Source organism: Halomonas dongshanensis, from assembly GCF_024790395.1.
Classification (GTDB): Bacteria; Pseudomonadota; Gammaproteobacteria; order Pseudomonadales; family Halomonadaceae; genus Vreelandella; species Vreelandella dongshanensis.
On sequence record NZ_JAJISC010000002.1, the window covers coordinates 286282 to 343643 of the forward strand.

Annotated in this window: 55 protein-coding genes (2 of these 55 only partly in view); 26 read left to right on the plus strand and 29 right to left on the minus strand. The window is 57.3% G+C overall.

All coding sequences use genetic code 11. From position 1 onward, the window contains the following. Positions 1–48: the start of an MFS transporter gene (locus LLY24_RS04790; RefSeq protein WP_259035143.1), read on the minus strand. Its footprint begins 1209 nt before the window's first position; 48 of the gene's 1257 nt are visible here — the first part of the coding sequence; its start codon is at positions 46–48; its stop codon lies beyond the left edge, outside the window. 160 nt (positions 49–208) lie between these two features. Here LLY24_RS04790 and arfA point away from each other — a divergent pair, with 160 nt between their 5' ends. Continuing rightward, on the plus strand, positions 209–358 hold the full coding sequence (gene arfA, locus LLY24_RS04795; protein WP_259035144.1) for a ribosome alternative rescue factor ArfA: 150 nt from the start codon (positions 209–211) through the stop codon (positions 356–358). A gap of 24 nt (positions 359–382) precedes the next feature. Here arfA and LLY24_RS04800 read toward each other — a convergent pair whose 3' ends face one another. Further along, positions 383–1327, minus strand: coding sequence for a LysR family transcriptional regulator (locus LLY24_RS04800; RefSeq protein WP_259035145.1), 945 nt, complete (start codon positions 1325–1327; stop codon positions 383–385). A 246-nt stretch (positions 1328–1573) separates the two neighbouring features. Here LLY24_RS04800 and rhmD point away from each other — a divergent pair, with 246 nt between their 5' ends. The 9 genes from rhmD to LLY24_RS04845 all read left to right on the plus strand — a co-directional run bounded on the left by rhmD (position 1574) and on the right by LLY24_RS04845 (position 10344). Then, the gene (gene rhmD / locus LLY24_RS04805; protein ID WP_259035146.1) at positions 1574–2758 is read left to right on the plus strand and encodes an L-rhamnonate dehydratase; all 1185 of its coding nucleotides are present in this window, start codon (positions 1574–1576) and stop codon (positions 2756–2758) included. Positions 2759–2778: 20 nt separating this feature from the next. After that, entirely contained in the window at positions 2779–3114 is a 336-nt protein-coding gene (gene rhaM, locus LLY24_RS04810) for an L-rhamnose mutarotase (RefSeq protein ID WP_259035147.1), read from the plus strand. Then, on the plus strand, positions 3105–3989 hold the full coding sequence (locus LLY24_RS04815; RefSeq protein ID WP_259035148.1) for an amidohydrolase family protein: 885 nt from the start codon (positions 3105–3107) through the stop codon (positions 3987–3989). Before rhaM ends, LLY24_RS04815 begins: the two co-directional genes overlap by 10 nt. Before the next feature lie 31 nt (positions 3990–4020). Continuing rightward, entirely contained in the window at positions 4021–4791 is a 771-nt protein-coding gene (gene lra1, locus LLY24_RS04820; protein ID WP_259035149.1) for an L-rhamnose 1-dehydrogenase Lra1, read from the plus strand. A gap of 27 nt (positions 4792–4818) precedes the next feature. Then, on the plus strand, positions 4819–5616 hold the full coding sequence (locus LLY24_RS04825) for an HpcH/HpaI aldolase family protein (RefSeq protein ID WP_259035150.1): 798 nt from the start codon (positions 4819–4821) through the stop codon (positions 5614–5616). A gap of 58 nt (positions 5617–5674) precedes the next feature. Continuing rightward, positions 5675–7111, plus strand: coding sequence for an aldehyde dehydrogenase (gene aldA / locus LLY24_RS04830; protein WP_259035151.1), 1437 nt, complete (start codon positions 5675–5677; stop codon positions 7109–7111). 36 nt (positions 7112–7147) lie between these two features. Next, the gene (locus LLY24_RS04835) at positions 7148–8653 is read left to right on the plus strand and encodes a purine-cytosine permease family protein (RefSeq protein ID WP_259035152.1); all 1506 of its coding nucleotides are present in this window, start codon (positions 7148–7150) and stop codon (positions 8651–8653) included. Next, entirely contained in the window at positions 8653–8844 is a 192-nt protein-coding gene (locus LLY24_RS04840; RefSeq protein WP_259035153.1) for a hypothetical protein, read from the plus strand. Before LLY24_RS04835 ends, LLY24_RS04840 begins: the two co-directional genes overlap by 1 nt. A gap of 141 nt (positions 8845–8985) precedes the next feature. Then, positions 8986–10344, plus strand: a complete 1359-nt coding sequence (locus LLY24_RS04845; protein WP_259035154.1) for a GntP family permease — start codon at positions 8986–8988, stop codon at positions 10342–10344. A 79-nt stretch (positions 10345–10423) separates the two neighbouring features. Here LLY24_RS04845 and LLY24_RS04850 read toward each other — a convergent pair whose 3' ends face one another. The 6 genes from LLY24_RS04850 to LLY24_RS04875 all read right to left on the minus strand — a co-directional run bounded on the left by LLY24_RS04850 (position 10424) and on the right by LLY24_RS04875 (position 16201). Then, a complete protein-coding gene (locus LLY24_RS04850; protein ID WP_259035155.1) occupies positions 10424–11281 on the minus strand; it encodes a sugar phosphate isomerase/epimerase family protein in 858 nt (285 codons plus the stop codon). 83 nt (positions 11282–11364) lie between these two features. Beyond that, positions 11365–12366 (minus strand): TRAP transporter substrate-binding protein, encoded by a 1002-nt coding sequence (locus tag LLY24_RS04855; protein ID WP_259035156.1) that lies wholly within the window; start codon positions 12364–12366, stop codon positions 11365–11367. A gap of 53 nt (positions 12367–12419) precedes the next feature. Continuing rightward, entirely contained in the window at positions 12420–13559 is a 1140-nt protein-coding gene (gene bglB, locus LLY24_RS04860) for a beta-galactosidase BglB (RefSeq protein WP_259035157.1), read from the minus strand. A 29-nt stretch (positions 13560–13588) separates the two neighbouring features. Continuing rightward, positions 13589–14887 carry a TRAP transporter large permease gene (locus LLY24_RS04865; RefSeq protein WP_259035158.1) on the minus strand — a complete coding sequence of 433 codons (1299 nt, stop codon included), beginning with the start codon at positions 14885–14887 and terminating at the stop codon, positions 13589–13591. Then, entirely contained in the window at positions 14884–15375 is a 492-nt protein-coding gene (locus tag LLY24_RS04870; protein ID WP_259035159.1) for a TRAP transporter small permease, read from the minus strand. Before LLY24_RS04870 ends, LLY24_RS04865 begins: the two co-directional genes overlap by 4 nt. An 85-nt stretch (positions 15376–15460) precedes the next feature. Further along, the gene (locus LLY24_RS04875) at positions 15461–16201 is read right to left on the minus strand and encodes an oligogalacturonate-specific porin KdgM family protein (protein ID WP_259035160.1); all 741 of its coding nucleotides are present in this window, start codon (positions 16199–16201) and stop codon (positions 15461–15463) included. Between the two features lie 250 nt (positions 16202–16451). Between LLY24_RS04875 and kdgR the strand changes: the two genes are divergently transcribed. Further along, complete coding sequence (kdgR, locus tag LLY24_RS04880) at positions 16452–17249, plus strand: DNA-binding transcriptional regulator KdgR (RefSeq protein ID WP_259035161.1); 798 nt, start codon at positions 16452–16454, stop codon at positions 17247–17249. Between the two features lie 75 nt (positions 17250–17324). On the opposite strand, the gene kduD is transcribed toward kdgR, so the two are convergent. From kduD to LLY24_RS04900, 4 genes are all read right to left on the minus strand, one after another. After that, positions 17325–18086, minus strand: coding sequence for a 2-dehydro-3-deoxy-D-gluconate 5-dehydrogenase KduD (gene kduD / locus LLY24_RS04885; RefSeq protein ID WP_259035162.1), 762 nt, complete (start codon positions 18084–18086; stop codon positions 17325–17327). Between the two features lie 14 nt (positions 18087–18100). Then, positions 18101–19012 (minus strand): 5-dehydro-4-deoxy-D-glucuronate isomerase, encoded by a 912-nt coding sequence (gene kduI, locus LLY24_RS04890; RefSeq protein WP_427854535.1) that lies wholly within the window; start codon positions 19010–19012, stop codon positions 18101–18103. Positions 19013–19306: 294 nt separating this feature from the next. Beyond that, positions 19307–19837 carry a chromate transporter gene (locus LLY24_RS04895; protein WP_259035163.1) on the minus strand — a complete coding sequence of 177 codons (531 nt, stop codon included), beginning with the start codon at positions 19835–19837 and terminating at the stop codon, positions 19307–19309. Next, a complete protein-coding gene (locus tag LLY24_RS04900; RefSeq protein WP_259035164.1) occupies positions 19834–20409 on the minus strand; it encodes a chromate transporter in 576 nt (191 codons plus the stop codon). Before LLY24_RS04900 ends, LLY24_RS04895 begins: the two co-directional genes overlap by 4 nt. A 192-nt stretch (positions 20410–20601) precedes the next feature. On the opposite strand from LLY24_RS04900, the gene LLY24_RS04905 reads away from it, so the two are divergent. Together LLY24_RS04905 and LLY24_RS04910 are read left to right on the plus strand one after the other, a co-directional pair. Further along, entirely contained in the window at positions 20602–21270 is a 669-nt protein-coding gene (locus LLY24_RS04905) for a GntR family transcriptional regulator (RefSeq protein WP_259035165.1), read from the plus strand. Positions 21271–21346: 76 nt separating this feature from the next. Then, a complete protein-coding gene (locus tag LLY24_RS04910) occupies positions 21347–21922 on the plus strand; it encodes a DUF1415 domain-containing protein (RefSeq protein ID WP_259035166.1) in 576 nt (191 codons plus the stop codon). An 18-nt stretch (positions 21923–21940) separates the two neighbouring features. Here LLY24_RS04910 and LLY24_RS04915 read toward each other — a convergent pair whose 3' ends face one another. The 8 genes from LLY24_RS04915 to LLY24_RS04950 all read right to left on the minus strand — a co-directional run bounded on the left by LLY24_RS04915 (position 21941) and on the right by LLY24_RS04950 (position 32205). Beyond that, complete coding sequence (locus LLY24_RS04915) at positions 21941–23578, minus strand: methyl-accepting chemotaxis protein (RefSeq protein ID WP_259035167.1); 1638 nt, start codon at positions 23576–23578, stop codon at positions 21941–21943. 251 nt (positions 23579–23829) lie between these two features. Continuing rightward, entirely contained in the window at positions 23830–25506 is a 1677-nt protein-coding gene (locus LLY24_RS04920) for a methyl-accepting chemotaxis protein (RefSeq protein ID WP_259035168.1), read from the minus strand. A 171-nt stretch (positions 25507–25677) separates the two neighbouring features. Beyond that, positions 25678–26172 carry a GNAT family N-acetyltransferase gene (locus tag LLY24_RS04925; protein ID WP_259035169.1) on the minus strand — a complete coding sequence of 165 codons (495 nt, stop codon included), beginning with the start codon at positions 26170–26172 and terminating at the stop codon, positions 25678–25680. A 25-nt stretch (positions 26173–26197) separates the two neighbouring features. Beyond that, the gene (locus LLY24_RS04930) at positions 26198–27190 is read right to left on the minus strand and encodes an LLM class flavin-dependent oxidoreductase (protein ID WP_259035170.1); all 993 of its coding nucleotides are present in this window, start codon (positions 27188–27190) and stop codon (positions 26198–26200) included. 88 nt (positions 27191–27278) lie between these two features. Further along, positions 27279–28559 (minus strand): nitrate regulatory protein, encoded by a 1281-nt coding sequence (locus tag LLY24_RS04935; RefSeq protein WP_259035171.1) that lies wholly within the window; start codon positions 28557–28559, stop codon positions 27279–27281. Positions 28560–28641: 82 nt separating this feature from the next. Continuing rightward, complete coding sequence (locus tag LLY24_RS04940; RefSeq protein ID WP_259035172.1) at positions 28642–29994, minus strand: MFS transporter; 1353 nt, start codon at positions 29992–29994, stop codon at positions 28642–28644. Positions 29995–30332: 338 nt separating this feature from the next. Further along, positions 30333–31349 (minus strand): patatin-like phospholipase family protein, encoded by a 1017-nt coding sequence (locus tag LLY24_RS04945; RefSeq protein WP_259035173.1) that lies wholly within the window; start codon positions 31347–31349, stop codon positions 30333–30335. A 118-nt stretch (positions 31350–31467) separates the two neighbouring features. After that, positions 31468–32205: a murein L,D-transpeptidase catalytic domain family protein gene (locus LLY24_RS04950; RefSeq protein WP_259035174.1), complete on the minus strand. Its 738-nt coding sequence runs from the start codon at positions 32203–32205 to the stop codon at positions 31468–31470. A gap of 243 nt (positions 32206–32448) precedes the next feature. On the opposite strand from LLY24_RS04950, the gene LLY24_RS04955 reads away from it, so the two are divergent. Beyond that, positions 32449–34116, plus strand: coding sequence for a L,D-transpeptidase family protein (locus tag LLY24_RS04955; protein ID WP_259035175.1), 1668 nt, complete (start codon positions 32449–32451; stop codon positions 34114–34116). 17 nt (positions 34117–34133) lie between these two features. Here the strand turns inward: LLY24_RS04955 and LLY24_RS04960 are convergent, their stop codons facing one another. Further along, complete coding sequence (locus LLY24_RS04960) at positions 34134–35825, minus strand: peptidoglycan DD-metalloendopeptidase family protein (protein WP_259035176.1); 1692 nt, start codon at positions 35823–35825, stop codon at positions 34134–34136. Positions 35826–36169: 344 nt separating this feature from the next. Between LLY24_RS04960 and LLY24_RS04965 the strand changes: the two genes are divergently transcribed. Together LLY24_RS04965 and LLY24_RS04970 are read left to right on the plus strand one after the other, a co-directional pair. Continuing rightward, a complete protein-coding gene (locus LLY24_RS04965) occupies positions 36170–37093 on the plus strand; it encodes a LysR family transcriptional regulator (protein ID WP_259035177.1) in 924 nt (307 codons plus the stop codon). A gap of 93 nt (positions 37094–37186) precedes the next feature. Then, positions 37187–38164, plus strand: a complete 978-nt coding sequence (locus LLY24_RS04970; RefSeq protein ID WP_259035178.1) for a glutathione S-transferase family protein — start codon at positions 37187–37189, stop codon at positions 38162–38164. Between the two features lie 142 nt (positions 38165–38306). Here LLY24_RS04970 and LLY24_RS04975 read toward each other — a convergent pair whose 3' ends face one another. After that, positions 38307–38783 (minus strand): PRC-barrel domain-containing protein, encoded by a 477-nt coding sequence (locus LLY24_RS04975; protein WP_259035179.1) that lies wholly within the window; start codon positions 38781–38783, stop codon positions 38307–38309. A 575-nt stretch (positions 38784–39358) separates the two neighbouring features. Here LLY24_RS04975 and LLY24_RS04980 point away from each other — a divergent pair. Beyond that, complete coding sequence (locus LLY24_RS04980; RefSeq protein WP_259035180.1) at positions 39359–41071, plus strand: DEAD/DEAH box helicase; 1713 nt, start codon at positions 39359–39361, stop codon at positions 41069–41071. Positions 41072–41280: 209 nt separating this feature from the next. On the opposite strand, the gene LLY24_RS04985 is transcribed toward LLY24_RS04980, so the two are convergent. Together LLY24_RS04985 and LLY24_RS04990 are read right to left on the minus strand one after the other, a co-directional pair. Continuing rightward, positions 41281–42492 carry an NnrS family protein gene (locus tag LLY24_RS04985; protein WP_259035181.1) on the minus strand — a complete coding sequence of 404 codons (1212 nt, stop codon included), beginning with the start codon at positions 42490–42492 and terminating at the stop codon, positions 41281–41283. Positions 42493–42869: 377 nt separating this feature from the next. Then, positions 42870–43256 (minus strand): DUF7079 family protein, encoded by a 387-nt coding sequence (locus LLY24_RS04990; RefSeq protein ID WP_259035182.1) that lies wholly within the window; start codon positions 43254–43256, stop codon positions 42870–42872. A 221-nt stretch (positions 43257–43477) separates the two neighbouring features. On the opposite strand from LLY24_RS04990, the gene fabV reads away from it, so the two are divergent. The 3 genes from fabV to LLY24_RS05005 all read left to right on the plus strand — a co-directional run bounded on the left by fabV (position 43478) and on the right by LLY24_RS05005 (position 46487). Further along, the gene (fabV, locus tag LLY24_RS04995) at positions 43478–44689 is read left to right on the plus strand and encodes an enoyl-ACP reductase FabV (protein ID WP_259035183.1); all 1212 of its coding nucleotides are present in this window, start codon (positions 43478–43480) and stop codon (positions 44687–44689) included. Between the two features lie 158 nt (positions 44690–44847). Next, positions 44848–45378: a PRC-barrel domain-containing protein gene (locus tag LLY24_RS05000; protein WP_259035184.1), complete on the plus strand. Its 531-nt coding sequence runs from the start codon at positions 44848–44850 to the stop codon at positions 45376–45378. A gap of 134 nt (positions 45379–45512) precedes the next feature. Then, entirely contained in the window at positions 45513–46487 is a 975-nt protein-coding gene (locus LLY24_RS05005; RefSeq protein ID WP_259035185.1) for a GlxA family transcriptional regulator, read from the plus strand. A gap of 24 nt (positions 46488–46511) precedes the next feature. On the opposite strand, the gene LLY24_RS05010 is transcribed toward LLY24_RS05005, so the two are convergent. Continuing rightward, positions 46512–47306 carry an SDR family NAD(P)-dependent oxidoreductase gene (locus tag LLY24_RS05010; protein WP_259035186.1) on the minus strand — a complete coding sequence of 265 codons (795 nt, stop codon included), beginning with the start codon at positions 47304–47306 and terminating at the stop codon, positions 46512–46514. Positions 47307–47597: 291 nt separating this feature from the next. Between LLY24_RS05010 and LLY24_RS05015 the strand changes: the two genes are divergently transcribed. The 5 genes from LLY24_RS05015 to astB are packed head-to-tail and all read left to right on the plus strand — an operon-like array spanning position 47598 to position 53776. Then, on the plus strand, positions 47598–48809 hold the full coding sequence (locus LLY24_RS05015) for an aspartate aminotransferase family protein (protein WP_259035187.1): 1212 nt from the start codon (positions 47598–47600) through the stop codon (positions 48807–48809). Between the two features lie 26 nt (positions 48810–48835). Beyond that, complete coding sequence (locus LLY24_RS05020; RefSeq protein ID WP_259035188.1) at positions 48836–49900, plus strand: arginine N-succinyltransferase; 1065 nt, start codon at positions 48836–48838, stop codon at positions 49898–49900. Further along, on the plus strand, positions 49900–50943 hold the full coding sequence (gene astA / locus LLY24_RS05025) for an arginine N-succinyltransferase (protein ID WP_259035189.1): 1044 nt from the start codon (positions 49900–49902) through the stop codon (positions 50941–50943). The genes LLY24_RS05020 and astA overlap by 1 nt, the downstream gene beginning before the upstream one ends. Continuing rightward, entirely contained in the window at positions 50940–52427 is a 1488-nt protein-coding gene (gene astD, locus LLY24_RS05030; protein WP_259035190.1) for a succinylglutamate-semialdehyde dehydrogenase, read from the plus strand. The genes astA and astD overlap by 4 nt, the downstream gene beginning before the upstream one ends. Then, the gene (gene astB / locus LLY24_RS05035) at positions 52424–53776 is read left to right on the plus strand and encodes an N-succinylarginine dihydrolase (protein WP_259035191.1); all 1353 of its coding nucleotides are present in this window, start codon (positions 52424–52426) and stop codon (positions 53774–53776) included. Before astD ends, astB begins: the two co-directional genes overlap by 4 nt. A 143-nt stretch (positions 53777–53919) precedes the next feature. Here the strand turns inward: astB and LLY24_RS05040 are convergent, their stop codons facing one another. Both LLY24_RS05040 and LLY24_RS05045 read right to left on the minus strand, forming a co-directional pair. Beyond that, positions 53920–54084, minus strand: a complete 165-nt coding sequence (locus LLY24_RS05040; RefSeq protein ID WP_259035192.1) for a YhfG family protein — start codon at positions 54082–54084, stop codon at positions 53920–53922. 64 nt (positions 54085–54148) lie between these two features. Next, on the minus strand, positions 54149–54994 hold the full coding sequence (locus tag LLY24_RS05045) for an EamA family transporter (RefSeq protein ID WP_427854536.1): 846 nt from the start codon (positions 54992–54994) through the stop codon (positions 54149–54151). Positions 54995–55199: 205 nt separating this feature from the next. Between LLY24_RS05045 and LLY24_RS05050 the strand changes: the two genes are divergently transcribed. Next, positions 55200–55706: a MarR family winged helix-turn-helix transcriptional regulator gene (locus LLY24_RS05050; protein ID WP_259035194.1), complete on the plus strand. Its 507-nt coding sequence runs from the start codon at positions 55200–55202 to the stop codon at positions 55704–55706. Between the two features lie 87 nt (positions 55707–55793). Here LLY24_RS05050 and LLY24_RS05055 read toward each other — a convergent pair whose 3' ends face one another. Continuing rightward, positions 55794–56390: a porin family protein gene (locus LLY24_RS05055; protein WP_259035195.1), complete on the minus strand. Its 597-nt coding sequence runs from the start codon at positions 56388–56390 to the stop codon at positions 55794–55796. A 174-nt stretch (positions 56391–56564) separates the two neighbouring features. Continuing rightward, positions 56565–57362, minus strand: partial view of a Vgb family protein gene (locus LLY24_RS05060; protein WP_259035196.1) — the 3' portion only. The gene runs 591 nt beyond the window's last position; 798 of the gene's 1389 nt are visible here — the last part of the coding sequence; the start codon falls outside the window, past its right edge; it ends in the stop codon at positions 56565–56567.

The window sequence follows — 57362 nt, forward strand, 5'->3', positions numbered from 1 at the left end:
CGTCAAGGGTGGCTCGGCGGGGGAAAAATGGACGGCGTCATCGGACATGTCACGGGCGGTCTTTTTGGCTGGGGAGAAGGTGTATTTCGGGCCAACGATTCTACCGCTTCGATACTGGCTACGTCTTGCTGGAACTCGAGCGCCGCGCTAACGTCATAGCCGGGCACGTTCAAGAACGTACCACCATATCCAACTCAAGAGAGATGCCATGAAACGACGTAATATCAAGGACAACGCCCTCAAAGCGCAGCTGCGCACGCCGATGTTCAAGCTTCAGCAGCAAACGCCCAAGAAAGGAAAGGGCAGCTACTCCCGCAAAGGGCGCACCGCCCCGCGGGGGTATCGCCAAGCCGCTTGAGAAGGCGCTTTGGCGATGCTCCCTCTATATGACGCCACTCCACTGGCTCGCTTTGTTTCTTAATATGTCGCAAAACCCCGATACCGGCTCGCCATGATAGGTGCCCTTGCGTGTCAATAAACCAAAGGGGGTAAGCGAACGCCCCAACTCGAGCGGTAGTTTGTCGATCAGCCCTGTGTTCAAGTGATCGTTCAGTACGGTTTCGGCCATGACCAACAACGCATCGCTTTTTTGAACCAACTGGAGGGCAGCGAAAATCGAGCCGCATTCGATAATGTCTCGCGGTGATACCATGCCGGCCAACTCGAACTCTTTCTCCAGCGTTTGGCGGGCGGGGGTAGTCATCGGCTGGAGTATCCAGGGCCAAGCATCGAGCAGTACCTCTAAATGGGGGAGTTCACCATGCAAAAGAGGGTGGTTCCTGCGCACTACGGTAACCATCTTTTCATTGCCAAGGGGTTCGAAATCGAATTGATTATGCTGAATCGATGTCGCATAACGAGCGATGGCGATATCCACTTTTCCCTGTTCGAGCAGTTCGACTAACTGATCGCTGGTTTCACCCATTAAGCGAATTTGTAACAGCGGGCGCTGTCGTTTCATTTCGATGATGGATTGAGCGACTAAATCAGGGGCTGCGCCCATGATGGCGCCTACCGTTAGCTGCCCCCTCCCCCCTAACTGATAGCGATGGATCTCTTCGGCGCAGCGATCGAGCCGAATCAGGGCATTGTCGGCGAATTCGATAAGTACCTCACCCAAGGTAGTAGGCTGCATGCCGCGTGGCGTTCGTTCGAAGAGCTGGCAATGAAAGATGCGCTCGATTTCGCCTAGCATTCTCGTTGCGGCAGGCTGTGACATGTGCATGGCTTCCGCTGCTTTATGCAAGTTACGCCGTCGCCCTAAAGTTGAAAGCATGAGCAAATGTTTATAGCGCAGTCGTGCAGCCAATGCCTGAAGGTTATCCATCGCCTACTCGTATGTGAAATATCTGCGGCCATTATGTCAGTGCTGACGCGCTTGGCCGTGCGACATTAGTCTAGCTTGCTCAATTTCCTTGCATATACGCCTGACGTTCTAGCCCCCTTGCCATGAGGGTTTGTGTCATCCGATAACCAATAGGTATCAGGTAGTGAATGGATAATCATTAGTCATCGCGTGCTTCTTTTTTATAGAACTCTTCTTACGACAGCGGTTAAAACGTAAGGAAATAGTATGCAAGCGATAACCATCAAGCAGGTGCGTGCCTATACCGTTCGCGGCGGTGGTGCGGATTATCATGATCAAGCGGATGGGCACTGGATCGATTCGCAAATCGCCACACCGATGAGCAAGTATCCGGAATACCGTATGACGCGCAGTAGTTTCGGCCTCAATGTCTTGGGGACGCTGGTGGTCGAAGTCGAGGCCAGCGATGGCACGGTCGGATTCGCCGTGACGACTGGCGGCGAAATCGGTGCCTGGATCGTCGAAAAGCACTTAGCGCGCTTTATCGAAGGCAAGCAGGTAGGCGAGATCGAGAAGATCTGGGACCAGATGTTCAATGCCACGCTCTACTACGGTCGCAAAGGCGTGGTGATCAATACGATCTCCTGCGTGGATCTAGCGCTGTGGGATCTTTTGGGCAAGGTCCGCCAACTGCCTGTGCACCAGCTGCTGGGCGGTCCGGTGCGTGACGAACTGGTCTTCTATGCGACCGGGGCCCGCCCCGATCTGGCCAAGGAGATGGGGTTCATCGGCGGTAAGATGCCGCTGGTTCACGGTCCTGCCGAAGGTGAAGAAGGTCTCAAGAAGAACCTTGAGCATCTGGCCAAAATGCGTAGCGCCGTGGGCGATGACTTCTGGTTGATGTACGACTGCTGGATGAGCCTGGATCTCAACTATGCTACGCGGTTGGCCCAAGGCGCCAAGGCGTATGACCTCAAATGGATCGAGGAGGCCTTGCCGCCCGATGACTACTGGGGCTATGCGCAGCTCAAGCGCGATGTTCCCAAGGGCATGCTCGTGAATACCGGCGAGCACGAAGCGACCCGTTGGGGGTTTCGCATGCTGCTCGAAATGGAGTGCTGCGACATCATTCAGCCCGATGTGGGCTGGTGCGGAGGTATTACCGAGCTGATCAAGATTTCAGCGCTTGCCGATGCCCATAACAAGCTCGTCGTACCGCATGGTTCTTCGGTCTACAGCTACCATTTCGTGATCACCCGCCATAACAGTCCGTTCGCCGAGTTCTTGATGATGGCGCCCAAGGCTGACGAAGTCGTTCCCATGTTCAACCCGCTATTGCTGGATGAGCCGGTACCCGAGAACGGTCGCATGTCCGCCTCCAAGCTGGATAAACCGGGCTTTGGGGTGCGCTTGAACCCCGATTGTGAGTTGGCACGTCCCTACACTCATTAAACGAATTTGAGGAGTTATCTATGCCTATCAAGGCGCTGCGTATGACGCTCCACCCGGGGCAGGAAGAGGAGTACCAGCGCCGGCATGATGAGCTGTGGCCAGAGCTTGCAACGGCGCTGACCGATGCCGGTATCGAAGAGTATCGCATTTTCCTCGACCCTCGAAGCCTGCATTTATTCGCCATCATGTACCTGAGTGAGGAGCATACCGTGGATCAGCTTTCGGCCTTGCCCGTCATGCAGCGCTGGTGGACATATATGGCCGATATCATGGATTCCGCCGCCGATAATTCGCCGGTCAGCATTCCTCTAGAGGAAGTCTTCTCTTTCTTGCCGGGAGAGCCCACGTGCAAGTAGTCGATCCGCATCTTCATTTTTGGGCGCTTGATCAGGGCAATCAGCCTTGGCTCGAGAATCCCACGCCGAACCTGCTGGGAGATTATACCCCCATGGCGCGTGACTTCGGGCCGGATGAGTTACTCGATCAGCTCGATGACATCGAACTGGTGGGGCTGGTTCACGTGGAAGCGGATGCCGATGACCCTGTGGCAGAGACGCGGTGGTTGACTCGCACGCTTGCCGCGTACCCGTCGTTGAACGCGGCAATGGTGGTGAGGGTGGATCTATCGCAGCCGGAGGCACCGGCCAGGCTCGAAGCGCAGTGCGCGCTCTCCGGTGCTGTACGCGGGGTGCGCCAGATTCTCAATGTGCACCAGAACCCGCTTTACGACTATGTCGGGCGCCATTACATGAAAGAGGCGCTTTGGCAGCAGAATCTGGCGCGGCTAGCGCCGCTGAAGCTCTCGTTCGATCTTCAGATATATCCTTCGCAAATGACTCAGGCCGCCGCTATTGCCGCGCGCCACCCCGATATTCAGTTCGTGCTCAATCACGCAGGAATGTACGTGGACCGTCAAGGCGTGCGCGGCTGGTGTGAGTGGCGTGACGGTATGCGGACGCTGGCTTGCCAACCCAACATTGTGACCAAGCTGAGTGGCTTTGGCATGCTCGACCATCAGTGGAGCCTTGGCAGCATTCGTCCGCTGATTCTAGAGGCGATAGATGCGTTTGGCGTAGAACGCTGCCTGTTCGCTTCCAATTATCCTGTTGATGGACTTTATGCACGGTATGCAGATATCTGGCATGCCTATGCGCAGATCATCGCCGATGCAAGCCACACCGAGCAGCAAGCGCTCTTCGTAAGCAATGCTCGGCGCATATACCGTATTTAAATCTGATCCATCCATCTCAAGGGGGATTTACATGTTACTGGCAGACAAGAGCGTCATCATTACCGGGGCCTCTCGTGGTATCGGTCGTGCTGCCGCTATCGAGTGCGCGCGACAGGGCGCCAATGTCGTCATCGGTTACAGCGGTAGCCCTTCCAGCCGCGCTGCGGTAGACGAACTGATCCAGGAGATCGAAGCGCTTGGTCGCCGTGCCGTCGCGGTTGGGGCGCCTGCAGAAGATCCGGATACCGGGCAGCTACTGGTCGATGCGGCCGTCGAGCAGTTTGGCGGTGTCGATGTCTTCGTCAATAACGCGGGTATCTGTCCTTTCCATAGTTTCCTGGATATGCCCCGCCAGACCTATCTCGACACGGTGAACACGAACCTCAATGGTGCCTTTTTTGCAGTTCAGGCAGCGGCCAACCAGATGAAACGTCAAGGGCGTGGTGGCGCGATCATTGCGGTAAGTTCGATCAGCGCGCTCGTGGGGGGCGGTATGCAGACGCACTACACGCCTACCAAGGCGGGGCTATTGTCGTTGATGCAGTCCTGTGCCGTTGCTCTGGGACCATATGGCATCCGCTGCAATGCGCTTCTTCCTGGCACCATCGAAACCGATATCAACAAGGAAGACCTTGCCGACCAGAAAAAACGCGATTACATGGCCGGGCGTACGCCTCTTGGCCGCCTAGGGCGCCCAGAGGATTTGGCTGGACCGCTGGTCTTTTTGGCCTCCGATATGGCGCAGTACGTCACCGGTGCATCGCTGCTAGTGGATGGCGGCATGTACGTCAATTTGCAGTGATTACTCTTATTTTGAGGAGGCGAATGCATGCAAATGCCCGTTAATGAGTTCAAGAAAGCGCTGGCGAGTGACACGACCCAATGGGGCTGTTGGGCCGGTTTTGCGACAGGGTATGCGGCCGAAATTATCGCGGGGACCGGTTTTGACTGGCTACTCATCGATGGTGAGCATGCACCCAATACGGTGCCCACTATTCTGGCTCAGTTACAAGCGGTGATGCCTTACCAGAGCGCGCCGGTAGTGCGCTGTGTCAATCAGGATCCGGCCCTGATCAAGCAACTGCTCGACATTGGTGCTCAGACGCTCATGGTTCCCATGGTCGAAAGTGCCGATCAGGCGGCGGCGTTGGTGCGGGCGACACGTTATCCCCCACACGGTGTTCGCGGTGTGGGCGGTGGACTGGTACGGGCGACGCGTTGGGATGGTGTGGACGACTACTTGTCCAAGGCGCATGAGTCGCTCTGTCTGATCGTGCAGGTGGAGTCCCCCAAAGGGGTCGAATCCGCCGAGGCGATCGCCAACACCGAGGGGGTCGATGCGGTATTCATCGGACCGGCCGATTTATCGGTGGGGATGGGGCATCCGGGCAATCCAGGCCACCCCGAGGTGCAGCAAGCCATCGAGACAGTGATCAAGGTGGCCAAAGCGGCGGGTAAGCCGGTCGGTATTCTCGCCCCCCTTGAAGAGGATGCTCGTCGCTATGAAGCACTGGGCTGTCACTTCATTGCCGTGGGAATCGACATCAGCCTGTTGCGTCAGAGCGCCATGACCACGGTGGCCCGCTACAAGAAGCAGGCTACGTATAACGCTTCAAGCACGTATTGATGCACTTATCCGCAGCGGTTTCGTTGCCGCCGCCTATAACGATAACAGGAGCATGACAATGTCACAGCTAACCACTTACCAGAACTATATCAACGGCACCTTCGAGCCAACTTCCCAGCACCTGGAGGTTCTCAACCCTGCTACGCACGAGGTTTTGTCTCGGGTTCCCGCCTCAAGTGCTAACGATGTCGAGAGAGCCCTCGAGGCTGCACGTGGAGCACAAAAACAGTGGGCAGCAACGCCGGCCGTCGAACGGGCCGCCTTACTGCATCGCTTGGCCAATAAACTGCGCGATAATGTTGCTCACTTGGCGCGAACGATCACTGCCGAGCAGGGAAAAATAAGTGGACTGGCCGAGGTCGAGGTCAACTTTACCGCTGACTACTTGGATTATATGGCCGAGTGGGGGCGTCGCATCGAGGGCGAAATCATTCAGAGTGATCGGCCCAAGGAAAATATTTTTCTTTTTCGTAAGCCTCTAGGCGTGGTGGCAGGCATCCTACCCTGGAACTTTCCGTTTTTTCTCATTGCCCGCAAGATGGCGCCTGCCTTGATCACTGGCAACACTATCGTCATCAAGCCAAGCGAAGAGACGCCGAACAACTGCTTCGAATTCGCTCGTCTGTTCGATGAGGTTGGCTTTCCCACTGGTGTTTTCAATGTCGTGAGCGGAACGGGCGCTGAGGCAGGCAATGCGCTCACTGCCAGTGCCCAGGTCGACATGATCAGCTTTACCGGTAGTGTCGAGACCGGCGCTCGTATCATGGCCAATGCAGCGAGCAATATTACCAAACTCAATTTGGAGCTGGGCGGCAAAGCGCCTTCCATCGTGCTCGATGACGCCGATCTCGATCTAGCCGTGAACGCCATTCGTGGCTCGCGGATCATCAATACCGGGCAGGTGTGCAACTGCGCCGAGCGCGTTTACGTGCAGCGTGGCGTGGCCGATGATTTCATCGCGCGCATGGCCAAGGCGATGGAAGCTACCCGCTATGGCGATCCCCTGGCCGATAGCAATGTCGAAATGGGCCCCATGATCAACCAGGCAGGGCTGGATAAAGTCGTACAGATGGTCGATACCGCGCGTCGTAACGGTGCCGAACTAGTTACGGGAGGCAAAATTGCCGATCTCGGTGCTGGTTTTCACTACCAGCCGACGGTGCTCTCAAATTGCCGCCAGGATATGGAAATCATGCGCAAGGAGATTTTTGGCCCTGTCCTGCCGATACAGGTGGTCGACACCCTTGATGAAGCTATTGCACTAGCCAACGACTGTGAATATGGCCTGACATCCTCGATCTATACCCGCAGCCTCAACAGCGCCATGCAGGCGGCGCGCGAGTTGGACTTTGGCGAGACCTACATCAACCGTGAAAACTTCGAAGCGATGCAGGGTTTCCACGCCGGGGTGCGTAAATCCGGCATCGGTGGGGCGGATGGAAAACATGGCTTGTACGAGTATACCCACAGTCATGTGGTGTACCTGGAAACCTGATAAATCATCTGATCGGGGTACCTTGCGATGAGTCATATGAGCGACTCCGCCGCCTCGTCTGGCGCGGTAGGCGGAGAAGTTGCAGGTGGGGAGTATGAGCGTACGCCGGTGCCTGCCAAGGCCCGGCTCGGTTTCAAGAGCTTCATCGGTATGTACGCAGGTGAGCATGCCGCGGGCACCGAACTGATGATCGGTCCCTTGTTCGTACTGGCTGGTGTGGCGGCCTTTGATGTGGTGATCGGGCTATTGATAGGTAACATGCTGGCGGTACTGAGCTGGTTGTTCCTGACGGCACCTATTGGCACACGGGTCCGACTGACGCTCTATTGCCATCTCGAAAAGATCGCCGGCCGTCATACGGTCATTCTCTACAATCTGGCTAACGGCGTATCCTTCTGCTTTCTTGCGGGCGCGATGATCACGATCTCGGCTACCGCCGTTGGCGTATGGTTCGGGTTCCCCTTGCCCACTCTGTCGGATCTACTGCCCAATAGCCTTGGGTGGGTATTGAGTGTCATCGGTGTCGGTATCGTCATCACCGTCGTCGCGGCGTATGGCTACCGCTTTGTCTCCTGGTTTGCCAATATCGCGGCCCCCTGGATGGTACTAATGTTTCTGGGATTCGGTATCGTGTCACTCAAGTGGTTCATCGATGCAACGGGTGCTGAAGCCAGCTCGCTGAGCGATCTCTGGACGTTGGCGGATACCGCGATATGGACCGGTGTGGAAGTGCCAGGCCAGCCCAGCTTCTCGATTTGGCACGTCATTTTCTTTGCCTGGTTCGCCAATATGGCAATGCACGCGGGCATGTCCGATTTGACGGTGCTTCGGTTTGCCCGCAAGAGCTGGTACAGCATTGCATCGGCTGCAGGTATGTACGTGGGCCACTTCATGGCGTGGTTGGCTGCCTCTATGCTGTTTGCCTTTCAGATGTATGATGCAGGGCTCACCAGCGAAGCTGCGGTAATTGCTGCGTCCGAGGCAGGGCAAATTCCTACCCCATTACCTGGCCCGCTGGCCGATCAGGCACTGGGGATCGCTGGGCTTATCTGCGTCATCATCGCCGGCTGGACGACGGCCAATCCTACCATCTATCGCGCGGGTCTTGCCTTTCAGGCGATCGTTCCCACCGTGTCGCGCTTCAAGGTGACCATTGGCACGGGGATTTTGACCACCATCGTAGCGCTGTTTCCGGGGGTGGCGATGCAGCTACTGGACTTCGTTGCGCTGTATGGCCTGCTGCTCATGCCAGTGGGAGCGATGATCTTCATTGATTACTGGGTATTACCCAAACTGGGCCTGAAGAGTTTCTATGCCGAGTATACCGGGCAGCAGTTCACGCTACCTGTGATAGCTACATGGTTGATCACGCTGGCTATCTGCCTGTTCATGGTGCAGTTCGCCGGTATCGAGATCTTCTTTGTAGCCCTGCCTGGCTGGTTCATCGCCGCTGGGTTCTTCGTTCTGCTCAGCTTCATTGCTCAGCGCAAGCGAGTCGAGCCTTCGGCAGCACCATCTTCATCAACGCTGGAGTCGACCTGATGCGTAAACTACTTCAAGGTATTTCGCTCTTGATGCTGGTGCTTACCGTTCTTTTACCCCTGCTTTATTTGTTCGATGTGGTTAGTGAATCAACCATGAAGACAAGCATTTTAACGGTAACCGCTCTCTGGTTTGTTATAACCCCTTTGTGGGTAAGAAGAGAAGGGGAGGCGGCAACCGGTCACCCATAACCGACTCGTATCCAGTATTAATAAAACTCGAAAATTAGCCCTTCAAAGTGGTCAAGGCGATTAGGAAAATTGCGCGCAAAATGAACGCTGCTGCGCAATAAACTCTTGGCTTATAAATACGATAATAGTGGAGAACACGCCATGGAAGTATTGCACCTTGCGGTAGCGATCTTGCTGATCCTATTGCTTATTCTTTATGTGAAATTAAACGCTGCCATTAGTCTGGTGGTGGGCTGCCTATATCTTGGATTATCCATGGGCCTTGGCATGACCGGAACCGTCGACGCCATCGGCGCGGGGTTTGGTAATATCATGACGGCCATCGGGTTGCCGATTGGCTTTGGCGTCATCATTGGTCAGCTCATGAGTGATTCGGGAGCTGCGCATAAAATCGCCTACCGGCTAGTCGCCAGTGCGCCAAAAGGTGCCGGGTTATACGCATTAGGGTTGACTGGTTTCCTGTTGTCGATCCCGGTGTTTTTCGATGTCACATTCGTGATTCTGGTTCCTCTCGGCGTGGCGCTGGCCAAGACGCTGGGCAAGCCTCTGCCTTACGCTATAGGCGCGCTGGTCATCGGGGCGGCTACCTCGCACACCATCGTGCCACCTACCCCCAATCCGTTAGCGGCCGCCTCCATTCTTGGTTTCGATATAGGCATCATGACCTTTGCTGGATTGACCGTCGGGCTCATTACCGCATTGATCGTCATGAAGCTCTACTTCATGCTGCTCGATGCCGGTATTTGGAACGCCGCCAAGGATGAGCTCGCGAATGAGATCGATGAGGAGGAGAGCGCTACAGCATCTCCCGACCTACCCGATATGCCTCTATGGCAAGCGTTGGCGCCCATTGCCATTCCGATCCTGCTCATCCTGAGCGGTACACTGTACGATTATGGGCAGCAAATCGGCATGCTCGGTGGTACCGAACTGCCGGGATTCGTCGCCTTTGTGAGCGACCGAATCGTGGCCTTGATGCTTGGGGCCATAGCGGCCTATGCCATTGCCATTCCATTGATGTCTCGAGATCGTTGTGATGTCTCGGCATCGAAAGGTTTGCAAACCGCAGGCCTGGTACTCCTCGTTACCGGTGCGGGTGGCTCTTTGGGAGCGGTGATCAAGGAAACGCAAATCGGCGAAATGCTCGTTGATCAACTGTTTCGCGATACCCAATCCGCCTTGGGTATGGTGTTGTTGACTTACTCTCTGGCGGCGATTTTTCGCATTGCCCAAGGCTCTGGCACAGTGGCTGGTATTACCGCCATGACCATCATGGCAGGGGCAGCCTCTACCGGCGTGGTAGAGCCCTTGTGGATTGCCTTGGCGGCGCTAGCAGGCGGTATCAGTATCGGTCACGTGAACGATAGCGGCTTCTGGATCACCACCCAACTTGCTAAATTTACCGTTCGTGGTGGGTTCAAAACCTACACGCTGGGCGAAGCGATGGTGTCATTGACCATCTTGATGCTGACGATCATAGGAGTGTTAATTTGGAATTGATACGTCGTCCAGAAAGCCCGAGATAGTTGAATCAAGCGGCGGCTATGGCCATATAAAACCGTACCGCCGCGTTAAAGAATTAATATGGGCGATTACTGATGATGGGGCTGCTTTTTACCAATGACCTGATGAAGGTAAAGCCAGCTTCTATATCCTCAGCATCGATTTCATCCATAATGATGTCAATATAAGGTTTTTTATCGATGAGCTGATCGAATACCAACTGATAATCGAGCCAGCCTTGACCAAGGGGAACAAATACCAGTTTTCCGTCTTCGACGATGAAGTCCTTGGCGTGAAGAACGGCGACCTTATCACCCCATTGGTGGATGGCCGTTTCCAGAATGGCCTGCTGGTCACGATAATTATCGCTTGTCAGTAGATTGACAGGATCGAAGATGATCTGAAGGTTGTTAGAAGGTACGGCCTCTACCAAGCGACGTACTTTATCAGCACTGTGCAGGGGGTGATTGATGCCAGGCTCTATGCCCACGATAACGCCAAATTTTTCTGCTTCCTGGACGAGTTCCTGAACGCTTTCGACCATCTCGCTGAACGCCGACTCGGTGAAATTCTCCTCGGTATACACAATTTCTGCATTGACGTTGCCGGTTTCGGTGCCAACGATACTGCAGCCAAAATCCCTGGCGTACTTGAGATGCTCCTTGAAAAGGGACAGTGCTTGTTTGCGCTGCTGCCGGTCGGGATGGATGATATTAACGTAGCAGCCCAATACAGCGATTCTCACTTCTTTGTCGCTGAATGAGCGTCGAATATGATTGGCCAGGCCCGGCGTGATGAAACCAGGCTCAGGGGTCAGATCGAAGGACTTTCCCAGGGCGAGCTGGATGATGTTCAACTGACGCATTGAAAGAGTATCGCCAAGTTCATCCAGCGGTTGTTTGGGTAAATCATGAGCTCTGATGCCAATATTCATACCGCCTCCGCAAAGATATAAGAAAAAAACCGAGCAGCAGGGCATAGCGTTTGAGTACTGGCTACGCCCTGCCGAGTACAGCCTTAAGGAGCGCTCACGGCTTTGATCTGCTGATAGATAGCGTACTCTTCGGGTGTGCTCTCTAGCGTTTCGTAGATTGGCTGCACGGCTTCTTGGAAAGGCGCGATGTCTACCTCGACGATCGTAACCCCGAAATCCTCCTGAATTTGTGTTCGTGCATTGGCGATCGCTTCACGCCACTGTGCCACTTGAGACTCGGTGGATGCCTCGATCGCTTCCATGACCGCTTCACGCTGATCGTCCGATAACCCATTCAGTGCTCGGTTGCTGATGAGGATGATGTCGGGGATGCGGGTATGGCCATCTAACGTATAGAAATCGACGACCTCGCCATGTCGCGCGGTAGTGAGTGCGAATTCATTATTTTCGGCGCCGTCCAGCACGCCTTGCTGCAAGGCGGTATAGACCTCTTCTTGAGCCATTATGACGGGCGAGGCACCCAAAAGCCTCATCGTGTCGATAGCGGTTTGGCTTTGCATGACACGGATCTTCTTGCCGGCCAAATCCTCGACTCGTTCGATAGGCGCATTAGTAGTGTAAAAATTACGCTGTCCAGAGTCGTACCAGCCCACTCCTACAAATCCCTGATCTTCTGTCGAGCGATAAATGCTCTCCATGATGTCGCTATCGTTCATGACGCGATAGAAATGCTCTTCATCATCGAACAGATAAGGCATCGAAAAAACATCGTAAAGGGGAGAGAAGCTGCCCATCAATCCGCCTGATACCTTGGTCATATCGATGGCACCCGCCTGGAGTAATTCGACGAGTTCGCTTTCTCCGCCTAGTTGGCTATCCGGGAAGTAGGATACGGTTACCGATCCATTGCTTTTTTCCTCGACGAGCTCGCCAAAGAGGTTTAGTGCATCCTTTACGGGCTGAGAGTTCTGGGCATAGGCCAGCTTAAGATTGATGGTCTGCTCGGCCTGAACGGCTGTAGACGTCACTGCGAGTAGGGAGATGGTCGCGGCCAGAATCGTTTTTGCGGGGCGTGAAGTGATCATGGGTTACTCCAAAAGGGTATTGTTGGTATTGGATCGACTATCAGATGAAGGAATTACAGATATGTCCGCATGTATTCGGAGAGGCACAAAATGGACATTGCTTGCCCATAAGGCATTGATGTCAGAGGGATCTCCTTATAAAAATCGAGGGTGTCTCCCATGGCCGTTCCAAAGGAGACCTGCTCTAATTCACCTTCCGAATTGATATTATTAATGACGCCTTTCACCGCTTTTTCCGCGATACAAGCGTAGCTGGCATCGATGTAGCGCAGCCGTACAGCCTTGAGTAAGCCGTAAGCAAACCCGGCGGTTGCCGAAGCTTCTAGATAGGAGGTTTCATCGTTCAATATGGTATGCCAGAGACCACTTTCCGATTGCCACTGAGCGAGGGCGTGTACCTGGGACTCCAGTATTTGGATCAAATGGCGACGGAATGCATCGTGCGCGGGTAGATCGAGTAATTCGAGAAAATCAGGAATGACGATGGTCAGCCAGCTGTTGCCACGCGCCCACAAGGCATTGGCGTAATTGTGCCTACCTTCGAATGTCCAGCCATGGAACCAGGCACCGGTATGTTTATCCATCAAGTACTGAATATGCAGCAAGAACTGATATTTTGCTTCTTCGATATATTCAGGTCTATTCAACAACTGGCCAATCTTGGCGAGCGGCATCACGCTCATCATCAGCGTATCATCCCATAGCTGCTGATGGTTCTCGTTGTTGTAGACGATGTGCTGAAGGCCCCCTTTCTCGGTACGGGGCATATCGTACATGACCCACTCAGCCCACGTTTGGAGATAGGGCAGCCATGGTTTATGGCCTGTTTCTTCGTAGCGATAGGCGAGCGTCAGAAATGGGCATACGGTGTTCACGTTCTTGGTTGCCAAAGGCTCATCGAAGCGATCTTCGAACCACTTATCGATGATGGCTAGCGCTTCTTTATCTGCTGTCTGTTCATAATACTTGTAGATGCCATAAAGGCCGATGCCATGGGTCCACTCCCAGCCGGCCCATCCCTTGGTATCAATTGTTCGGCCATCGTCTAGGTGCAATAGATATTCGCCAGTCTGATCGTGGATGTTGATCAGGTTATGGATGTTGCTCTTTATAAGCTCGATGAGCTTTTTGCGCTCTATGAAGCGCTCTTTTTTTCTTAACAGCTCACTGTTTCTCACTTCGAATACCTGCATTTTTAATACTCCTATTACGAAAGATTAATTTATAGTCCCATGATTCTGGGTAGAAAAAGCGTGATGCTAGGAACATACGTGATCAATAAAAGAGTTGCCATGATGACAAGGTAGAAAGGTAATAATGGGAGCAGTAAGTTTTCTACCTTTTCCTTGGCGATGCCTGCTCCGACAAAAAGACCGGTGCCGACCGGTGGAGTGATGGTGCCAATGCAAAGGTTGAATACCATGACGATGCCAAAATGAACGGGGTCGACCCCAATCAAGTTGGTAATAGGGAGTAATATGGGAGTAAATATCAATATGGCAGGGCCGATATCCATGAAGCAGCCAATCACCAGTAGCATCAGGGTAATGACCAGTAAAACAATGACCGGATTTTCTGAAACGCCTAAAATGGTGCTGCTCAACGCTGCAGGAAGACCTGTGATCGACATGGCAAATGACATGGCGGCGGAAGCGGCCAGTAAGAACATGATGACGCCAGTGGTCTCTAGGGCTTTTATCAAGGATGCCAGGAACGCAGAAAAATTGATGGTCCGATAGATGCCAATAGTAAGCAACATGGTGTAAAGCACGGAAATGGCGGAGGCTTCAACGGCGGTGAATACCCCTAATACGATGCCGCCAATAATGATGACAATCAGTAATAAACTAGGCAATGCCTCCGCGATGACCTTTCTGACCGATGTGTTTCGTAAATCGATTTTGGTGGTATAACCACGCGCTTTCGCTATTAGGTAAGCAACCAGCATGCAGCCTATGCCCCATAATCCACCCGCGATGAGTCCTCCGGCGAAGAGTGCAGAGATAGAGGTACCACCACTGGCCAGCGCATACAGGATAAACGCCGTGGTAGGGGGGATGAGCATGCCAGTAGGCGCCGATGCAATATTGGCTGCTGCTGAAAAAGAGCGACTATAGCCTTCTCTTTCGCTCATGGGCACCATGACGCCACCAATCGAGGTTGAAGCAGCAATCGCCGAGCCCGAAATAGCGCCAAACATCATGTTGCCGACGATATTCGTATGCGCCAAAGACCCCGGAATTCGTCCGCTAAAAAGCTTGGCAAAATTGACCAAGCGCAGCGCAATACCGCCATGGTTCATCAAGACACCGGACAGGATGAAAAAGGGGATGGCAAGTAGCGTAAAACTGTCCAGGCTGGATACCATCTTTTGCGCCGTTGTGAAAATAGCAATCTCCATTGGCAGCGCTATCAGAATCGTCGCCATCGATGAAACCGCAATGCAAATACCAATGGGCGCGCCAATGATGAGTAAGACGAAAAAAGTTAAAATCAATAACAGGCCCGCATCTAGCATCATAGCGTTATACTCCTTGTGGAAACCTTTTTCTTTATGATGAGAGCGCAGTTATTAAGGCAGTAGATGATAATTAATGCGCCTGAAACGGGAAGGGATAAATATAAATATCCTTTGGCAATACCAAGCAAGGGATACATTTGCAACATGCTGTTGCTTGTGACTTTTACTCCTCCATAAATAAGCACGACTGTCGCAAAAAGAATGAAAAGTATCTCTGTCAGCACATCCGAGGCGACTTTCCAACGACCAGTAAGTCTATCGGTTAGTAGCGTCAGGCTAACGTGCTCCCTTTGCCCTACCACATAGGCAATAGCCAGCATAGATAACCATACCAATGAAAACCTCAGCAGTGCTTCGGAAATAGTACTGGGGTTATTTAGTAAGTAGCGAGCGATTACTTGCCAACTGGCTACGCCCACCATGCTTATGAAAAGGAGGCAGCATAAATACTTTAAGACGAAATTCATGGCGGCGTGTATTCTTAGCATCTTGTTTCCTTGGTTTTTGAAAAAAAGCGGTGTCGCTTAAGTGGCCAAGGGCAAAAGGCATGGTGCCCATGCCTTCTGGTATTTTTTAGAATTTGTATTGATACCCTATCAGCCACGAACTATTGCGCTGACCAGGGTCGGTAGTTGCTTCGTCACTATTTCGATCACGCTGAACGTAGCCACCAAAAATAGTGTTGTTGGCATTTAGGTGATTGAACATCAAGAACTCCTGCTCGAAGTAGTCGCGATTTCCCGTGCCAAAATTCGGTGAGCTGTTTTCATGCTTGAAATGATAGTGAGGATTATAGAGAAGCTCCCAATTCTCGTTAATGTTATAAGTAGCGTATAAATCGATACGCCCAGCGCGACTTTCTATGGCTGTTTCATGAGTGGTGTCATGCTCGTATCGATAGCGCCCAGCCAGTCCCCAGCCGTCCCCTCGGTATCCTAGCCTTACGCCAGCCAGAGCGCGCGTTACGTTGGAACGAAATTTAGCGCCGACCTGCGGCGTCAGTGACCAGCGTTCATCTGCGTCTAGCTGAATCCTAGGAAAGGAGTAGTTGACGAATGCCTCATCGTGCTTGGGCCATCCACTGTCATGAACGCCATCCTGCCAAAACCAGGATTTTTCGAACATTAATGAAGATGAATCATCGAACACACGAGTAATCGCTATTTTAGGCAGCGTAAGCGCATGGTCGTTAGTCGTTTGCTCCAGCTTCATGGTTAGAATGTTATCGGCTGCCCAAGCGGGTAGGGCTAACGAAAATGCGGTGCATGTAACAGCTAAGCTCGATGCCTGCACCACCCGATAAAATGCTTTCATATCTTCTCCACCGTTGTTTTTTATTCGTTTTGTATGCCTTGAAAGCCGAGTGCTCTCTTTGTTGGTCTCAAAGTGCAAATTAAATGTACCAATGTGCCTATAAAAATGAAACGATGTTTCTTTTATACTTTAGTCGCTTTTTTTATTAACCGGCTAAGGGAGTGAGCGAGCGTATGCGCTAGCAATCCTTGTTTTTTTGCGATAAATTCAGACCGATAGTCCAATTTTTGTGAAACGAGGGTCGATAGGTATGGCCGCTTCTCAGAAGCCTGATAACGTAGCCGCCGTAATGAAGGTGTTCGCAATTCTGGAGGGGCTTGCCGAGCAGCCGAATATCGGTCTTTCGGAGCTGTCTCAGCGCTCGCTCACCTCGAAGAGTACGGCCTATAGGTTTTTACAAACCATGAAAGAGCTGGGTTATGTATCCCAGGATGAGGAGTCGGAGAAGTATGCGCTAACGCTCAAGCTCTTTGAGCTGGGGGGGGCGGCCCTTGAGCATGTGGATCTGATTTCATTGGCCAATATAGAGATGCGCAAGCTTTCTGATCAGACCCATGAGGCGATTCATCTAGGTGCATTGGACGAAGATGGTCAGCATATCGTCTATCTCCACAAATATGATTCGCAGTTCAATTTGTGTATGAACTCACGCGTAGGCCGTCGAAGTCCGGTGTACTCGACATCGATGGGTAAGACATTACTTGCTTGGATGGCTCCGGACAGAGCGCAAGAGATCCTTGCCAATACGCAGTTTGTTGCCAAAACAAAGCACACGCTGACCAGTGCGAAACAGGTGTTGGATGAGCTTTCTGATATCCGCCATGAAGGTGTTGCTGAAGACAGAGAGGAGGCCGAACTGGGCGTGCGCTGCTTATCGGTTCCAGTGTTTGATCGTTTCGGTCAGGCAATTGCTGCCTTGAGCCTATCCTTCCCAGTCGTTCGTTATGATGAGCAAAAACGCGATGAGTATGTGGCATTGCTTTTTGATGCAGGAACGCGAATCTCTTCAGGGCTAGGTTTTCACGACTATCCATTTCCTCGTTCTTAAAAGAACCAGGAATAGTCCCAATAGCATAGCCCCAAGAGCATAGGCGCCAAACGCAAGTGTTGGCGCCTTTTTTGTTTAACGGGCTAGCCAACCTCCATCGACGGCAAGAGTATGTCCTTGAACGTAATTCGATGCGTCTGAGGCAAGAAAAATGGCCGCTCCAGCAATATCGTCAGGCGTTCCCCACTCACCTGCCGGAATGCGGGCTAGAATCTCTCGGCTTCGTTCGGGATCGTTACGCAGTGCTTCGGTATTGTTGGTCGCCATATAGCCCGGCGCGATTGCATTGACATTGATTCCTCGAGACGCCCACTCGTTTGCTAATAGTCGAGTCAGCCCCAGAACACCGCTTTTAGAAGCGGTATAGGAGGGCACGCGAATGCCTCCCTGGAAGGAAAGCATTGATGCAATATTGATGATTTTTCCGCGACGTTTTTTCGTAATGCAGGCTCGAGCAAAAGCTTGAGACAGAAAGAAGACGCTCTTGAGATTCACATCGATCACGTCGTCCCAGTCCTTTTCAGTGAACTCCAACGCATTTTCTCGACGGATAGTGCCAGCATTGTTGATCAGTATATCAATGTTGCCAAAATGCTCTTCGGCTTGCTGAATAATGGAGGAGAAGGCAGCGGTGTTGCCCAGCTCTGTTTGAAGCGATAAGAACTTGACCCCTTGGGCTTCGACGCGTTTCTGTGTTTCATCGGCTGAGCGACGGTTCACGCCCACGATGTGGCAGCCTGCGCAAGCCAATCCCAGCGCCATTCCTTGACCCAAGCCCGTATTGCAGCCAGTAATAATGGCGACCTTGCCGCTTAAATCGAATAGGTTACTGCTCATGTCGGCTCCTGAATTTAGCGAAGCTCTTCCATCGGGATATGGTCCATATCGGAGAACGTCTGATTTTCGCCCGCCATGGCCCAGATAAAGGTATAGCGGCCGGTGCCGACGCCAGAGTGTATTGACCAACTGGGTGAGAGTGCGACTTGACGATTACGTACCACCAGGTGCCGCGTTTCCTGAGGTTCACCCATCATATGGAAAACGACGCTGTCGTCGGCCATATCGAAATAGAAATAGGCCTCCATCCGGCGCTCATGAGTGTGGCAGGGCATGGTATTCCACAGGCTACCTTCCTCCAAGCGTGTCATACCCATCAACAGTTGGCAGGTGGGCAATACGTCTGGGACGAAATATTTGTAGATGGTGCGTTCATTGCTGTTCGAGGCACTGCCAAGCGTTTGTGGGGAGGCCTCCGATAGCGTGACTTTGCGCGTGGGATACTTTTGATGCGCTGGCGTGCAGCAAATGTAAAACGCTGCTGGGTCTGCGGAGTCACTACTTTCAAACTGAATATCGCGGCTTTCTTTGCCTATATATAACCCTTCATGAGTCGCAACTTCATAGCGCGTCCCGTCGACGGTGATGCTCCCAGGGCCACCGATATTGATCGTGCCTAACTCACGGCGCTCGAGAAAATAGTCTGTGCCCGTATGTTGACACATGGACGTCGTGATGGGGACTGGTTTATCGATAGGCAACGCCCCCCCAACGATCAATCTATCGAGGTGACTATAAGTGATGTTCAATTCATTGTTTTTAAAAATTTTTTCAATCAAAAACTGGTCGCGTAAACCTTGGGTGTCTAATTGCTTAGCGTGCTCGCTATGAATGGCTTGACGAAATTCCACGGCAATCTCCAAATCGCTGTTTTCATTTATTAGAAATGACGTTTCAAAAATATCAATGAAGTCGCCAAATTTCAAGCAAGCGTATTTCTGAAGAACGCTGACTCTGGCTAATATTCAGCTGAGTATTTTGAAGAAGGGAGCTGATCTAGACGTCGAGAAAGGTGAATGCATCAGTAAACTTTTAGAAAGACAACCGTGCTAATGATGAGAAAGGCGAGGACGCCTTTTAAGAGTCGCCCTAATTGCTATCGAAGGTCGAGCGATGGGTATAGTGCCGTGAGCAGACGATCTCTGCATATGGTGCGGGTGGCCTCGGAACCCATTCCGCACCAGTACATGCTCTATTACGCTGTCTTGGTTTAAAAAAGCCTATCCCAGTAACACCCCGCCATATACAAGCGCTGCCACCACCACGAAGGCCGGGTGCACCTTGAAACGGAGCAGTGCCAGAGCGGCGACCACGCCGATGATGGCGGTGTGTAGCCAGCCGCTGGTCGAGACTCCTTCGAGCAAGAAACTCAGCGTCAGCCACGCCATCATCATGGCGATGACCGGGCGTACCCACTGGCTCATCCGCTTGACCCGTGGCGAGTCGCGGTGGCGGTATAAAAGCCCCAGGGCCGCCACCATCAGTATCAGCGAGGGGACTACCGTTGCCATGACGGCCACGGCGGCGCCGCCTATGCCCGCCACCTCATAGCCCACGTAACCTGCCATCTTGGTGGCAATGGGGCTGGGCAGTGCATTACCCAGTGCCAACGTTTCGGCAAAGGCCTGCGAGCTCATCCAGCCATAGCGTCCAACCACTTCCGCTTCGATCAAGGGTATGATGGCAGGGCCGCCGCCGTAGCCGATGATGTTGGGAATGAAAAAGGCGAGAAATAGCTCCCAGTAAATCATGTCGGCTCCTTGGCGTTTATTTGGCTGGCTTTTTTCTTTGCTTTGCCGGGGCCGATCAGCGCACCGATCAAAAGAGCACCGATGATGAAGCCAGGGTGAATCCCGAGCCAGTAGATCAGCGCGCCGGAGACGATGGCGATCAGCCCGCTTAGCCACCAGCCGAGCGATGCGCGCGATTTATCGAAGAAGTCCCAGGTGAGCTGCGCCATCATGATCATGACCACGGGAACGACGGCCTGGCCCATGCCGCGAATCCAGGCGACGTCGCGATAGCGGCTGAAAACGCCGAGCATGGCGATCATCGCCACGATCATCGGCAGCGTAACGGCGACGACCGATACGACGAGTCCTGCTGTGCCTGCCACGCGGTAACCGATATAGCCCGGCATCTTGGTGGCGATGGGGCCGGGGAGGGTGTTACCGATGGCAAGAATGTCGGCGAACTCCTCGTCGGTGAGCCAGCCGTGGCGGGTAACGGCTTCCGCGTGTACCAGCGGCAACATCGAGGGGCCGCCGCCGAAACCGAAGATGCCGACACGGAAAAAGGACCAGAAAAGCGCAGAGAGCCTCATGAGCGGTACTCTCCATGCAGTAGATAGCGAGTCATGGGAAGGGCTTCCAATCGTTGATGATTAAAAAAATCGATTATTGTGGCGGAAATAGAACATAGCCGGCGATCGAAAGCAACGCTGGCCCAAGCCAAGTGCAAAAAGCATCAATCAATAATTTATTGGATAGTATGACGGGTCAGGAAAGGAGTCTGTATGACAGCACGTACCCAGGAGTCTCCCGAGACGGGCTCTAGTCGCATCTACGCCATACTGCGTAAAGAGCTACTTTCTGGTCACTTTGCCGCGGGTGAGAAGCTCGCCATCAATGCCCTACGCGAGCGGTACCAAGTGGGCTTGAGTCCGCTTCGGGAAGCCTTGAACCGGCTGGCGGCCTATGGCTTGTTGGTTCAGGAGAACCAGCGCGGGTTTCGGGTGCCTGCGCTACGCCGGGAGGAGCTCGAAGATATTACCCGGCTGCGTCTCGAACTTGAAGGCATGGCCCTTGAGCAGGCCATCGAGCAGGGCGACGCCGACTGGGAAGCCGAGTTACTAGCCGCTGCCCACCGCCTGAAGCGCGCCGATGCCAGCACCGAGCGCGGCGAAGAGTGGGAGCGGCTGCATACGCAGTTTCACCGTACCCTGGTAGCCCCTTGTGGTTCACAGTGGCTTTTACGTTTCATCGAGCAATTGCACGACCAATTCGATCGCTACCGGCGCCTAGGGGCGACGCTGGCAAGCGTGCGCGAGGAGCTGGACGAGCAGCACCAGCAGTTGGTCAGCTTGGCACTAGCGCGCGATACCGTGGCCGCACGCAGGTTGATAGAGGCGCACGTCACCATCTCTTTCGAGTTGGCGTTGAAGCGTTTCCAACGCTCGGCGTGAAATATTTTCAAACCCTTTCAGACCCCTTCATGAAACGACTACACTGCGCGCTTCGATAACGCCAGCCAGGACGCCCATGCCCGACAATAGCGCCTCCCACCTCGATGATCGTGACATCACCGTCCAAACCCTTCACTGGGTTAAGCACTTCATCGTCGACCATCAGATTTGCCCCTTCGCCCGACGCGAACTCGAACGTGAGACGATTCGGGTCAGCGTCGTGCGGTCAAAGAAGCTCGACGTGGCGCTCGATGAGCTAGTCGCCGAGCTCCAATGGCTGGACGCTCACCCCGATACCGAAACGTCGCTGCTCGTTTTTCCCACTCTGTTTAGAAGCTTCGATGCCTACCTCGACTATATTGAGCTGGCCGAAAGTCTGATGGTGACGCTGGGCTACGAAGGTGTCTATCAGTTGGCGACGTTTCACCCCGACTACTGCTTCGAGGGCGCCGAGGTCGATGACGCCGCCAACTACAGCAACCGCTCGCCCTACGCCATGGTGCACGTACTGCGCGAAGCGAGCGTCGAGCGCGCCATAGAGGCGTATGGCGATACCCAGCAAATTCCCGAGCGCAACATGACCTACCTGGACGCGATGGGCGCCCAGAAGGCCGAGCGTTTTCTTCAAGCCGCACTCGATGAGCGTGCTTGAGCGAGTTTCTTGCGCTGCTTAGAACGCTTCCCATTCGGGTTCGCTAGCAGTGCGCTGGGGCGCAGGGAGCGAAGTGGCGCGAGATACATTGTGGCGTAGGCCCGTGCCACTCGTTTTGAGCGTGAAGGTCTTGACCAGATTCGCCAGGCGCTCGGCCTCGCCCTCGAGCGATGCCGAGGCGGTGCTGGTCTCCTCGACGAGCGAGACGTTTTCCTGAGTGGCGCTATCCATCTGGGCCACGGCGGTGCTGACTTGGCTCACGCCTGAGTCCTGCTCCTTGGCCGCCAGGGCCAGTGCTTGCATCATGTCATTGACTTGATAGATGGCGGCATTGATGGCCTCCATCTCCTGACGGCTGCGGCTTGTCTGCTTGGCGCCTTCGGCAATGCGCCCGGCAATGTCCTCGATCATCGAGCGGATCTCTTTGGAAGAGGTCGAGGTCTTGGTGGCCAATGAACGAACCTCGCTGGCGACCACGGCAAAGCCTCGGCCGTGCTCGCCAGCGCGCGCTGCTTCGACCGAGGCGTTCAGGGCAAGAATATTGGTCTGAAAGGCGATGGTATCGATCACCTGAACGATGTCGTGCACGCGATGAGAGGTCGCTTCGAGCTCGTTCATGAGCTCCGTGGTGCGCGCCGACGTCTCCTGGCCGCGCGCGACCTTGCCAGCGGCTTCCTGAGTCAGGCGTTCGGCCTCGGCGGCCGTCTCGGCATTTTGGCGTACCAATGAAGAGATCTCGTCCATGCTAGCTGCGGTTTGTTGCAACGCAGCGGCTTGTTGCTCGGTGCGTGAAGCCAAATCTTGGCTACCGCTGGCAATCTGCTTCGAGCTGGCCGCCACGGCTTCACCGCTTTGGCTTAGCGTATCGATGATCTTCTCCAGATGCATTTGCATATTGCCTAGCGCAACGTAGAGCTTACCGATTTCGTTATTGCCGCGAGCTTCAATCGTTCTCGTCAGATCGCCTTTGGCGATGGCTTCGCATAGCTGGCCTGCCTGCTTGAGCGGCGCGACCACCCCGCGGCTGACGAGCAGATGAACGGCGATGTAAAGCAGTAGCCCCAGCGCCAGTAAGCCGCCAACGAGTAGCATGGCCATGTGGCTATCTTCCCGCTCGCCTTCGATCAACTCCTGACCGCGTGCCAAGGCATAGGTGCTGAACTGGTCGACTGCCTCGCTGAACGTGATGAAGCTTTGGTTGAGTATGTCGCGCTGGGCATCGAGCGCTTGGTAGTCGCCTTCGGCCATGCTTTGGCGTAGCGCGGGCGTCATGACCTCTTGATAGGCCGTTGCGATGGCATCGGTCATCGTTCGGCGTTGCGATTGTGGCGCCATGTCGACGGCGATCAGATTCGCAACCAACTGATCGGCTGCTGCCAGATTGTCGCGGGCTTGCTCCAACGCTTGCGTTGCGCGTTCGGCATTGCCGCTCATATCGTGCAGCAGCATCCGGGCCAAGCGTAGCCGAACTTCCATCAGGTGCGTCTTTAGTCGGTTGGCGTCGTTGGCTTGGAGGGCACTGATGGTATTGAGCTCGTCGAGTTTTTTCACCGATTCCAGCTCACTGCGTATACTCATCGTGCCAAGTAAAATGATCATGATCAGCAGTGTGATCAACGCGGCTGACAGCAGCGTTTTGAGAGAAAGGTTTTGCATGGGAAGCTCATCCAAAAGGATCGATGCAAGAGTGCATGATCAGACACTTAACTATATTTTTTAATAATTGTTTTCGTTTTGGTGAGCTGCTTTGCCTTTTGGCCTTTTATGAACGAATGCTCGTTTTTTTCCTTGGTTAGAATTGGAGAGTTTGAGCCAGTGCAATCATTGACCGATTGGTAAAACAAGCAAAGGCTAACCGATCTTAAAAAAAGGGCAGCTGCCGCCGCCCTCAAAAATTCTTTCGAAGGTTAGAACGCCTCCCACTCGGGCTCGCTGGTAGCGAGCGAGTGTGAGGGCAGCGTCGTTGGTTTTTCGCGCTTCGTTGAGTGGGTAAGTGAGCGCGAGTGTACGCTATGGGATAGGGCTTGCGGTAAGGCGCCCTCGTGCAGCTTGAAGGCGCTGACCAGTTCGGCCAGTCGGGCAGCCTCCTCCTCCAGGGCCGCCGAGGCGGTGCTGGTCTCTTCTACCAGCGATACGTTTTCCTGGGTGGTGGAGTCCATCTGTGCGATGGCCGTACTGACCTGAGCGATACCCGCCTCCTGCTCTTTTGCCGCCATGGCGAGTTCCTGCATCATGTCGGTGATACGGCGAATGGCGGTATTGATTTCACCCATGCTTTCGCCATTACGTACTGCCTGCTGCGCGCCTTGGGCAATGCGCCCGGCGATGTCTTCGATCAGCGTACGAATCTCTTTGGACGAGTTGGACGTCTTGGTCGCCAGTGAGCGCACTTCGCTGGCAACGACGGCAAAGCCCCGCCCATGTTCGCCCGCCCGTGCTGCCTCGACCGAGGCGTTCAAGGCGAGAATATTGGTCTGGAAAGCGATGGCGTCGATCACCTGAACGATATCGTGGACCTTGTGCGACGTTGCTTCTAGCTCGTGCATCAGTTGGCTCGAACGCTCGGATTCGCTTTGGCCCACTTCGGCCTTATGGGCAGCATCGACCGTTAGCTGTTCGGCCTGGCCCGCCGTCTCGGCATTTTGACGCACGATGGAGGAGATTTCGTCCATGCTGGCGGCGGTTTGTTGAAGCGCTGCTGCCTGCTGCTCGGTACGTGAGGCGAGATCTTGGCTGCCGCTGGCGATCTGCTCCGAGCTCGACGCCACGGCACTGCTGCTTTGGCCAAGCGTTGCGATCATCTGCTGCAGCTGTGTTTGCATCTCACGCATGGCGCTGAACAATCGTCCAATCTCGTTACGTCCACGCAGCGCCACCTGGCTGGTCAAATCCCCTTGTGCGATGCGTTCGCACAACGCCACGACGTTTTGCAGCGGTGTGACGATGATGCGGTTGATGACCAGCATTACCAGCGCGAAGAGTACCAGCGCCAGTGCAATCAAGCCGCCGCCGATATAGGTATCCCGCTGGCTGGTGCGCTGCGCCTGAGAAGCCGTCTCTTGAGCAAACGCCTGCGCGTAGCCATTGAAGCTGCGCACGCTGTCGGTAAAGGTGTCGAACGTTTGATTGAGGCGTTCACGGTGGCCAATGAGTGCTGCAAAGTTACCCTGGGCAAGATCGTCACGCAGCGCACTATTCATCAAACGCGCATACTCGCCAACCAGCGTATCGGCAAGCGTTGCACGCGGCGAACTTGGATCGATCTCGATGGCGTCAAATTCACCCATACGTGTGTCCGCTCGTTCGAGCGCCGCTCGGGCAGTGTTCAGGGTCGACTCGGCGAGCGCGTCTTCGCCGCGCTGAATGTACTCTTGGTAGCGAGCCAGCCGAACTCGCACCTCCATTAGATTGACTTCTACGCGGTTGATATAGATCACTTGGCGTGCGGCTACCTCGTCGAGCTGGTTCAGGCTGTGAACGGCCGCATGTTCGGCCTTCATCCCAAGCAGCGTGGCGATGATCAGCATCGCCACCAGCAGCCCAAGGGCGCTGGCCAGGGCATATTTCACAGGAAGGTTCTTCATAGTGTCGTGTCCTCGAATGAGGTAGTAGGGAGCAACGCGCAATGCGCAAAAAAAGCGCCCCACGTCGTAGAACGTGAGGCGCCTGTTACTTATCGGCACGGCAAGAAAAGAGTTAAGTTATTGATGAAAAAACAGGGGCAGGTGCTGTGACGTCATTTGTGAGGAAACACGTTAGAGCGCCTTATGCATCACATGAATATCGACCAGCCCCTGCGACGGGTGATCGAATGCCTGGGGCACGGTGCCCACGATGGTAAACCCTAAGCGCTGCCATAGCGCGACGGCCACCTCGTTGGTGCTGACCACGGCGTTGAACTGCATGGCTAAAAAGCCTGCTTCTCGCGCTATGGTTTGCGAGTGCTCACACATGGTGCGCGCCACACCCTGGCCACGGGCCTTGTCGCTGACCATGTAGCCGCAGTTGCTGACGTGGCGGCCGGGGCCTTGAGCGTTGGCTTTCAGATAGTAGGACCCTAGTATCTGGCCGCTTGCATTCTTGGCGGCGAAGGTGAAGGCGGGCATTTGGCACCAGAGCGTATAGGCCGCGTCAACATCGATCTCAGGGTCGATGGCGTAAGTTTCTTTAGCGGCAACGATCGCCTGAAACGTAGGCCAGAAGGCGTTGAAATCGTCGCGTGTCATAGGCGTCAAGGTAATGGCCGACATGGCGTTTCCTTATGCTGGGAGAGGGTTATCGCGCGATATCGGCAACGATTTCGTAGCTTCGCAGACGCGCCTGATGGTCGAAGAAGTCGCTATTGATCATCAACTCGTCGGCTTCGGTTCGGGCTTGGAAAGCTTCGAGCTCCGCTTTGACGGTGTCGGGACCACCGATGATCGCTGCGCCAAGGAACTGACTCACCTGGCTGCGCTCCATCGGTGTCCAATCCAAGCTGTCGACCGGGGGTTGGGAAAGCGTGGGGCGGCCGCGAATCAAATTGAGGAATTTCTGCTGTGCCGTGGTCGCGAGGTAGTGGGCCATGTCATCGGACTCGGCGGCCATCACCGGCAGCCCGACCATGGCGTAGGGCTTGTCCAAGTGCGCCGACGGTTTGAACTGGCTGCGATAGAGATGCAGCGCTTCGAACAGATACCCAGGCGCGAACTGGGCAGCGAAAGCAAAAGGCAGACCCAGTTTGGCGGCAAGCTGGGCACTGTAGCCGCTCGACCCTAAAAGCCAGATGGGCACCTGGGTGCCTTGACCAGGCACGGCCTTGACGCGCTGGCCAGGTTCGGCGTCGGCGAGATAGCGGCGTAGCTCCGCCAGCATCTCGGGAAAGTCCTCGGCCCCGGCATGGGGGTGGCGACGCATGGCCTGCATGGTCGCGCCGTCCGAGCCGGGCGCACGGCCAAGACCCAGATCGATGCGCCCTGGGTAGAGCGTCTCCAGCGTGCCGAACTGCTCGGCGATCACCAGCGGAGGATGGTTGGGCAACATGATGCCGCCAGAGCCTAGGCGGATGGTCGAGGTTTGGCCTGCCAAGTGGCCAATCAGCACCGCGGTCGCCGCACTGGCGATGCCTTCGATATTGTGGTGTTCGGCAAGCCAGTAGCGCCGGTAGCCCAGCGCTTCGGTGCGTTGGGCGAGTTCGACACTGTGCTGGAAGGTTTCAGCAACGCTTCCGCCCTGGCGAATCGGGGCAAGGTCGAGAACGGATAGGGCAGTGGACGCGAGCGGGCTCATGCATCACCTCATCGGTCGAATTGAGCGAGATCCAAGGTTATGCGGCCGATGGTTAGGATTTGCAAGGGTCGCCCCGCTCACAACACTCTTACGTAAGCCCGCCGCCCTTGGGCGTGAGCATGGTGGAAAGATCGAGAATCGACTGCGCCATATCGGCCATGCTGCGGCTTTGATCCATCGAGGTTTTGCGCAAAAAGCGGTAGGCCTGCTCTTCGCTCATCTGCTGGTGCGCCATGATCACGCCTTTGGCACGCTCGACCAGTTTGCGCTCGCGCAGTGCCTTGCGGGTATTTTCGAGCTCGTCACTCAAGTTTTGCAGGCGGCTCGCCTGAGCCTGGGTAAGCTCCACCAGGGAGCGACCGAGGTTAGATGTCAGCATGCTCTCGGTCAGCTCCCCCAGCGGCGTTTGGGTATCGCTAATCCCCAGTAGCTGCGCGCAGGGCGCGTTTGGCGTGCGGCGGGGCGTCTTGCGTGCGTGTTCGAGCGACGCTTGGGCGCGCTCGATCTTACGATGGCAAAGGGCGGTGAGTTGTGCGGTCAAGCCGTCTTCGAGGGTTTTTAGGGCGTCGATACGCTGGGTGGTCAGCGCGTACCAAACGTCGCGCGTCTCGTTCTGACGCTCACCCGAAAGGGGCGCCGATGGATCCGTTCGCCCCGCGAGCGCGCGTAGCGCTTCGATATCGCGATAACACGCAGCGGGCAGGGCATTGTGCCACTCGTCCTGGGTCTCGCTGGGGGCGAACTCGAGAAAGGTATCCAGGCAGCGCTGCTGATCGATGATCAGGCGTTTGTGTAGTGCGCGGTGCGTGGCATCGAAATGGCCTTGGGTAAACCCATAGGCGCCGCAGGCGCGCTCCTGGCCCGCGAGCTCCTTGCCCTGCATGAGGTGAAAGATAGCGACCAGGGTGCGAGTGATCTCGGGATCGGCCGAACTGTCGGCTGCATCGAACACCACCGCCAAGAGCCCGCTGATCAGCTGGTTGAAGGCTTGGGTAGCAGCGTCGGGCTTGATGGCAAAGCCCTCGACCGCCGTGCGCAGCGCAGGCAGTTCGTCCAGGGCAAACCACAGCGCGGCGATACGATGAAGGAGTCGCGGCGATGCCTGGGGGCGCGCCTCGGCGCTCAAGGCCTCCAACCGCTCGCGCATGATCGCTTCGGCCTCGCGGCTATCGGCGAGATAACGCGTGCGGCGCTCGGCAAAGCGCTGACCACGAGAGGCTAGATAGATGGTCGAAGCGCCGCGCTCGCGCTGTAGCCGATGAATGAAGCGGCTAATGTCACCGACGATGGCGCTCGCCATGGCGAGGTGCGTGAAGTGCTCGATCTCGGATCGAATGGCGGTCAACAGCAGCTGCTGCGCTGACGACATGATGGACTCCCCCTAGCAAAAACGCCTTACCCTGCAATTGCAGAGCAAGGCGTGCAAGCGTTGATACCTGCGCTGTGCCAGATCAGCGCAGTGACAATGTACCCGTCGCCGCCTCACGGTTGGCGGCTTTGGCGTAGGCATCGGCTTCTTCGGCCTCTACTTCTTCGCTAAAGCGTACCACTAGAACACAGCTGGCGAGCACCAGCACGCAGAGCCCCAGGTAGAAAAGCCCCTGCTGATAGCTCAGGTTTTCACTGCGAAACAGAAAGGCTGCCGATACGGCCCCCACGTTGCCCCCGGCACCGACGATACCGGCCACCGCGCCCAAGGCTTTCTTGTTGATGAAGGGGACGACGCCGAAGGTAGCGCCTTCGGCCATCTGCACGAACAGGCTGAACACCAGCATGATGCCGATGGCGAGACTCAGCACGTGCATTTGCGAGAAAGCCACCAGCGCGATCCCTTCGCACACCAAGGCAATGAAGAGCCAGCGCACGCGGCCTTTGAGCCCAGCCTGACGGGCAAAAAGATCGGAAAAGACGCCGCCCAAGGTGCGGGCGAAGATGTTCATTAGCCCAAAAAGACCGGCGATGAGCCCTGCCGTTGCCAGGGTCAGGTCGAAGTGATCGAAAAAGTAGATGGCGGCTATGTTGTTGATGGTCAGCTCGACGCCAAAGCAGAGCCCGTAGACCACGAACAGTGCCCATACGCGAATATCCTTGGCCGCCGCCAGAAAGCTCGTTGCCGCACCGTGTTCACCCTTGGCCTCCGGGAGTTCGCCGCGCGCGCGCAGGTCGCTGAAATTACCGTCGGGGGCGTCTTGGGTAAACAGCCAATAGCCAATGCCGGTTGCGAACATGACGATACCGGGCACCACCATGGCCAGGCGCCAGCCAAGCGTTTCGCTCACGCCGAGCATCAAAAGCCCTGATAGGATTAGCGGCATCAGCATTTGTGTGGTGCCGCCGCCGAGATTACCCCACCCCGCGCTGGTGGCATTGGCGGTGCCCACCACGTTGGGCGCGAACATCATCGTCGTGTGGTACTGGGTAATCACGAAAGAGGCGCCGATGGCGCCGATGGCCAAGCGCGCGAGCAAGAAACTTTCGAAGCTGTCGGCAAAGCCAATGCTCATGACCGGCAGCGACCCTAAAAGCAAAAGCCCTGTATAGGTCTTGCGTGGCCCCAGGCGGTCGCAAAGCAGGCCAATGAGCAGTCTGACGATGACGGTGATGGCCACCGAGGCGATGATGGTATTACCGATTTGCGTTTGGGTTAGGGCGAGATCTTCACGCACGATGGCCATGAGCGGAGCGATGCCGAACCAGCCAAAAAAGCAGACGTGAAAGGCGAACCAAGAGAAGTGGAAGGCGCGCATTTGCGGCGTGGAAAAATCGAGCAGCCGGATGCGGGACGCTTTGTTGCGAATGTTCATCATGAGCCTCACGGAGTCATAAGCGCGTTGATCGATACGCAGCGTCTACGACGCGAGGTATCGACATGAACGTGTCCTTCGCCTTTGAAGGTCAGGTTCGACGCACTCGTACCCATGGGGCCTGGTCCACGCCTAGTGTGCCCCTGCGGTGCAGGGTGCCCAGCTCACCAAGCAAAGCTTTCGCCATTAGGAATAAAGATTTTTTATTTCAGTTGGTTAATGATAGTTGTCGAGAATGTCTATCATCTTTTTCCAGACTGCTTGCACCAGAGCGCGAGCCGCTAAGGGCTGAAAGCGCCGAGCCGCCATTTTTTGGTGCAGCGCAGCTTCGAAAAGACCTAACCGCTATAGACGGTATCGATATCCAGCGTTGAGCGCTCGCCGAGGGCGTCGAAGTTCTCCTCGAGCCAGCGCTCGGCCGAAGTGCGGCCCAGATCGAAAAGGTGGGTGAGAAAGGGCCATTCGGCGTTCATCTTGCTCGACACCGAAAGCGTCTCCAGCGCCTGCTCGCCGCTGATACGGTGGAACAGCGCACGCTGGTAGCAGTTGTCAATGCCCTCTTGTTCGAGCGCGCGCTTGAGTAGCGCGATCATGCGTATCTCTTTTATTAGCGAGGAGTTGAAGGTGATCTCATTGAGCCGGTTCATGATCGCTGGCGCCGTGGTGGGTAGTTCTTCACGGCTAACGGGGTTGATCTGTACCAGCAAAATGTCGCGGGCGCTACACTCCTCCATCAGTGGAAAGAGCGCGGGATTGCCCATGTAACCGCCATCCCAATAGGCCTCGCCGTCGATCTCCACGGCTTGAAACATGAACGGCAAGCAGGCCGAGGCCATGACCGCTTCGACGCTCATCTCTTCGCGGCGAAAGACCCGCTGCTTGCCACTGCGTACGTTGGTGGCGGCGACGAATAGCTTGAGCCGCTGACAGCGCCGCACGCGTTCGAAATCGACGTGGTTATCGACGATCTCCTTGAGCGGATTGAGGTTGAGGGGGTTGAACTGATAGGGCGATACTAGGCGGCTGAGCATGTCCAGGGCGACGTAGCCGGGCGAATAATCGAGGCTCCAGTTGCCGGTGAGCACGTCTAGGGGCGAGCGGCGCACGGGGCTCGCCATGGCGGCGTGGCTCACCGCGCGCCAGAAGTCGTGCAGCGCTTGGCGGGCGGTCTCTTTATCGCCACGGGTGAGGGCGTCGGCCATGATGACGCCGTTCATCGCGCCGGCGCTTGTGCCGCTGATACCTTCGAGTTCGATGCGATCGTCTTCCAGTAAACGATCGATGATGCCCCATGTATAAGCACCGTGGGCGCCGCCGCCCTGAAGCGCAAGGTCGAGTTTTTTGACGTCCGCCATTCTCGGCTCTCCTCCATTTGTCTGCTCGGTTCAGCATGGCAGCTAGGCAGCAGGGGCGCGAGGTGTTTTGCAGTGCAGCAAAGATAAAGCGTGAAGCGATATTCGATACGTCTATTGGCTAGCGGCTGGCGAGTTGCGTGGCAGCGGCATTGGGGCAGTGCAAGAAAGCCGAACTCGCCAACCACTCGGCATCGGGGTAGTAGGCGAATACGTACTGATCCTCTTTGAGACTATCGATCAGCGGATAGGTGACCGCTTCACGCACGGCAGGGCAGCCGTGGCTGCGGCCGAGGCGTCCGGTTTTAGCGATGAAAGCATCACTGACATAGTCGGCGCCGTGAATAACGATGGCGCGCTGATAAGCGAGATCGTTGACTTCGGGTTCGAGTCCTTCCAGGCGCAGAGAGTAGCCGTTACGGCCATAGTAGCTGTTCATGGTGCGAAATAGCCCCAGGCTCGACTGGTGGCTCTCTGGCGTATTAGAGAAGCTGTCGGCGAGCGCGTCGCCGGAGCCCTGGCCATGAGAGACGAGCTCTTCGAACAATAGAGCGTGGCGGTGCAGATCGAAAACCCAGAGCCGCGGCTCGCTGGAGGGCAGCGAGTAGTCGATTACCGCCAATCGCTCGGCGTAGGGGTCGGCGCAGCTCATGGCCTGCGCGGCCAGGCGCAGTGCCTCGGGCGAGGCCGAAGGGGCGAGCTGACGCAGTTGTTGGTAAAGCGGCGACACCCCGGCGGGCGGCGCGACATGCATCTGGGCGAAAAAGCTGGAGGCGTGAGCGGTGAGCGGAGTGAGCGCAAGCCAAAGCCAAAGCCAAAGCGCACAGGTGACACCTGCGCCGATAAAGCGTGAAAGCATGATGTAAGAGCCTGTTATATAAGATACTGTTATATAAAAGTTAATCAGTAACGTTCGGCAACATTAAAACGCCAACGAACCCTAGCTAGCCGGGAACACGCTATGCTGAAGTAAAAGACGTCACGTAGAGGCGCTGGGCTGCGACGACATAGCGTGGCTAACGTAAAGCGAAGTGCAAAAAAGCCAGTTAAAAAAAAGCCAGGTAAAAAACAGCGCAAGGCATCATAACCCAAGGAGGGCGCCATGAACGAGACGCAACCACTACGACAATGGGCGATATGTGCGGCCCTGGCGCTGGCGGTAACGCAAGGGGCACCACTTATCACGCTAGCCGCGGCCGATATGGAACGTGGAACCCAAGAAAATGCCAGTGTCGCGCATAACGCCCATCACGATACCGCAGTAGAGCGCGCCTTGGCATCACGGCTTTCGACCATCCAAGGCACATCTCTGCCAGTCGCCTCATTTTACCAGCGCCTTCATGGCCAACCGGCTTGGCAGAGTGAGGCGCGGGTAGCGCTGTTGGATCAGGCATTGGAGACGCTGCGCGACGATGGGCTCGATCCTGCTGCTTACCGCGCGGGCACCTGGCGCGAGCGCCTCACCGCTAGCCAGAGCGCTGGAGCATCAACTCAAGCGGCCTTCGATGTCGAAGCGTCTGAGGCGTTGCTTCTGGCGCTCGAGCACCTCAATCGCGGCAAGCTCGACCCGCGGCAGGTAGAAGCGGGCTGGGACGCGCCACGCCCCGAACGTCGCTACTCGATGGTGCAGATTGCGCATGCCGTCGAGCGCGGCGATATCGAGGCGGCGCTCGATGCTGCCCGCCCGAGCGGGGTCGAATACCAAGCGCTTCGTGAGGCGCTGGCGCGATATCGCCAGCTCGACGCTTCTCATATAGCGTATCTGCCTGCAGGTGAGGCGTCGCTGCGCCAAGGCGACGAGGGCCCCGCGATTGCCACCTTGAGGCGCCGCCTGGCGCTTTGGGGCGAGCACGAAAGCGTGGCCGCCGACAGCAGCGTCTATCCGCTGATCGACGCCCGCGCCGAGGTATCGACCCGCTTCGATAGCGAACTTGCCGCTTCAGTGCAGCGCTTCCAACGGCGCAACCTGCTTCAGGCCGACGGCGTGGTAGGAGAGCAGACGCGTCGCGCGCTCAACGCCACTCCCGCCGCCCGTGCCGATCAGCTGCGGGTCAACCTCGAGCGCGCACGCTGGCTGCGCCCGGCGGATGATCGTGGCGCAAGGCTCTGGGTCGACATTGCCGGGTATCGCCTGCACTACGTGCGGCCCAGCGGTGAGGAGTGGAACGCACGCGTGGTGGTCGGCTCGCCTCGGCGCGAGACGCCGATCATCCACTCTTCGGTTAGCCATTTGACCATCAACCCGAGTTGGACGGTGCCACCCACCATTCTGCGTGAGGATATGCTTCCTCGCATCCGTCAGGATGCCGACTATCTAGCCCAGCACGATATCGAAGTGGTGAACATGATCGGCGAGCGAGTCGCTGCCGACGAGGTGGATTGGCAGCGTCCGGGTGGGGTGATGCTGCGTCAGGGGGCGGGAGCGAGTAACCCGCTAGGCCGCGTGGTGGTGCGTTTTCCCAACAACGACATGATCTATTTGCACGATACCCCGGCGCGAGGGCTCTTTCAGCGCGACCAGCGTGCGTTGAGTTCCGGCTGCGTGCGTGTAGAAGGAATTGCCGAGCTTGCGCAGATGCTGCTCGAAGATAGCGGCAGTCGCTACCGTATGAGTTCTCTGCTAAGCGGGGGGAGTGATCAGCGCGTCAATTTGCCCAATCGGATTCCGGTGGCGTTGCACTATTTGACCGCGTGGCCCAATGCCCGAGGGGAGGTGGAGTTTCGTCAGGATATCTACCAGCGCGATGCACGTGTATTGGCCGCCCTGTAGGCGGCCAATACACGACATTAGTCGGCAATCTGCTCCTGCTGCGAGGCGCCCTGCTGGTAGGAGGCAACGTTGACGATGCCGGATTCGCCGCTCTCCAGAGCGGCAATCAACGGCTCCGCTTGGCGCTGGAAGGCGACCAAGGTATCCCCACTTAGGCTCCTGTTTTCAGGCAGCTCGACTTTCATGGCGTCGGTAGGTGAGTTATTGACGATGACCTCGTAGTGAAGGTGAGGTCCGGTACTGCGGCCGGTGTTGCCAGAAAGCGCAATACGTTGCCCCATTTCGATGCGATCTCCACGCTCGACTAGGGCGCGCGAAAGGTGCAGGTAGCGAGTGCGATAGCCGTTATCGTGACGAATCACCACATAGCGTCCGGCGGCGGGGTGATTTGCCACCCGCTCGACGCGGCCATTGGCCGGGGCAATGACCGCCGTGCCGATCGGCATGGCAAAATCGGTGCCGTTATGCGGGCTGACCCTTCCGGTGACCGGGTGTAGACGACGCGGATTGAACGGCGAACTCATGCGATAGCTGCCTTCAAAGGGGTAGCGCGCGAAAGCAGGATCGAGGCTGTGGCCGTCTGGCGTATAGAAATTGTCGTCGGTGGCATTGTGTACGATGGTGAGGTTCATGCGCTCACCGGCATAATTGACCGCCAATACGCGTGAATCCAGCGTTTCGCCGTCGATCATGTCGGACTCGACTAGCACCTGGAACTGATCGCCGCGGCGGCTATCACGCCTGAAATCGAGTTTCTTTTCGAGTAAACGCGTCAGCGCCGTTACCGAACCGCTGTCCAGACCCGTGGCCTGAGCCGAGCGGGCAAAACTACCGCTAACGGTACCGGCGTAGAGGCGCTGAACGGGTTCGCCCTCACGCTCGATGCCAGTGACGTTGAAGTCACCCTCTTGGCGCTCGACCATCACGCCCTCGCGGGCGTTACGCATCATTCGCAGTGAAAGCAGGCGACCCTGCTGGTCGAGCTGGTAGTCGAAGCTTTGCCCTGCGCGCCAGTTGGTGAGCAGACGCTCATCGGGAAGGTCCGCCAGCAGGGCAAGCGCTTCGCTATAGCCAAGCCCAAGCTTGTTTTGCGCCAGTACGGCAAAGGTCTCGCCCGATTCGACCAGATGCGTCTCCCAATGGGGGACAAAGGCTTCTTCGGCAGCGAGCTCCAGATCGAGGAAAGAGGTGTCATCGAAGAGTTCGATGCCGTAGTCCTCGTAAGAGGTGGCATCAGCAACGACGACGCCCTCCTCTTGCTGGGTTGGCGCATCGAGCATACCGTTAGCGATCGTGCCCATCACGATAGCCATGTGCAGAGCGCCGTCGTTGAGCACGATGCCGGGCCCGGCAAGAGCCGTGTCCGGGATGTCGGTCATGTCGGCTTCGGCCGTGGCGATCACATCAAGATCGACGATCTCGGTTGCTTGAAGGTCCTTGAGGGGAATGTGTTCGCGCGTTGCATCCAGCGCGCGCGATGCCCGGCCAATGGCGTCGGCAACGGGGGTGCGCTCCTGGCTTAGCGTCGGTACGCCGGGAGCGGAGTCGTTGGGAAGCGGAACGAGCACGCTTTCCAGAGGTGTAGAGGGTTGAGTGATGCCTTGATACGTTGTAAGTAATTTTTGTGTGCCCAGCACCGTGACCATAGTGGCCACCGGTAAAAGTAACAATTTATGCGTGCGGGGCAGCGAATGGAGAATTCGCAACATGGGTAAATGGGCCGCCAAGTTCGTGGTAAAAGTAACCGAAAATGAATAAACCCGTGAACCATACCCCATGCAGGAGGGGGTGCATAGACTGTATGCCCATACACGAAATAGACTTTTGCTCTGTACCGCGCACTTACGTTACACGAAGCTAGAATAGAACGCTGTTCGTTAACAAAACATTACGCCATAGTCGGGGCGTTTACTGACTGAATGTTTGCTAACTAGATCTAGATCAAGGCGCTAGCGAACAAAAACAAGGTGCGTTTATTTCCCCACTGGCTTTTTGTTAGGTTTTTTTCGAAGATTAGAGCCATCACCCTCCCTTATGGATCGAGGAAATCGAAATGTCTCGGGTAACCCTCGCACAGTGGCAGATGTTGGCGGCCGTGGTCGATCATGGCGGCTTCGCCCGGGCGGCCGAGGCCGTACACAAGAGCCCCTCGACGCTCAATCATGCCGTTCATAAGCTAGAGGAGCAGTTGGGGGTCAAAGTACTGGAGCCGGTCGGGCGTCAAGTGCGCTTGACCGAGGCGGGGGAGCTTTTGCTGCGCCGTGCGCGGCAGCTTATCGAGAACGCGTTGTCGCTTGAGGACGTCGCCAACCGCTTGGCCGAAGGGCTCGAGGCCGAAGTGGTGCTCGCCATCGATCAGATCTTTCCCGCCGATGCTCAGGCCAGCGCGCTCCAGGCGTTTTCGTCGCTCTACCCCCAGGTGCGCGTTCAGCTTCACGAAAGCGTGCTCAATGGCGGCACGGAGATGCTCTATGATGGCCGCGCCGATCTCGTGGTCACGGGTATCGAAGCGCAGGGTTTTCTCGGTGAGCCGCTGGTCACAGTACGCTTCATTGCCGTGGCACATCCTTCTCATCCATTACACCAGCTCGAGCGCACGCTCGATCTGCGTGACCTGGCTCAGTATCGACAGCTCGTGGTGCGCGACTCGGCTCAGCGCCACGCCCTGAATGCCGGGTGGCTCAAGGCCGAACAGCGCTGGACGGTCAGCCATCTGAACACCTCGCTGGATATGCTCAAGCGCGGGTTGGGATTCGCCTGGATGCCCGAAACGCGCATTCAGGAAGAGCTCGAAAGCGGCACGCTCAAACCTTTGCCGCTAGCCGCAGGGGGCGTCCGCGAAGTGCCTTTACAGCTGATCTTCCGCGACCGTGATCGCGCAGGCCCCGCCGCCCATGCTCTGGCCGAGGCCCTCACGCATGCCGTGATGCATAGCTGCTCTCAAGTTGATTCGATGGCATCGAACCCAGCACGCTAAAACATTTGCTTGAGCTCGCATAAAGTCGCCTTAAGCTAAAGATTCATGCAGGCAAGGCCTGCTTTGCTGAATCATTTCGCTAAGGGAGGCCTCATGGGACTGTTGGTCGATGGTCAATGGCAGGATCAGTGGTACGACACCAAAAAACACGGCGGTGAGTTCGTGCGCGAATCGGCGCAGTTGCGCGATTGGGTGGGCGAAGGCAGTGCCTATCCCGCCGAGCCGGATCGTTACCACCTTTATGTTGCACTTGCCTGCCCCTGGGCGCACCGCGCGCTGATCATGCGCAAGCTCAAAGGGTTGGAGTCGCTGATCGGCGTTTCCCACGTAAGCCCTCTGATGCTCGATAAAGGCTGGACCTACCGTCAGGACGAAGGGTCGAGCGGCGACCCTATCAATGGGGTGGCCTACCACTACGAGCTCTATACGCTCAATGATCCGCACTATACAGGGCGCGTCACGGTACCGGTGCTGTGGGACAAAGAGCGTCGTGCCATCGTCAATAACGAATCGGCCGATCTGGTGCGGATGTTCAACCAGGTTTTCGATGGGCTGACGGGCAACGACTTGGATTTTTACCCCGACGATCTGCGAGCGGTCATCGATGAGGTCAACGCCGATGTCTACGATAACGTCAATAACGGCGTCTACAAGACCGGCTTTGCCACCGAGCAGAGGGTTTACGAGAAGCACGTCCATGCGCTGTTCGAAGCGCTCGACCGTTTGGAAAAGCGCCTGGATCGACAGCGCTACCTTGCCGGTGAGTGGCTCACCGAGGCCGATATTCGACTTTTTACCACGCTCGTGCGCTTCGATGCCGTCTACTACGGCCACTTCAAATGCAACTTCCGGCGTATCGAGGACTACCCGAATTTAGCCAACTACTTACGCGAGCTCTATCAGTGGCCAGGCATCGCCGAGACGGTGAACATGGACCATATCAAGCGCCACTACTATTACAGCCACGATACGATCAACCCAACGCGTATCGTGCCGACCGGGCCACTGCTGGATTTCAGCCGCGCGCACGACCGCGAGCGTCTGCCCGGGCAGGGTATTCGCCGGCGTTGAAGCGCGGATCGAGGGGGAGTAATGCTCGATCTATGGCAGAGAGAGCAGACACAAAAAGAGCCGCATCCTTGCGGCTCTTTGATCATGGTTGGTACGGCTGATCGTGCTTAAGTCGTATTTAATCCATACCTAAGATAATAAATTAGTTACCCTCGACAGCAGCACGGGTACGCTGCCAGGCGCTTTCGGCACCATCACGCGTAGTGTTCCAGGCATCTTGGGCATTGGCTTTGGTTTGCTCCCACCAGTCGCGGTCGTAGGCGGGGAACTGCTCAACCTCTTCGGGTGTGGCGGTTAGCATGATGCGATGTTCGACGTCGCCATCGGTTTCATTATGCGTTTCGAGGCTGAAGTGATCGGTATCGACCACGATTTCGCGGCCACCTAGGCCCAGCGTCGTGCCGCTTTCGACGACCAGTGCAGTGATGCGCATCTCTTCATCGAAGAGAATGTCGTCGACTTCACCAATTTCGTCGCCCGAGCCGCCTACGAAGTAGACCTTGGCATCGAGGATGTCATCGGCGGAGTACATGCCTTGAGGCTCGGTTTGCGCCTGCGCGTTCATGGCGAGGCCCAGGATGGCGGTACCAATGGCGGTAGTGAGTAGTGTCTTATGCATGGCGTCACTCCTTAGTTCCAATTGAATTCGTCCCGACTGAATTCATCCCAATTGAATCAGTGCCATCAATGGCATCCACCCTATTGAGGTTAGACCAACTTTAACCAAAATCAACAATGGTAGTTAAGGTGGTACAGCTTGGATGGCGTTTGAGGGGAGTGGGCGAGCCTGAACGGAAGCGCCGAAAGTGCTGGTCATCGACCAAAGGCGATGATAGGATGCGCGCTCCTCGCATGTGTTGACCCCTCCATCACAACGATTGGCACTTGCTCAAGGCAAGGCCTTCGCGAGTACCCGGCCAACGATGGTACTCCTTGCTGTGAATGATGGCGCGCTCTTAAGCATTTTGCCCTACGGGCAGAATCGGCGCAGTAAGGTCGCCACAGCGGTAAGTGCAGGGCACTTGCCGAATTATGCTAGGTGCGACCGGCATCTCCGACTCGAAACCCCATGTTCTACATCGAGCACCGATAACATTTCGACCCTTATGGCGTCGAACACGCTGCTTCGATGAGAGAGTCAGAGATGCTCACGATGTTTCTTGCCGCTTCTGTCGGCTTACCAAGGTGTGATTAATGACCTCGACTTCTGTCGCCTCGCCGAGCTTCGGCGATCTGGCTTTGTTGCCTGCTGTTCTCTCTGCCGTTGAAGCACAGGGATACGAAACCCCCTCTCCCATTCAGGCGCAGACCATTCCTGCGCTGCTCGAAGGCCGCGACATGCTCGGCCAAGCCCAGACCGGTACCGGTAAGACGGCGGCGTTCGCTCTGCCGCTGCTGTCGCGTCTGGATATCACGCGCCGCGAAGCTCAGGTGTTGGTGCTGGCACCCACCCGCGAGTTGGCGCAACAGGTTGCCGTATCGTTCACCAAATACGGCCAGAACATGCAGGGCCTGGAAGTCGCTACGCTGTGCGGCGGCCAGGAGTACCGTGAGCAGCTGGGCGCACTCAAGCGCGGCGCTCAGGTCGTCGTCGGTACGCCGGGTCGGGTGATCGACCACCTCGACCGCGGTAGTCTCAATCTCAGCGGCCTGAACGCTCTGGTGTTGGACGAAGCCGACGAAATGCTGCGCATGGGCTTCATCGACGACGTCAAACGCGTTGTCGCCGATACCCCGAAAGACGCCCAGCGTGTGTTCTTCTCGGCCACACTGCCGCCGGAAATCGAGCGCATCGTCAACCGCTATCTGGTGGATCCGGTCAAGGTCTCCATCGAGTCGCGCACGACGACTGGTGAGAACATCGAGCAGCGCCTAGTGCGCGTCGATGGCGGTGCCAAGCTCGAAGCGCTGTCGCGCATCCTCGAAGTCGAGCCGGTCGATGCCGCTATCGTCTTCGTTCGCACCCGCGCGGCCTGCACCACGCTGGTCGAGCAGCTGACCGCCCGTGGCGTCAACGCCGCTGGCCTCTCGGGTGATCTCGATCAGAGCCTGCGCGAGCGTACCATCACGCGCCTGAAGCGTGGCAAGGTCGACGTGCTGATCGCCACCGACGTCGCCGCGCGCGGCCTCGATGTGCCGCGTATCACCCACGTCATCAACTACGATCTGCCCCAGGACTCCGAAGCCTACACCCACCGCATCGGGCGTACCGGCCGTGCGGGCCGCAGCGGCGTGGCCATCACCTTCGCCGGTTTCCGTGAAGGGCGTAAGATCGGCTGGCTCGAACAGGCTACCGGTCAGAAAATGAGCGAAATGGCGCTGCCCGACGAAGCCGCCATTCGTGCCCATCGCGATGGCGTTTTCCATCAGCGCGTCGTAGCCTCGCTCACTAAAGGTGCCGAAGAGCAGCGCGCGCTGGTCGAGCGTTTGGTCGAAGAGGGGCACGATTCCGTCGAGCTCGCCTGCGCCTTTGCCGCGCTGGCTCGCGCCGACGAAGCGCCTATCGGCCGCCTGCAAGCGCCGCGCAAAGAGCGCAACCCGCGCGAGCGCGATGCTGGTGCTGGTGGCAGCCGCGCCCCGCGTCGTGAGCGTGGCCCGAGCGAAGGTATGACTCGCTACCGCGTCTCCGTAGGCCACAAAGACGGCGTCAAGCCAGGCCAACTGGTTGGCGCGCTGGCCAACGAAGGCGGTATCGAAGGGGCGCGTATCGGCCGTATCGATATCCGCAATGCCTTCTCGGTCGTCGAACTGCCTAGCGGTCTGCCCTCGACCATTCTGGCGAAGATGGCACGCGCCCGCGTTGCCGGCCGTCAGCTCGAGATCAGCGAAGACCGTGCGCCCGAGCGCGCACCGCGCCGCCGCCGTGAAGATGGCGACGCGCCGGTCCGCCGCCGCGAACGCGCCTAAGCCTCAGCGTTAGCGCAAGGCTGCGTCAAAAAACCGCACTTTGAATTGACCCCAATAATTGGAAGGTCTATTCATTCGGCGTCCAAGGCCTGAGTCCTGTATTGCACGGGGCTCAGGCCTTTTATTGATTCGAAGGGGACAGCGGCCGATCTCTTGGCATCAGCTTGTCAAATGCTTTCTTCAGAATGGGCTCAAAGCGACCAAGGCCTTTAGCCATCTTGCCCATCGACGCGCGCTTGCATCAACGGCCAAGTGTAGTGCACCAGGAATATGGCATAGGCCGCGCACCAGAAAACGATGCTCAGCGTATAAATCCAATGGGTGACCTGAGGAAACAACGCCAGCACCGGCGAGCGTATCAAGGCGGCGATCAGCATTACACCCAGCGCCCCGCCAACCCCGGGTAGGGTACGAATAGGCCGAGCGGTGTGACCCAACGACACCCTGGCCATCATGGCCAGCATTATGGTCCCCATCCCCCCAATGGTCAGGGCATGTACGGCAATGTCGACACGTACCTGCTCCATGAGTGCCAAGACCCACAGGACAAGCCCTAGGGGAATGCAGGCGTAACTGGCGTGCAGCCCCCACAATAAAGGTTCCCGAAAGCTATGAACACCGCCCCAGCGCGCCATGCGCACGACATTGGCCAATGCCGCCAGCAGCAGTACGCCCCCCATCAACAAATTCGGAACGTCGGCCCCTAGCATGATGGCAAGCTGCAATAGCGCAGCGCCCGCGGTGCTTGCTAGCGTTACGACCTCAAGTACGAAAACCGGCTCAGCCTTGATAAGCCCGAGCCGATTAGCGGTAAACATGGCAACCACCCGCCCGCCAACAACCACCATCACCAACGTGATCAATAGCACTGCCAGGTAGGCGGCCTGGAGGATCAGCACCGCATCGCCATTTATGACACCTACGTGCATGGCTAGGTTGGCTATGGCAAACAGCAACAGCGTGGGCACAAAAATCAGGTTGCGCCACCGTTTTGCAGTGATCACCAGGCGCGCCATGACTATGGCAACCACCGGTAGAAAGGCAACATCGACCACCAGTAGTAGCCAATTAGGCAAACCCATGGGGAACGCCAGCAGCACCCGCCCTCCTAGCCATAACACCACAAGGCCGAGTAGCGGCCCGCCGCTTAAACTCGCAAGCCCGGTCCAGTTACGCACCGCAGTAAGCAGAAATCCCGCCACTACTGCTGCGGCAAAGCCAAACAGCATTTCATGCTGGTGCCAGAACACCAGCCCACCGTACGGACTCAACAGAATGTGGCCATGCCAAAAGGCCAGCCAAACTAGTAGGGACAGAATACTGAACAGGGCCGCTATCAGAAAAAAAGGTCGAAATGCCAGACGCAGCAGCGGTAAATGCGTAAATTTGGCGGCAGGTTGGGAGTCAGGGCTGGTCGGCATAACAGAATCTCCGCTAAGTTACTTGGATATCAGTAGATATCGAGCCGGGCGATATCTCGGGTCTGCAAGCGCGCCTCTGCGTCCTGATGCGCTGCCAACTGTTGAAACAGCGCTGCTTCCTCTGGCATATCGGCCAGCTCGGCGCGCAGCAGGTACACTTTAAAAGATGTATATAAAATACTCTTTAATGGCGTGCCAAGTATTGAGCTCTGTCAAGACGAGGATTGATACGCTTGTTCTACGTGCGCAACCACATCGCCTCAGCCCCGAAGTAGGGCTCGATATACTGACGGAAGTAGTCACCTCCCGGTGGGCAATGGCATTGGATAAAAACCGAGCAAAAGCTCGTTGAGAATAGCTCGTTGGAACAGCTCTATTTAGGAAAGCTCGCCGCGGGCGACCATCAGGCGGTTGATCAGCTCGTTCAAGCGGTGGCGTACCATCATGGTGGTGAGTCCGGAAAAGAGCGCCCAGCTCTTGCGCCGCCAGCCCTTCAAGCGCAGGTTATGCCGCACCAGCTGGCGCATCAATTGAAGGTCGTCGAACTTGCGCCACTCGCTGGCGATGGAGAGGTTGTGACGCGCCAGCACTGGGGCAAGCTCCAGACGAAAGACCCACTCGAGCGTATGGGGCGTCATGTCGTGCTGCTGGGCGACTTCGACCATGCGCGCGTAGTCACGCTCGCTGGGCTCACGGTCGAGCCATAGCGGGGCCAGGGCCAGCCAAAGGTCTCCGCGTTCATCGACGAGCTGCTGTGCGTTCATGAAAGCCTCTGGTGCGCCGTTGAAAAAAGCGCGCGCTTGAAAGGGTGGGAGAGAAATGTGCTCGGTGCGTATCCTGCCGCGAACGCGGGCGAAGCTCAAGTGCGGACACGACGTCCATAGCGGGCTAGAATAGCCCCCACTGGGGCGCTATCCGCCCGATGGTTAAGCCTGAATTCATAGATTAACCGCAGCACTCAAACGAATGGACAACGAGGTTCGATGTGATCATTAAACCCAAGGTACGCGGCTTCATCTGCACCACGACGCACCCGGTAGGCTGCGAGCAGAACGTTCGCGAGCAGATCGAGGCGACGCGTGCGCGCGGACTCGACAAGAGCGCAGGCCCGAAAAAGGTGCTCGTGATCGGCGCCTCCAGCGGCTACGGCTTGGCCGCGCGTATTACCGCCGCCTTCGGTTACGGCGCCGATACCCTGGGCGTATTCTTCGAAAAGCCGGGCACCGAGAAAAAGCCGGGCACGGCGGGTTGGTACAATTCCGCTGCCTTCGACAAGTTCGCCAAGGCCGAGGGCTTGTATAGCAAGTCGATCAATGGCGATGCCTTCTCCCACGAAGCGCGTGAAAAAGCCATCGAGCTGATCAAGCAGGACATGGGCGAAGTCGATCTGGTGGTCTACTCGCTGGCCTCGCCGGTGCGTAAGCTGCCGGACTCGGGCGAGCTCAAACGCTCGAGCTTAAAGCCGATCGGCGAGACCTATCGCGCTACCGCCATCGACACCAACAAGGACACCATCATCGAAGCCGAAGTGGAGCCTGCCACTCAGGAAGAGATCGATGACACCGTGACCGTTATGGGCGGGGAAGATTGGGAATTGTGGATGCGTGCGCTGGCCGATGCGGGCGTGCTGGCCAAGGGCGCGCGCAGCGTAGCCTTCAGCTACATCGGCACCGAAATCACCTGGCCGATTTACTGGCACGGCGCCCTTGGCAAGGCCAAGGAAGACTTGGACCGCGCTGCAGCCGCCATCGACGCCGAGCTCAAGGCCAGCGGCGGTAGTGCCAACGTTGCCGTGCTCAAGTCGGTAGTCACTCAAGCAAGCGCGGCGATCCCGGTCATGCCGCTCTACATCGCCATGGTCTATCGCATCATGAAAGAGCAGGGCGTGCACGAAGGCACCATCGATCAGCTCAACCGCCTGTTCGGTGAGGTGCTTTATTCGGCCGAGGGCGTCAAGGGCAATATGCCCACCGACGATCAGCGCCGCCTGCGCCTGGACGACTGGGAGCTACGCGACGATATCCAACAGGCCTGTCAGGATCTCTGGCCGCAGGTCACCAGCGACAACCTCTTCGATATCACCGACTACGCGGGCTATAAGCACGAGTTCCTCAAGCTCTTCGGCTTCGAGCGCAGCGACGTCGATTACGATGCCGAAGTCGATCCGGTCGTCGAGTTCGACGTCGTCTCGCTATAGGCGATATACGCCTAAGTACGTGCGTACTCACACGACAGCCGGGCCTATGCCCGGCTGTCGTCGTTTAAGGAGGAGGGACGGCGGCGCTGACGAATTCTTTGCGCTTTGGCGTTTTGCTCGCTAGCTTCAAAGAGGTAGCCAACTCAAGGAGAGACCCCATGAAACGGACGACGTTAGCCTTTGCCATTGCCGCACTTGCCGCAGGCATGTCAGCCACTGCGCTGGCTCAGGATGCGCCATCGCGCGATGCACTCAACGACGAAGCGCCCGCATCCGGTGCTGGTGAGCAGCCCGGTGCGATGACCAATGCCGACAGCGATACCTCCCCCGAAGCCGACACCTCAGGCGATGAACGCGACCTCATGTCCCGCACGATCAGCGATGTCGAAGGCATGAGCGTAGTCAACCTGGAAGAAGAAGAGATCGGTGACGTGGACCGTGTCGTCGAACACAACGATAGCGGCGAGCTCTACGCCATCGTTACCCTGGGCGGTTTCTGGGGCTTTGGCGGCACCGATATCGCTTTGCCCATCAGCGACATGCAGCTCAATGAGGACGACCAGCTCGTCATGCAAACGCCCTACGGCAAGGATGAGATCGAGTCCTCGACCGAGGAGTACGACGAAGAGAACTACACCCAAATCGATAGCGACATGACCCTCAATGAGGTGGCTAGCCACCCACGTTAACGCTGCGCTAGCAATTGACTAGCGATGCGTAAGCGCGGGCAGGGGAATACTCCCTTGCCCGCTTTCATTTGTTGCCTACCCAAAGGCGTGCAATTGGGTAAGATGGGCGCTGGTTTTCGGTAGGTGGTCTTGTCATGCAGCATGCTCCTTCGGCTTCTTCTGCGCCAGCGCGGCAGCGCGTGGGGATATTGCTCATGCCCGGTTTTTCACTGCTCTCCCACGCCAGCTTGATCGAGCCGCTGCTACTCGCCAACCAGCTAGGCGGCCAAATGCATTATCAGGTCGCTACCCTCGGGCTCGATGATACGCGCATACGCAGCAACGCCCAGCTCGCCTGCCAGGCGGACTACTCCCTTGACAACGCACCCACTGAGTGGGATGTCGTGATGGTCTGCGCCCCTTCGCCGCTTCCCTATGCACTACCGGCGCGGCTGATCGAATGGCTACGTCAGCGGCAGGCGCGAGCAGCGCTAGGGGGCCTTGGCGGCGGCACCGAGGTGCTGGCGCGTTGTGGGCTTTTGGAAGGTTACCGTGCCACGCTACCGTGGCCGCGCTTTGAAGCCTTTGCTCAAGCGTACCCTGGCGTTATGCTCTCGCAGCAGCTTTTCGAGATCGACCGCGACCGGCTCACCTGTGCGGGAGGGACGGCGGCGCTGGATATGAGTCTGACGCTGATTCGCCAGCGCCAAGGCGACGCGCTGGCAGGGGAGGTCTCCGAACACGTCGTCTGCACGCGAATTCGTGAAGCCGAAGAGCGTCAGCATGTGCCTTTGCGCAACCGCTTAGGGCATGCGCCGCAGAGCCTGGTCGACGCCGTTCAGCTCATGGAGGCCAACATCGAAGAGCCGCTCTCGACGCTGGAGCTTGCCTCGCACCTAGGCGTTTCCCGCCGTCAGTTGGAGCGGTTGTTCAAGAAGTACTTACAGGCGGTGCCAAGCCGCTACTACCTGGAGCTGCGCCTCAAAGAAGCGCGCCGCCTGCTGCGTGAAAGCGACCGGGCGGTTGGCGATATCGCCCTCATCACAGGGTTCTCCTCGGGGGCTCACTTCTCTACCGCCTACCGCAACCACTTCGGCATGACGCCCCGTGAGGAGCGTCTAGTAGTGTGAGCCTCGCAGTGACCGCATAATCGCTTACGCCATGGTATCGACGATACCGCCTTCCACGCGCAGGGCGGCGCCGGTGGTTGCGCTTGCCTGCTCGGAGGCGACGTAGACACACAAGTTGGCGACCTCTTCGGGATCGGCCAGACGGTGAATGATCGATGACGGACGGTTGTCGTCGATGAAGCGTTTCTCGGCCTCGGCCACGGAAATGCACGCTTCCTGCGCCTGCTCCTCCATCATCTTCTTGACGCTCTCTGAGCGTGTAGGCCCGGGCAGTATCGCATTGACGGTCACGTTGGTGCCGGTCAATACCTTGGCGAGCCCGCGTGAAACCGACTGGACGGCGGCCTTGGTCATCCCGTAGTGGACCATTTCGGTAGGAATGTTGAGCGCCGACTCGCTGGAGATGAACTCGATGCGGCCCCAGTCGCGCTCGCGCATTTCCTTGGCGTAGTGGCGCGATAGGCGCACGGCGCTCATGACGTTGACGTCGAAAAAGCGCTGCCAGGTATCGTCGTCGGTAGCGAAGAAATCGCTTGGCTCGAAAGTGCCCACGTTATTGACCAAAATGTCGGCATCGGTCACGCGTTCGATCAGTTTTTGGCAGCCATCTGCCGTCCCCAGGTCGACGGCAACGCCAGTGGCATTGGCATTACTGACGTCCCGGCTCAAGGCGGCCAGCGCTTGGTCGACACGCTCTTTGCTACGCCCGGTGATGACCACCGATGCGCCCGCAGCGGCGAGCCCTTTGGCGATGGCGTAGCCAATGCCTGCCGTAGAGCCGGTCACCACGGCGCGTTTACCCGTTAGATCGATATGCATGATGTCCTCCTTAAGGGGATGTTAACGGTGGAGATGATTTCTCCCTCGCACATACCAAGTGTTTGCCTTAGGCGAGCGTGGGGTGTGGCGAGAGATCGGTGCGCGTTAGCGTGCTAATTACTATGGTCGTTGAGACTAAAAAATCAAGGCGTTGCCGTGCGCGGATAAGGGGCAACGTGTCGATACCGTTACCGCTTTACATAATTCATCGTCCCAATCCTGTAAGTGCCAGTGGCGGCGAGATGGGTATACTGGGTCTTCTTAACCCCGCTCAGCCGACTGGAGATCACCATGCCGTACACCCCGAGCCGCCAAGACTTCGATCACTACATGACGCCCAACTACGCCCCGCAAAGCGTCATTCCGGTACGCGGCGAGGGCAGTCGCCTGTGGGATCAACAGGGGCGCGAGTACATCGACTTCGCTGGCGGCATCGCGGTGAACTCGCTAGGCCACTGCCACCCGGTATTGGTCGACGCCTTGAAAACTCAGGGCGAGACGCTGTGGCACCTCTCCAACGTCTACACCAACGAGCCTGCGTTGAAGCTAGCCAAGAGTCTGGTCGAGCGCACCTTCGCCGATAAAGTCTATCTCTGCTCCTCCGGCGGTGAAGCCAACGAGGCGGCGCTTAAGCTCGCTCGCCGTTACGCGGTCGACCACTTTGGTGAGAAGAAAGACAAGATCATCTCCTTCGCCCAATCCTTCCATGGGCGCACGCTGTTCACCGTCAGCGTTGGCGGTCAGCCCAAGTATTCTCAGGGGTTCGGCCCGGTGCCCGGCGGGATTCTGCACGCCGAGTACAACGACCTGGAGAGCGTGCGCCGTCTGATGGGCGACGACACCTGCGCCATCATGGTCGAGCCGATGCAGGGCGAAGGCGGTCTGATTCCGGCAACGCCCGAGTTTCTGCAAGGGCTGCGAGCGCTGTGCGACGAACACGATGCGTTGCTGGTCTTCGATGAGGTACAGACGGGCGTAGGCCGCTGTGGCACCTTCTTCGCTCATGAGCACTACGGTGTCACGCCAGACATTCTCACCAGCGCCAAATCGCTGGGCGGCGGCTTCCCGGTCGGCGCGATGTTGACCACCGACAAAGTGGCGGCCTCGTTCGCTTTCGGCACCCATGGCTCTACCTACGGCGGTAATGCCTTGGCCTCGGCAGTGGCGCTGGCCGCAATCGAGTTCATCGATACGCCCGAGGTGCTGCAGGGGATCGCCCAGCGCCACGACCTGTTCCGTAAGCGTCTGGAAGAGATCAACGAGCGCTTTGGCGTGTTCCAGGAAATTCGCGGCATGGGGCTACTGATCGGCGCGCAGATGACCCCGGCGTATCAGGATCGTGCCAAGGACATTCTGCCGCTGGCCATCGAAGAGGGCGTAATGGCCTTAGTCGCAGGCCCCAACGTGCTGCGCCTGGCGCCCTCGCTGGTTATCCCCGAGGCCGATATTCTCGAAGGAATGGCACGCCTGGAACGGGCCATCGAGCGCCTCGTCAACGCCTGATCCGATAACGTCCGAGGAGGCGCTCGATGCTGATCATTCGCCCCGTTGCCGAGGCCGATCTGGAAGCGCTGGTAGCGCTGGCCGAACGCGCCACGCCCCGGCTCACCAACCTGCCCGCTCACCGTGAAGGGCTCGCCGAGCGCATTCGCCGCTCGGTGGCGTCTTTTGCCCGGCAGGTCGATTTTCCCGGCGACGAGCACTACACCTTCGTACTCGAGGAGAGCGAGCGCGGTGACGTGCTGGGAACGGCGACCATCCGCGCCCAGGCCGGGGCGGCGGACGCCTACTACACCTACCGCCAGGAGACGCTGATCCATGCGTCCCAACAGCTCAATGTGCGTCGCGAAGTGCCGACCCTGGCACTCTCGCACGAGGTCTCCGAGGCCACGCTACTCTGCGCGCTATCGCTGGATGAGGCGTACAAGGGCACGAGCGCCGAAAGCCTCTTGCGCCGTGCGCGGCTGATGTTCATTGCTCAATACCCTGAGCGTTTTTCGAACGTGCTGGCGGTAGCGTTTCCCGGCTTTCTCGACGATTACCAGCGCTCGCCCTTCTGGGAGAGCGTAGGTCATCACTTCTTCGCCCGCAGCTTTCACGACATCAACCATATCGCCGGCGTGCGTTCCAAAAGCTTTATCGCCGAGGTAATGCCGCAGTTTCCGCTCTATATGGCGCTGTTGACACCCCAGGCGCGCGCTGCGGTCGGGCGTGAACACCCGGCCCACGAGCGGGCGCTGCAAGAGATGCTCGCCGAAGGCTTCGTGCGCTCGCGCCACGTGGATATCTTCGACGCCGGGCCTTTGGTCAAGGCCGAACGCGAGCGCTTGAATACCTTTCGCGAGGCGGCGTGGCATCCCGTGCGCCTGCGCCCCGTCGAGGCGCTGCCGGACGCCGAGCCTGCGCTGATCGCCAATCAAAAGCTGGGCGAATTTCGCTGCCTGGTGGCGCGCTATGCGCTGTCGCCTACGGGCCAGCTAATGCTCAGCGCCGAGCACGCAGCAGAGTTGGGCGTAGAGGAGGGGCGAGCCGTGCTCGTCGCCCCCCTTTCATTGCCTACGGCGGCCGATACGCTCGACGAAGGAGAGCTCTAATGCGCCTACGACCAATCAAAGCCGCCGATTTGGACGGCCTGCAAGGGCTGGCGCAGCAGGCGGGGGTCGGCTTCACCTCGCTGCCGGACAACCGCGAGTTCCTGGCTGGCAAGATCGAGGCTGCTGCCCACGCCTTTGAAGAGCGCACCCCGGTCAACGACCGGCTCTACTTCTTCGTGCTCGAGGACGACGCTACGGGCGAACTCGCCGGTTGCTGCGCCATCGAAGGCCAAGTCGGCCATGAAGTGCCGTTTTACAACTACCGCCTGGGCCGACTGACCCACGCCTCGGTGCAGCTCGATCTACATCGTGCCATCGATACGCTGTTTTTGAGCTCCGACCACACCGGGGACGCCGAGGTCTGCTCGCTCTTTCTGCGCCCGGAGTACCGCGGTGAAGCTAGCCGCGCGCTGCGCTGCGGTGCGCTACTCTCCAAGGCGCGCTGGTTGTTCATTGCCCAGTTTCGCGACCGCTTTCCCGAGAAAGTCCTCGCCGAAATGCGCGGCGTGTTCGATGACGGCAACCGTAGCCCCTTTTGGGAGAGTCTGGGCAAGCACTTCTTCCCCATGGCGTTCGACGAGGCGGACCGGCTGACGGGATTGGGTCAGAAGAGCTTCATCGGCGAGCTGATGCCTAAGTTTCCCATCTACACCACCTTCATGTCCGACGAGGCCCGCGCCTGCATCGGCCAGGTACACCGCCATACGCGCCCCGCGCTGGAGATGCTCAAGAAAGAGGGCATGCGCTGGGAGGGCTACATCGATATCTTCGACGGCGGCCCGACGGTGGAAGCCTATATCGACGACATTCGCGCCGTGCGCCGCTCGCAGCTGTGTCAGGTCGAGGTAAGCCCCAACGTGGCCGTGACCAGCGAAAGCCGCTGGCTCGCCGCTACTACCCGGATGGCCGACTTCGCCGCTGCGTGGGTAGGGCGCGGCCCGGCAAGCGACGGCACGCTCGCGCTCAGTGAAGACGAAGCGCGACGCCTCGATGTCACCACCGGTGACACCCTTCGCCTACTCGATACCCAGGAGACGTCATGACCGCATCGCCCCTTAGCGCCAAGGCGCAGCAGTTGATCGAAGGCCGCTGGCTCGCAGGCGAAGGTAGCACCTTCGACAAGCAGGACCCGGTAGGCGGCCGAACGCTCTGGCAAGGCAGCGCCGCAAGCCCTGCCCAGGTGAGCCAGGCCGTAAAGGCAGCACGCGGCGCGTTCGCGACCTGGGCGCGCGTGCCTTTTGCCGAGCGCCGGGCGCTGGTCGAGCGCTTTGCCGAGGTGATCAAGGCGCGGGCCGAGGAGCTTGCCTGGGCCATTGCCGCGGAAACCGGCAAGCCGCTTTGGGAGGCGCGCACCGAGGCGGGGGCGATGGTGGGTAAGGTGGCGCTTTCGATCAAAGCGCACGACGAGCGCACCGGCGAGCGCGAAAAGGCGGTGGGCAGCGCGACGGCCGTGCTACGCCACAGGCCGCATGGCGTAATGGCGGTATTCGGCCCCTATAACTTTCCTGGCCACCTGCCCAACGGCCATATCGTCCCGGCGCTGTTGGCGGGTAACACCGTGGTGTTCAAACCCAGTGAACAGACCCCGCTGACCGCAGATCTGACCCTGCAGTGCTGGCAGGAGGCGGGCCTGCCCGAGGGCGTCATCAACCTGGTGCAGGGCGGCGTGGAAACCGGCCAGGCGCTGGCGGCTGACGCCGACATCGACGGACTCCTATTCACCGGCAGCGCCAAGGTGGGCGGCATGCTACACCGGCAGTTCGCCGGGCAGCTCGATAAGATTTTGGCGCTGGAACTAGGCGGTAACAATCCGCTGGTGGTCAAGGATGTGCGTGACGAGCGCGCCGCCGTGTTGACCATTTTGCAGTCGGCGTTTCTCTCCGGCGGGCAGCGCTGCACCTGCGCGCGCCGTTTGCTGGTGCCGAAAGACGAGGCGGGGGATCGGTTGATCGCGGCGCTCTCGCGTGCCATCGAAAAGCTCCACGTAGCGGGGCAGTTCGACGAGAACCCGGCGCCGTTCTACGGCGGACTCGTCAGTGTCGCTGCCGCCGATGGGCTTCTCCGCGCCCAAAGTGAACTCGAAGTGCTGGGGGCGCGCGTACTCAACCGCATGCGCCGGGTAGAGGAGGGCACGAGCCTTCTCACCCCCGCACTGCTCGACGTCACCGGCTTTGATGTGCCCGACGAGGAGCACTTTGGCCCGCTTTTGAAGATTCATCGCTATGACGATTGGGACGAAGCGATCACTCTTGCCAACGCTACCCGTTACGGCCTCTCCGCCGGGCTGATCGGCGGCGACCGAGCGGACTGGGATGACTTTTTGCTGCGCATTCGCGCTGGCATCGTCAACTGGAACCGCCAGACTACCGGTGCCTCGGGCGATGCGCCCTTCGGCGGCGTGGGCGACAGCGGCAACCATCGTCCCAGCGCCTATTACGCGGCGGACTACTGCGCTTACCCGGTCGCTTCCATGGAGGCCGACTCGCTAGAGCTACCCGAGAAATTGCCGCCAGGGATCACGCTATGAGCCGGGTCGACGACAGCGTTCAGGAGGTCAACTTCGATGGTTTGGTCGGCCCTACTCACAACTATGCGGGGCTGGCGGCGGGGAATCTAGCATCGAAGCGTCATGAAGGGCTCGTTGCCAACCCCCGAGAGGGCGCGCTTCAAGGGCTTGCCAAGATGAAGTCGTTGATGGAGGCAGGCTACACTCAAGGCGTCTTACCGCCCCAGCAGCGCCCAGACATCGGTGCCCTGCGCGCGCTCGGTTTTGGCGGAGACGATGCTAGCGTGCTGGCGCGCGCCGCCCGTGAAACGCCTACGCTTTTGCGCGCAGTCTGCTCGGCGTCCAGTATGTGGACGGCCAATGCGGCGACGGTCACGCCCAGCATCGATGCGCCAGACGCACGCGTGCATTTCACTCCGGCCAACTTGCAGTCGAGCTTTCACCGCTTTCTGGAGCCTGCCACCACGGCTCGCGTATTTACATCCATCTTTAACGATGAGCGCCACTTCGCCCATCATCCGGCGCTACCTGCCACACCCGCGTTTTCCGACGAGGGCGCGGCCAACCACACGCGGCTGGGCAGCGCGTACGGTGAGCCCAGCGTGCACCTATTCGTCTACGGCCGTAAGGCCTTTGGCGGCGAGCGCGAGCCCAACCGCTATCCGGCCAGGCAAACGCTGGAAGCGAGCCAAGCCGTCGCCCGCCAGCACGGTTTGAGCGATGCCCAAACCGTGTTCGCCCAGCAGCACCCGGAAGCGATCGACGCGGGCGTTTTCCATAACGACGTCATCGCCGTGGGTAACGGCCCCGTGCTGCTGTATCACGAAATGGCCTTTCTCGATGAAGAGGCCACGCTCGATGAGCTGCGCGCCAAAATGGCTACACCCCTGATCCCGGTGCGCGTACCCAAAGAGGCGGTCAGCTTGGAAGACGCCGTGGGTTCGTATCTCTTCAACTCGCAGCTGCTCTCTAACCCAGATGGCAGCATGACGCTAGTCGTGCCCGGCGAGTGCCAGCAGAACGAAACCGTCTGGCGAGTAATTCAGGATCTGATTCTGGCGGGCCACAACCCCATTGGTGAAGTAATCGTTAAAGACGTCAAACAGAGCATGCAAAACGGCGGCGGCCCCGCCTGCTTACGCTTGCGCGTGGCGCTATCGAGCGCCGAGCGCGACGCGATCAAGGCCCGCGTACTGCTCACCCCCGCTCTTTTCGACGACCTCACCGCCTGGGTCGAACGCCACTACCGCAACCGCCTGGCCCCTAAAGACCTAGCCGACCCGCAGCTCGCGCGCGAGTCGCTCGCGGCTCTTGATGAGCTGACCGGGATTTTGAATATTGGCTCGGTGTATCCGTTTCAGTTGGCATAAACCGTCATCTGGGCAAGTAAGTATGGCGAGTTATGCTGATTAATCGACGTTAAGACGTAAGCGGCTCGCCGATACAGCGCTCGAAGAGCGAGGCTAGAGGTTCGTAATTGCAGTAATAAGATGCGATATTGGCTTCGAGCCACTCAGCGCGTTTTGAACCGTGCATATTTAGCGATGATATTGGCCTTATTGGCTTTGAGGGCTTGAGGGTCGATCAAAATTCCCTCAAGCGCCATGCTAGCCTGATAATTGGCGCGTCGGGTCTGGGCGTTGTAACGGCGCTTTGCTTGCATAGATAAGGTAATCATATTCTCTCCCTTTAAAGACAATTATAGCTCAGAGAAAGGCTGGTTCCATCCTTCCCATGCAGTTTCAAGCGTGCTGACGCATCTTACCAATATTGAGCAGCGCAATGCCCGCGCCGATCAGCAGTGCTCCGGGCAGTAAGCCTTGGGGTACGCTCTCGCCTTGCATCAGGATTGCTACCGGAACACCGAATAGCGCCCCCACCGAACCCAGAAGGCTCAGAAGCACCGGGCCGCCGCTTTTTTGGAGCAAAAAGAGCAGCAGAAACTGTCCGGCAAAAATGGCGGCCTGAATCGCGATGAGCATAAAGGTTGAGATGCCAAGGGTAGGTACGGCGAGAGTGAAACCGGGAAGGAAGCTTATTCCTAGCAGCAACATCACGGCGGCTGCCAGCATACCCGGGGCCAACGCTTCGCTAGATACGCCCACTGGCCAGCGCAAACTACGGTACAGATTGCCGATGGCCAGCAGTACTGGGCCTAGCAAGGCAAGTAGAACCCACCCTACATCAACGTTCGGGGTAGCAAGCTTATGAACGGCAAGTATCATTGCGCCTACCAACGCTGAGATGACCCCAGCGGCGCGAACTAACTGGAAACGCTCGACCTTCAGTGCTAGTGCACCCAGGTAGGTGAGTAGCGGCGGCAACGTAATCACCAAGGCCACGAATCCCGCGCCGATATGGGCAATGGCAGAAAAGAACAGCAGGTTCGAGCCTGCGACCCCTACCAAGGCCGATACGCCATAATACTCCAGCGTGCGCTGGTTGACGGGGGGTAACTGGCCTCGCCATATGGCCAAAATGAACAGCAAGAGCGTAGCGCCACCGAGTGACCAGAACAAAAACGCTAGGGGTGAAAGTGCTAGTTCACTCGCCTGCTTAGCAAGATTAGTCGAAAGCCCTAACAGCATACCTCCCGCTAGCAGACAGCAAAGTGATACCAGTCGCTCTCGCTTCGGCTTTGGGCTGGCGACGTCGTTAATTGCAACGTCTGGAGTAGTAGAGCGGGGCTGATGCATGTGTCGTCTCTATTCAAGTATTCCAATAAGTATCTTGAGGTCAAGGTATATGCTTATTTGCCTTGACGTCAAGGTAAATATCCGTACTCTGTGAGCCATGGATCATGTCGATAAAATACTCAGCCAATGGCAGCAGGAACGTCCTGACCTGGATGTTTCCCCCATGGGCACCCTAGGTCGCCTCAAGCGACTCAATCATGCTTTGATGCGTGCCATGGAGAAAACGTGGGTTCGTTATGGCTTGAATGAGTCGAGCTTCGATGTGCTCGCTACGCTTAGACGAGAGGGGCCGCCGTTCGCACTTTCGCCAAGCGCGCTGATGGCCTCCACCATGGTGACGTCTGGCACCATGACGCATCGACTGCAGCAGCTGGAAAAATCGGGATTAATCGAACGCATCAAAAACCCCGCCGATGGCCGGGGCTTTCTCATCTCGCTGTCTGAAAAGGGCTTTGCCCTGATCGACGAAGCGGTAGCCGCACACGTGGCGACTCAGCATGCATTGGTGGCTGGCCTAGATGCCGCTCGTCGCGCGCAATTCGATGCGTTACTCAAAGAGTTTCAATATTTACTTGATGAAGGTGCTGGCGCACGGCCTGAGTAGCCTGATCAATAAAGAAAGGTATTTATTTGGATGGGGAGCAAGGCTGAATAGAAAAAGCGCCGACGTATTAAAGTCGGCGCTTTTGTATCAGAAGTGGTAATTAGCCCCCACACTAATGGCTTTGACGTCGTATTCGCTCTTGTTTAGATACGACATATACTCGACCGAAGCGGAGACGTTAGGGGTAAAGAGTGCCTGAATACCGCCGCCATATGAGATGCCGGAGTCGTCACTGGTTTCGGACGTGCCGTAACCCGATAACGTAGCTTCTGCACTTGTGTAGCCTAGGACAGCGAATAATGATGCTGACTGTCCTAAGGGAAGATGACCTACGCCATACACGCCTGCAATATGATCGACTTCAACCTTATATTCATTATCAATATCTCCAATCCCGGCGGCATTAAACTCGACTGAGTCATCATTCAGCGATGTTCCCAAGCGGCCTTCTATGGCTACGTAGTCGGATAGAAAGTGTCCAATGCGGGCAATAAAAACAGGAGGCTTTGCAGTTGCTGTACCTTGTGTAAAGCCTAAATCTATAGATTGCTCATAATCAAACTGTGAAACCTGTGCGCCATAGTAAGTCGTGCCCTGAGTATAGCCTGCCGTCGACTGGGCTATAGCCTGTGCTGAGGTTAATAGCGCTGCGATTGATGTTGCGCAAAACAGTGTTGTCTTCATTTTTTTATTCCCTTGGTTTTTTAATTTTTCAATGCTTAGGGATTATAAGTCGGCTTTATTGCGTATGAATAGATTGGTTGAACTAAAGAGATGCTTTTAGGGAAGCGTTTAATGAAAAAGCCCTGCCTAAATCAAGCAGGGCGTTTCACAGTATTTAACCGTTAGCCGTAAGCGTTACGGATTGACCGGCTGGAGGCGGCGGACGTGATCGCCTTCGGGGTCGTCTTCGCCACGGGCCTTGTTAACGGCAAACACGTGGCCGCGGCCATCGGCGTGGACGTGGTTGGGGAAGGTGCCGCCGTCGAGGTTGGCGACGAGTTCGCCGTCGCGGTCGAGCACGGCGATGGTGCCGGAGGCGCGGTTGCTGATGTAGGCAAGCCCCGTTTCGGTATCGAAGGCAACGTTGAGCGGGCCTGCGCCTACTGGCACGTCATGGTGGATCTCGCCGGAGTCGACATCGACGTAGAGCAGATTGTCAGAGCCCTGTGACACGATCAACAGCTGATTGTTTTCGGCATCGAAGGCAACGCCGGAAGCGCGGCTGGCGTTGGTCAGCGGAATGATTTTTTCCACGCTGTCGCTTTCGGTGTCGATCACCACGGCTTCAGGCGTGGCGATACTGACGGTGAACAGACGTCCGGACGCTTCGTCCAGCGTAAGGCTCATCGGCGTGAACTGCTCGCCGCGTACGTCGGAATCGATTTCGATCTCGCCGGTTTTTTCGAGGGTGGCGGCATCGAAGACCGTCAGGTGGTTATCCCCTGTCGCCGAGGCATAAACTTTGCCGCGCTGGCTATCGACGATCACGTCACGTGCATGGGGCACCGTGCCGGGTTCGAACTGCTTGACCAGCGATAGGTCTTCCTGGCTATAGACGGCCACGGTGTTTTCACGCGTATTGGTCACCCAAACATGGCCGTTAGTATCGTCCACGCCTACGCCATAGACCGCAAAGACGCGCTCGTCATCAAA

Coding starts and splice junctions, on each gene's coding strand:
- arfA (WP_259035144.1), top strand. CDS start 209: ATGAAACGACGTAATATCAAGGACAACGCCCTCAAAGCGCAGCTGCGC.
- LLY24_RS04800 (WP_259035145.1), bottom strand. CDS start 1,327: ATGGATAACCTTCAGGCATTGGCTGCACGACTGCGCTATAAACATTTG.
- rhmD (WP_259035146.1), top strand. CDS start 1,574: ATGCAAGCGATAACCATCAAGCAGGTGCGTGCCTATACCGTTCGCGGC.
- rhaM (WP_259035147.1), top strand. CDS start 2,779: ATGCCTATCAAGGCGCTGCGTATGACGCTCCACCCGGGGCAGGAAGAG.
- lra1 (WP_259035149.1), top strand. CDS start 4,021: ATGTTACTGGCAGACAAGAGCGTCATCATTACCGGGGCCTCTCGTGGT.
- LLY24_RS04825 (WP_259035150.1), top strand. CDS start 4,819: ATGCAAATGCCCGTTAATGAGTTCAAGAAAGCGCTGGCGAGTGACACG.
- aldA (WP_259035151.1), top strand. CDS start 5,675: ATGTCACAGCTAACCACTTACCAGAACTATATCAACGGCACCTTCGAG.
- LLY24_RS04835 (WP_259035152.1), top strand. CDS start 7,148: ATGAGCGACTCCGCCGCCTCGTCTGGCGCGGTAGGCGGAGAAGTTGCA.
- LLY24_RS04840 (WP_259035153.1), top strand. CDS start 8,653: ATGCGTAAACTACTTCAAGGTATTTCGCTCTTGATGCTGGTGCTTACC.
- LLY24_RS04845 (WP_259035154.1), top strand. CDS start 8,986: ATGGAAGTATTGCACCTTGCGGTAGCGATCTTGCTGATCCTATTGCTT.
- LLY24_RS04850 (WP_259035155.1), bottom strand. CDS start 11,281: ATGAATATTGGCATCAGAGCTCATGATTTACCCAAACAACCGCTGGAT.
- LLY24_RS04855 (WP_259035156.1), bottom strand. CDS start 12,366: ATGATCACTTCACGCCCCGCAAAAACGATTCTGGCCGCGACCATCTCC.
- bglB (WP_259035157.1), bottom strand. CDS start 13,559: ATGCAGGTATTCGAAGTGAGAAACAGTGAGCTGTTAAGAAAAAAAGAG.
- LLY24_RS04865 (WP_259035158.1), bottom strand. CDS start 14,887: ATGATGCTAGATGCGGGCCTGTTATTGATTTTAACTTTTTTCGTCTTA.
- LLY24_RS04870 (WP_259035159.1), bottom strand. CDS start 15,375: ATGCTAAGAATACACGCCGCCATGAATTTCGTCTTAAAGTATTTATGC.
- LLY24_RS04875 (WP_259035160.1), bottom strand. CDS start 16,201: ATGAAAGCATTTTATCGGGTGGTGCAGGCATCGAGCTTAGCTGTTACA.
- kdgR (WP_259035161.1), top strand. CDS start 16,452: ATGGCCGCTTCTCAGAAGCCTGATAACGTAGCCGCCGTAATGAAGGTG.
- kduD (WP_259035162.1), bottom strand. CDS start 18,086: ATGAGCAGTAACCTATTCGATTTAAGCGGCAAGGTCGCCATTATTACT.
- LLY24_RS04895 (WP_259035163.1), bottom strand. CDS start 19,837: ATGATTTACTGGGAGCTATTTCTCGCCTTTTTCATTCCCAACATCATC.
- LLY24_RS04900 (WP_259035164.1), bottom strand. CDS start 20,409: ATGAGGCTCTCTGCGCTTTTCTGGTCCTTTTTCCGTGTCGGCATCTTC.
- LLY24_RS04905 (WP_259035165.1), top strand. CDS start 20,602: ATGACAGCACGTACCCAGGAGTCTCCCGAGACGGGCTCTAGTCGCATC.
- LLY24_RS04910 (WP_259035166.1), top strand. CDS start 21,347: ATGCCCGACAATAGCGCCTCCCACCTCGATGATCGTGACATCACCGTC.
- LLY24_RS04915 (WP_259035167.1), bottom strand. CDS start 23,578: ATGCAAAACCTTTCTCTCAAAACGCTGCTGTCAGCCGCGTTGATCACA.
- LLY24_RS04920 (WP_259035168.1), bottom strand. CDS start 25,506: ATGAAGAACCTTCCTGTGAAATATGCCCTGGCCAGCGCCCTTGGGCTG.
- LLY24_RS04925 (WP_259035169.1), bottom strand. CDS start 26,172: ATGTCGGCCATTACCTTGACGCCTATGACACGCGACGATTTCAACGCC.
- LLY24_RS04930 (WP_259035170.1), bottom strand. CDS start 27,190: ATGAGCCCGCTCGCGTCCACTGCCCTATCCGTTCTCGACCTTGCCCCG.
- LLY24_RS04935 (WP_259035171.1), bottom strand. CDS start 28,559: ATGTCGTCAGCGCAGCAGCTGCTGTTGACCGCCATTCGATCCGAGATC.
- LLY24_RS04940 (WP_259035172.1), bottom strand. CDS start 29,994: ATGAACATTCGCAACAAAGCGTCCCGCATCCGGCTGCTCGATTTTTCC.
- LLY24_RS04945 (WP_259035173.1), bottom strand. CDS start 31,349: ATGGCGGACGTCAAAAAACTCGACCTTGCGCTTCAGGGCGGCGGCGCC.
- LLY24_RS04950 (WP_259035174.1), bottom strand. CDS start 32,205: ATGCTTTCACGCTTTATCGGCGCAGGTGTCACCTGTGCGCTTTGGCTT.
- LLY24_RS04955 (WP_259035175.1), top strand. CDS start 32,449: ATGAACGAGACGCAACCACTACGACAATGGGCGATATGTGCGGCCCTG.
- LLY24_RS04960 (WP_259035176.1), bottom strand. CDS start 35,825: ATGTTGCGAATTCTCCATTCGCTGCCCCGCACGCATAAATTGTTACTT.
- LLY24_RS04965 (WP_259035177.1), top strand. CDS start 36,170: ATGTCTCGGGTAACCCTCGCACAGTGGCAGATGTTGGCGGCCGTGGTC.
- LLY24_RS04970 (WP_259035178.1), top strand. CDS start 37,187: ATGGGACTGTTGGTCGATGGTCAATGGCAGGATCAGTGGTACGACACC.
- LLY24_RS04975 (WP_259035179.1), bottom strand. CDS start 38,783: ATGCATAAGACACTACTCACTACCGCCATTGGTACCGCCATCCTGGGC.
- LLY24_RS04980 (WP_259035180.1), top strand. CDS start 39,359: ATGACCTCGACTTCTGTCGCCTCGCCGAGCTTCGGCGATCTGGCTTTG.
- LLY24_RS04985 (WP_259035181.1), bottom strand. CDS start 42,492: ATGCCGACCAGCCCTGACTCCCAACCTGCCGCCAAATTTACGCATTTA.
- LLY24_RS04990 (WP_259035182.1), bottom strand. CDS start 43,256: ATGAACGCACAGCAGCTCGTCGATGAACGCGGAGACCTTTGGCTGGCC.
- LLY24_RS05000 (WP_259035184.1), top strand. CDS start 44,848: ATGAAACGGACGACGTTAGCCTTTGCCATTGCCGCACTTGCCGCAGGC.
- LLY24_RS05005 (WP_259035185.1), top strand. CDS start 45,513: ATGCAGCATGCTCCTTCGGCTTCTTCTGCGCCAGCGCGGCAGCGCGTG.
- LLY24_RS05010 (WP_259035186.1), bottom strand. CDS start 47,306: ATGCATATCGATCTAACGGGTAAACGCGCCGTGGTGACCGGCTCTACG.
- LLY24_RS05015 (WP_259035187.1), top strand. CDS start 47,598: ATGCCGTACACCCCGAGCCGCCAAGACTTCGATCACTACATGACGCCC.
- LLY24_RS05020 (WP_259035188.1), top strand. CDS start 48,836: ATGCTGATCATTCGCCCCGTTGCCGAGGCCGATCTGGAAGCGCTGGTA.
- astA (WP_259035189.1), top strand. CDS start 49,900: ATGCGCCTACGACCAATCAAAGCCGCCGATTTGGACGGCCTGCAAGGG.
- astD (WP_259035190.1), top strand. CDS start 50,940: ATGACCGCATCGCCCCTTAGCGCCAAGGCGCAGCAGTTGATCGAAGGC.
- astB (WP_259035191.1), top strand. CDS start 52,424: ATGAGCCGGGTCGACGACAGCGTTCAGGAGGTCAACTTCGATGGTTTG.
- LLY24_RS05040 (WP_259035192.1), bottom strand. CDS start 54,084: ATGATTACCTTATCTATGCAAGCAAAGCGCCGTTACAACGCCCAGACC.
- LLY24_RS05045 (WP_427854536.1), bottom strand. CDS start 54,994: ATGCTGTTAGGGCTTTCGACTAATCTTGCTAAGCAGGCGAGTGAACTA.
- LLY24_RS05050 (WP_259035194.1), top strand. CDS start 55,200: ATGGATCATGTCGATAAAATACTCAGCCAATGGCAGCAGGAACGTCCT.
- LLY24_RS05055 (WP_259035195.1), bottom strand. CDS start 56,390: ATGAAGACAACACTGTTTTGCGCAACATCAATCGCAGCGCTATTAACC.